Origin of the sequence: Paenibacillus sp. NPDC056579, from assembly GCF_042793215.1 — a bacterium.
Lineage (GTDB): Bacteria > Bacillota > Bacilli > Paenibacillales > NBRC-103111 > Paenibacillus_S.
In genome coordinates, this window is sequence record NZ_JBHTVD010000005.1 from 1 (window position 1) to 57,671 (window position 57,671).

Below are 57,671 nucleotides of genomic sequence, written 5' to 3' on the forward strand. Positions count from 1 at the left end.
CACGCGTACCCATACCGAACACGACCGTTAAGCCTTCCAGCGTCGATGGTACTTGGACCGAAGGGTCCTGGGAGAGTAGAACGTCGCCAAGCAAAAAGCAGTTGATCTTACTTAGAGATCAGCTGCTTTTTTTATTTCCAAATAAAATAAATAAGCTCGGACCTCGCCACAAGGCAGCTGTTTGACTTCGAAGTCAAAACGAAAACGCTGCTTTGTGGTTTTTTTTATGCCGATCTATGGTAATAAATGCCTTGGTAAAATATAATAAACATAGAAACTAGTATGTCTGGTATGAATCAGTAATACAGATTATAGTGTGGGGGCGGTCGCGATGAATACCAATTCACTTCGTTACTTACAAGTCAAGGAGCAGCTGATACAGCATATTTCATCCTTAAGGCCGCATGAACGGCTGCCGTCCAGAACGGACTTGTCCAAGGTGTATCAGGCTGCACGGACAACGATCGAGAGGGCTATATCCGAATTGATCGGGGAAGGAATCCTGTACGCGAAGGACGGAAGCGGAACCTATGTTTCGGAAGCGATACGCGGACGTGCGGTCCGTCGCAAAACCGAACTAACGACATGGGGACTTCTTATCCCCGATATCCTGCATTACATTTACCCGGGTATCGTCAGGGGCATAAGCGACGTAGCAAACGATCATGATGTCAATGTGCTGATCTGTAATACAGATAATAGTTATGAGAAGCAAACGAAGCACATAAACAAGTTAATAGACAGCGGAGTACAAGGAATGATCATGGTTCCGGCCATCAGCGGGACGATCGATTTAGAACCTTTTTATAAGCTGACGGAGGCGGGAATCCCGTTTGTATTTTGCCATCGTATGGTGGAAGGCATCCAGGCTCCCAGGGTAATCTCAAACAACTTTTACGCGGGCTATATGGCAACTAAGCATTTGATCGCAGCTGGATGTACGAGGATTGCCTTCATTTCAAGGCCGGTCTATTCGACGTCTTCGGAAAGATACCAAGGTTATGCAAGCGCCCTCGCAGAAGCCAGCATGCCGCTGCGGCAGGATCAAGTTGTATTTGAAGCTACCTTTGATACGGACGGGGAGGGATATGCCAGCGCACAGCAGCTGCTCAGGCAGGAAGAACGGCCGGACGGAATTTTTTGCTTTAACGACGGGATTGCCAAAGGGGCTTACGATGCATTAACCGAGCTAGGGCTGAAAGTGGGGCAAGATATTAAAATCGTAGCCTGCGACAATACGAACATATGCGAGACCCTGCCGACGAAGTTGAGCTCGGTGAAATTACCGACCTATGAGATGGGGGTTCAAGCTGCTCAGATGCTTGTCGACCATGACGCCTCTCTGCGTAACCCGACCTTATTATTGCAGCCGGAATTGATTATTAGAGAAAGCTCAGGGCCTGTTGTATAAAAAAGTATCCAAGGAACAAGGAGGTAAGAAAAACATGTTCCGGTGGTTTGCTGTATTGAATAAGTTGAAGAGGCGCAGCTTCTTCATCAAGCTGATCATGACTACCGTACTGATTGCCACAATTCCTAATCTGCTGTCCGATCTGGTGGCGTACCGCAAAGTGACCCGAACCTTCGAGCAGGAGACGGGGAAAAACAAGCTGCAATATTTGAACCAAACGATCAACGTGATGGAAATTGTATTGAACCGGATTAAGGAAAATTCCAACCTGCTGGTGCTGAATCAGTCTTTTCAGGACTTCGAGCGGTACCCGAACGGCAGCTACTATGAAGCGATACAGGGAGAAATATTGAAAGAGGATTTGCCCGCCCTGTACGGATACTTGGAGGCCAAGAAGAATGCGATTCTGACGATCAATGCGTTCAAGACGTCCAACGAATATGTCGATTCTGTCTATTTTTACGATAAGAACAAAAACCTCATCATGACCTCGGAAAGCGACGGAGCCAATAGGCAGTTCCCTCCGGAAGCTTTTTATGATAGTAACTGGTACAGTGCGCTAGCCGACTCCCATTATCTTGTTACCAAGGAAACCCGAATGGCCAAACAGTATCATTCCTCTGAAAAGCATGTTTTATCCATCATCTACAAATCAACCAAAGGACAGAACGCCCTCATTATCAATCTCGATGCCGCTTTGATATACACCGAAATCATGAACAAGCTGAACCGTCAGGATGACATGTACGTGGTATCTCCCGAAGGAACGGTTTTGTTCCACAGCGATCCACACCGAATGTTCAAGCCACTGGACACCATACTGCCGGATAACAGTCGCATCTTTGGCGGCACAGGCTCTTTCGTAACGGAGCTGAATCAAAAACAAATGCTGGTCAGCCACGCCACATCCAAACTGTTAAATTGGACGTTTATAAGCATCTCGGATATGCAAGCGCTTTCGAAAGGAACGGCTTCCATTAAGCAAACCATAGCGTTGTCGGCTTTACTGCTGTTATTGCTCTCTGTTGCGCTGGCATACTTTTTCTCCAAAAGCTTGTATAAGCCCATTTCTTTACTTAGTGCACTTACGATCGGCAAATGGGAGCGAAAGGCGGAGCATGCCGATGAAATTCATAGTATAGGCAGCTTCGTGCAATCTACGATTCACGAAAGGGATTTTTATAAAGAGAAGCTGGAGGAAAGCTTGCCGTTTTACCGCGAAAAGTTCAAGTATACGCTGCTGCACCGGCATTCTCTGACCATGGAGGAAATGGAAGAGAAGAAGCACTACTTGGGTCTCACTATCGCATCGCATGATTTGGCGGTATTGCTGCTCTCTTTGGAGGACGGGCGCGGCCGTATAACGGGGAGCGATATGATCGCAAGCGATCTTTACAAAATGCGGGTCATCGAGGCGATTGATCGGTGTTCCGTGATGCGGGACGGCTATTTTGCGGTGGATTCGGAGAAAGATAAAATTGCGATTGTGGTCCATTGTCCGGGAAGCGACCGGCAGCAGGTGTTCCAGCTTGCGCAAAAGCTGCTGGATGAAGTGAACCTCGAGCTGCAGAGCGAGCTGACGCTGGGAATCGGAAGACTCTGCCCGACGATTCTGGACTTACCCCAAGGATATGAGGAAGCGTTGGAAGCCCTCAAATACCGTATTTTGTATGGGCAAGGGGATGTCATCTCCATCGACGATAGAATGATCGACAGCGAAAGCGAATTTACGTATCCGAAGTTGAAGGAGGAGCTGCTGCTCAGCCATATTAAGACGGCCAGAGAAGCGGAAGCGATTCAGGTGCTCAACGAGATCGTCATGGAGATCCAAGCCTGTAAAAACACGCTGCACTATAACCATATCCAACCGATCTTCATGCAGCTGCTGACCGGAATTATGAATACATATCACCAATTGGGGGCTGACGTACGCGCTGTGCTAGGCAATGAAGCGGATCCGTACCGTGAGCTGCTGGATCAGGATTCGCTGGATAGCATCGGGCGGTGGTTTCACAGGCTTATCGGCCTTACGGTTGCTTATATTGAGCGGGAAACGAGTGCCAGAGGGAACCAGCACATTGCCAAGGTGATCGATATTCTTGAGCGCGATTACAGCCAGGACATCTCCCTAAACTCGGTGGCGGAGCAATTGAACTTGAACCCTGCCTATATAAGCCGGTTGTTTAAGCAGAGCACCGGTCATCCGTTCGTCGATTATTTGAAGCGTGTCCGCATTGAGAGGAGTAAGGTGCTGCTGGCGGAGAGCGATATGAAAATCAATGAAATCGGTAAGCGGGTCGGTTACGGTAACTCGTATTATTTTATTAAGGTGTTTAAAGAGATGATGGGCTTGACGCCGGGCGAATATAAAAAAATAGTCGGTTCTTGAGCTGGCCCCTGTCACTGCCTGATGCAGCGGTGGCGGGGGTTTATTGTTGGCAAATGCATAATAACATTTTGATATGTAAAAATCGTAGTACGGATGTACGATATTTATTATTTAAAAACGCTTACATTGCATGCTACCGTTAGCTCAGAGTCAAGGTCCTGCATGTCGGGATCTGAAGCCAAAAGGGAGGAAAAGGGATGGTAAGCAAAAAAACGATCAGTCTATCCGTCATTGTTGCTTTATCTGCATCTGCATTAGCGGCATGCTCCGGCTCCGGTACGGGCGGTGTGGCAAATCAAGGGAAAGAGGCGTCCAACGGGAACGGTGAAGCGAAGGCGTTGCCCAAAATTTATATTTATCAGAACACGGGCGCATTGAACCAAAAGCCGGAGGGAAGCGTGCCGGAGAAGCTCGAAGAGATGAAGAAAATGTACGTGGATAAGCTGGGCATTGAACCGATAGCGATTGTGCCGCCAAAAGGATCCGAAGGGGAGAAGCTGAACCTTCTGCTCGGCTCCAAGGATGAAATCGACACGTTCCAAGGCAATTGGGACGAATACGCGTCCAAGGGAGCTATCATTCCTTTGAATGATTTGCTCGATAAGTACGGGCAGGACATTAAGAAAGCATGGCCACAGGAAGCATGGGAGTACATGAAGGATAAGGACGGGAAAATATGGGGAATACCCCGTGGGGTACCATCGGTTCATTACCCGACTTGGGTTCGCTCAGACTGGGTTAAGAAGCTGAATTTGAAAACTCCGCAAACGATTGATGAGCTGGAGGCGGTGCTCAAAGCTTTTAAAGAGCAGGACCCCGACGGCAACGGAAAAGCCGATACGATTCCAATGATGACCGATCTGAATGGCATTAAGAATGCTCTGATGGGAGGCTTTGTAGAGCACGGGAACAGCAACTGGGTGGACCCTGCAGATAAGAAGCTGAAGCCGGTGGAGCTTGCTCCCGGATTCAAGGATTTTGTCGCCAAAATGGCCGACTGGTACCAGAAAGGCTACATCTATAAAGAAGCGTTCGCCAAGTTCGATCCGCTGGAGCTTCTGAAAACGAACCGGGTGGGCACTTCGACCATGTGGTATTCGAGAATCACGCTGCTATTCCCGCAAATCAAGCCGAGCCTTCCGCCGGAAGCGAATTATGAGATCGTGCGGGATATTCAAGGTCCAAAAGGAAAGCTAATCACAGCAACCGCAGCGAACACCAGCTCAATGGTCATTACGAAGAAAGCGAAGCATCCGGATGCGGTAATGAAGTTCATCAATTATCAATATCAGGATATGCCGACGAACACGCTGAACGCCGCCTTCGGAACGAACTGGAAATATACAGGGAACAACAAGTTCGATATTGAGCTGTTAAACAAGGATTTGTCGTATGCTGGCGAGTACATGGTGTCGCTCGGCATTGCTACGGAAAATAAATACGGCTTCAACGATCCGGTCAAAAAAATGCATGCGGATTATTTGAACAAGGAAGCACTGAATGTGAGCGTGGCGAAAATGCCGGTAGACGCAACCATCATGTACGATAAAAAAATGCTTCAGGAGAAAATCCCTACATTAGGCGATTTGGACCGTCTGCGCAGTGAGGAGCTGGTGAAATTCGTTACGGGCGCAAGACCATTGAGCGATTTTGACAAATACATCGATCAGTTATACAAAGCCGGTTTGGACAAATGGATTGAAGAGTACACGAGACAATATAACGAAAAGAAGAAGTGAGGATTTGATCGAATGGAAGCTGCGTAGGGCGGGAGTACGCTTATATCTTGCAATGAGCGACGAGCTCGTTCGGGAATAAGGACGGACGGGACCGTTCGCTGCAGGATCCTGCCCCTAGCGGCTTGCCGTACCGTGAACGCATCATTTTTGTTGAAAGGAGGAAGCAGGTGTGAATACAAATACAAACGCAGAGCTGCCGCTTAGCCAAGCCTCCGCTTCCGCCAGGCAGTCCGTTTCCAGGAAAAAGCTATGGTCCGCGATCAAAATACACCGGTTTTACTACTATTTAATCATCCCGGGCATGCTGTATTTCCTGATTTTCGACTACATTCCGATGTTCGGCGTCATCATCGCTTTTAAAGACATTTCGCCCTTTGAAGGCGTCGAGGCGATTTTGACCGGACAATGGGTCGGGTTCAAGCATTTTATCCGCTTCTGGAATTCGTATTATTTTTGGAACGTGATGAGAAATACGCTGTTAATCAGCAGCTACAAGCTGTTTTTCGGCTTTCCCGCCTCCATTATTTTGGCCCTAATGCTCAACGAGCTGAGGCATGCTGTGTTCAAACGAGTCGTTCAGACGATTTCGTATTTGCCGCATTTCATCTCTACGGTTGTGGCAGCGGGGCTTGTCATGATGATTCTTTCCACCGATAAAGGACTGGTCAACGCGATTGTCGTTGCTTTCGGAGGGGAGCCGGTCCATTTTCTCGGAGATCCCGATTATTTCCGGACGATTCTGGTAGCATCTCATGTATGGCAGACGATCGGTTGGGGGAGCATTTTGTATTTGGCGGCTATGTCCGGGATCGATCCGGGCTTGTACGAGGCGGCCAGAATGGACGGAGCTAGCCGGTTTCGGCAAATGTGGCATATTACGCTGCCGGGAATTACGCATGTTATCGTGATCATGCTGATCTTCTCCATCGGCGGTCTGTTGAATGCAGGCTTCGAGAAGGTATTGCTGCTGTATTCTCCGGCCGTGTACGAGGTCGCCGATATTATCGATACGTACGTGTACCGGGAAGGGTTAATTTCACTCGATTATTCGTTTGCTACGGCGGTCGGCTTGTTCAAGAACCTATTGGCCATGATTCTCATTCTTGGAGCCAATTATATAGCCAAAAAAATGAACCAGACGGGTATCTGGTAATGAAAGGAGGAAGTCTGGATGAGTTCCTTAAAGCCGACGGCAGGCGAGAGGTTGTTTGACGGTGTTAATATGGCGGTGCTGGTTATGCTGTCACTGATGTTCTTGATTCCGTTCGTAGCGGTACTGTCCACCTCGTTCATCAGTGCGGAGGAGTCGATGCGCAGAGGGGCGTTCGTCCTCATTCCGGAAAAGCTCGATTTTACCGCCTATGACCTGCTCTTAAATCGTGGACCGCTCATTTTTAATGCGTATAAAGTGACGATTTTCAAGGTGGTGGTCGGGACCTTCCTCAATCTGCTGTTTACGGCGACGCTGGCATATGGCTTATCGCGCAAGCAGCTCCCGGGTAGAAACGGGCTGGTGCTGATCATTTTTCTTACGATGATATTTCATGGCGGGCTGATTCCGACATACATGCTCATCGACAACTTGAGCATTAAGGATACGCTGTGGGCGCTTATTATTCCCGGTTTGGTGAGTGCGTGGAATTTGTTCATTTTGCGTAATTTTTTCATGAGCCTGCCGGAGGAGCTGGAGGAGTCGGCCATTATTGACGGGGCGTCGCCGGCGGTCATTTTGTGGAAAATCGTCGTTCCGCTGTCGATGCCGGCCATCGCTACGATCGGGCTGTTCTATGCGGTCCATCATTGGAATGACTGGTTCGGCGCCTCCATTTACATTAACGAACAGAGCAAGCTTCCGATTCAGGTTGTGATGAGAAATATTTTGTTAAGCGGTGTAACGCAAAACGAGACGCAGCTGGAGTTCGTTCACGATCCGCCTCCGGCGGCGACACTGAAATCGGCGATCATTATCGTGAGTACGCTTCCGATCTTGTTCGTGTATCCGTTCATTCAAAGATATTTCGTGAAGGGCGTCATGGTCGGCTCGATCAAAGGATGAAAGCTGAAGGCTGGAACACCACTGGAGTAAAAGAGGAGGATTTATAAAGATGCTGCAGCAGGACGTATTGTTTGTGTCAGGACAGGACGGCTATCATACGTATCGGATCCCGTCCCTGCTTGTTACTTTGGAGGGCACGGTGCTTGCATTTTGCGAAGCGAGGAAAAACGGGGCGGGTGACGCGGGCGATATTGACGTCGTCGTTCGGCGCAGCCGGGATCACGGCAAAACGTGGGAGCCGTATCGGATTATCGCCGATGACGGCACGAACACGATCGGCAATCCTTGTCCGGTTCAGGACCGGGATACAGGGACGATCTGGCTGCTGCTCTGCCGCAATGCGGAGGACGGTCATGAGAAAGATATTCTCGCCGGGAGGGCGGCGAGAGAGGTGCTCGTCATGAAAAGTGACGATGACGGAGTCAATTGGAGCGAACCGCGAAACATCACGCGGGATGTGAAGCGTCCGGAGTGGACCTGGTATGCAACCGGGCCGTGCCATGCGGTTCAGCTAAAGAGCGGCAGGCTGCTCGTCCCCTGCAACCATGCCGTGCTTCAGCCCGAAGCAGGGCGGTCGGGCCCATACACTGCGCATGTGATCTACAGCGACGATCACGGGGAAAGCTGGCAGCTCGGCGGCATCGTAGGCGAGAACACGAACGAATGCGCCGTCGCCGAGCTGCAGGATGGCACAGTGTACATCAATATGCGGAGCTACCATGGCCGCAATCGGCGCGCTTCCGCGTGGAGCCGGGATGAAGGGCGCACCTGGTCGGATATCGCGCTGGACGAGGCATTGACGGAGCCGGTATGCCAAGGCTCCGTGCTGGAGGACGGGCGGGGCGGCATCTTGTTCTCGAATCCGGCCAGCACAGCGAGAGAGAAGCTGACGGTGCGAAGCAGCCGGGACGGAGGCAGGACATGGGCTGTGCAGCGGGTGCTGCATGAAGGGCCGGCCGCCTATTCCGATTTGGCCGTAACGAAGGACGGCCAGGTGCTGTGCTTGTACGAATGCGGCGACGATAGATGCTATGAGCGCATTACTTTGGCGCGTTATCCGCTCGAATAGACGTTCGGGCGAAGGTGCGCGTCGTCCGCAGAGGAAACGGAAGAAGGAGGCAGGAACAATGAGGAGACAGCGACTCTTGCTTATCATCGCTTTCTTATTGGCGTTAGGTCAGGCGATTCCCTTGTTTGCCGCCGGTGTTCAGGCGGCTGAAAGAGAGGAGGCGGATACGGAGCCTTATTATCGCAATATGGATCTATATGCAGCAGGGACGGAAGGATATCATACGTTTCGCATACCTTCGGATTTGACGACCTCGTCAGGAACGCTGCTGGCTTTTGCCGAAGGGCGGAAAAACAGCGCATCCGATACGGGAGACATCGATCTGGTGCTGAAGCGAAGCTTCGATGAAGGGCGCACGTGGCAGCCGCTGCAGATCGTCTGCAACGACGGGGTCAACACTTGCGGGAATCCGACTCCGGTACAGGATGAGAGCACGGGCCGCATATGGCTGTTCATGACCCATAATTACGGCGAGGACACGATAGAGGAAATCAACAACGGCACGAGCAGAGGAGTCCGCACGATCTGGAGCTCATACAGTGACGACGAAGGTGCGACCTGGTCGGCGCCGGTCAACCGGTTCAACGAGGTGCAGCAGCCGAATACCCGGTGGGATGCGACAGGTCCCGGCATCGGCATCCAGCTTCGGCATGGTCCGCACAAGGGGCGGCTCGTCATTCCGGCTATCGGCCGCAACCTGCAAAGCGACGACCACGGCCTGACGTGGCAGGAGAGCGGCAGAATGCCTGCCGGAACGAACGAAGCTACGGTCGTCGAGCTGACGGACGGCACGCTGATGCACAACGACCGGCTCTCCACGCATCAGGAAGTGAGGAGGCGGGCGATCTCGACAAGCAGCGACCAAGGGGCTTCCTGGTCGCCGATCCGTTATGCCGCAGAGCTGATCGATCCGATCTGCGAAGCGAGCATCATCCGGTATATGCCGGCCGACAACGGGCAAGGCAACCGGATGCTGCTGTTCGCGAACCCGGCGGACGAGAACCGCCGGGAGAAGATGACGCTGCGCCTGAGCGAGGACGACGGCGCAACGTGGACGATGGCGAAGACCGTATTCAAAGGGCCTTCCGCCTATTCGTCCCTGACGGTGCTGCCTAACGGGCACGTCGGCTTGCTGTTCGAAGGCGGAGAGAACAACGCCTACGAGAAGATCATGTTCGCGACGGTGAATCTTGCCTGGCTGTCTGTCGTCGAGCCCGATCTGGACAACGTAGTCATACCCGAAGGAGCATTAAGCCCCGTGTTCCGCGGGGATATCGAGGAATATCGGCTTCAGGTGTTCCCCGACATGGAGCAGGTGACGGTAACACCCGTCTCCTCGAACGGAAACATTACGATCACGATCAGCGGCGTGCAGGCGGTGGCTGGAGCTCCTAATGCCGTCCGTATTGCCGGGCTGGATACGATAACTATCCAAGCGAAGCTCGGGCAGCGAGTGAGGGATTATACGATACGGATCGATCGAACGAGGCAGAGGCCGGAGCTCATGCTGCACTGGAATTTCGATCAGACGAACTCTGGCGCCACCGTTACCGACCTGACCGGCAAGGGACACGCCGGGCTGCTGAAAAACGGGGCTGTCCTGCGGCAGGGAGCGGGAGCGTTAAGCGGATCGCTCTACTTAAACGGGAGCGGCGCTCATACGGAGATAACGAACGTTGAAGATTTGCATACCGGTACGGGTGACTTTACGTACTCCGTATGGGTGAAGCCCGAAGCGCTCGTGCAGCAGCGGCACATCATCTATTGGTACGGGCAAGCCGGCAAAGGTCTGCCGCAATGGTGGCTAGCCGTGGAAAAAAACGGCGCGGTCCGGATGAATATGACCGGATTGCCCTTGAAAGCCGAAGTGAGTGCCGTGACCCCTTCCGGATTAATCAAAGCCGGACAATGGGCGCATATCGCCGGAGTGAGGGACGGCTCCGTGCTGAAGGTATACGTGAACGGCGAATTGGCGAGCGCCGCCGTGACGTTCGACAGCGCCGGAATGGACATTACGAACCGCAGCGTACCTCCGCTCGTCGGCTTGGATAAAGGGACGGTGAACAACCGTCATTGGCTGGGCGAGCTTGACGAGCTGCGCATCTATAAGCATGCGATGAATGCGCATGAGATCAAGGGCTTGTACTGGAACGGCGATCAAGCCAAGCCGGTAACGGAGGCATCGGTGGAGCCTCAGCAGCCTAACGGGAAGAACGGCTGGTATACTTCCGACGTTACGGTGACGTTATCCGTCTACGACGACTTATCCGGAGCCGCCGGCACCGAATACCGGCTCAACGGAGGCGGTTGGAAGCCGTATACCGCTCCTGTCGCAGTAGATACGGAAGGCGTCAACCGGCTGGAATACCGGAGTACGGACCGGGCGGGACACGTAGAAGATCCCAAGGCGCTGACGCTGCCCGTGGATAAGACGGCGCCGATGCTCAGCGTCACACCGGATAAGCTCAGCCTGTGGCCGCCGAACCACAAATGGATTCCTATCCAGGTGACCATTGATGCGAAGGATCGGTCATCCGGCAACGTATCCGTCGTGCTCGACTCCATAACAAGCAGCGAGCGCTCCGGCGGCGCGGCGAACGATTTCGTGCAGGAAGCGCAGTTCGGAACCGACGACCGGAGCTTCCTTCTGAAAGCCGAGCGAAACGACGGCGGAGCGGGCCGGGTATATACCATCGTCTATACGGCAGAGGACGAAGCGGGAAATCGGGCGAGTGGAACGGCAGCTGTGACGGTTCCGCACGACCAATCGAAGTAAGCGGCTTGAGAACGAAAACAGCTTTTTACAGAGGAGAGAGACCATGACCATGGATACTGCAAAATTCAAGGGTATATTTACGGCGCTGTTGACGCCTATGCAGGAAGACGGCAGCTTGGATTTGGAATCGCTGAATCGGTTGGTGGAGCACCAAATAGAACAGGGTATCAAAGGCTTCTATGTGGGGGGCAGCACCGGAGAAGGCTTTATTTTGACAAGCGAAGAACGGATGACCGTACTGGAGACCGTCGTGCGTGCCGCCAGAGGCCGAGTCACCGTAATCGCCCATGTCGGCTGCATAAGCACGATGGAGAGCATCCGGCTGGCAAGGCATGCCGAGGAGCTCGGCGTCGACGCGATATCGGCGGTCGTCCCGTTTTATTACAAGGTCGGACCGCGAGAAATTCGCGCACACTACGAATCCATCATGGAGGCTTCGCAGCTTCCGATGATCGTGTATCATTTTCCGGGGGCGACAGGCGTTCAGCTGTCTCTCGACTTTTACGAGCAGATGGCCCGCCATCCCCGCTGTCTCGGCGTGAAATTCACTTCGCTTAATTTGTTCGAAATGCAGCAAATCCGCAGCCGCTGCGGAAGCGGCTTCCTGATCTGGAACGGCCACGATGAGGTGTACGCCGGAGGAAGCTTGATGGGAGCGGATGGGGCTATCGGCAGCACCTTTAATATGATGCCCGGGCTATTCGTGGAGCTGTTCTCGCAAGCGTCGAGCAGCCGGTGGGAGGCTGTGCAAAGCCTGCAGGCGAATGCCAACGAAATCATCGCTCATATGCTGAATTATGACGTGATCCCTTACGAGAAATATATGTTGTTCCTGCAAGGAATCATTCGCACCCCAGCCGTCCGCCAGCCTTTAAGACAGTTTACGGAGGAGGAGAAAGCGGGCATGGAAGCCTTCTTCTCGAACTCCCCGATTCTGCAAGGGAAAGGCAAGTAAGTCTGTACAGGCAGGGTCCTCCATTAGCAGTCCCTTTACGGTGGTTCGCCGTAGGGGGGCTTTTTTGCATGCAAACGCTGCCGTAATAAAAAATTTATAGGAAATAAAATTTCAAAAATGTATTTACAACGAGAAATTTTATTTTATAATGAAATTGTAAAGAACAGTTACCGGTAGTTTATAAAAACCAGTTCAAAGGAGTCTATCGATGTTAAACGGCGGTCTGATCGGAATCAAGGAAGCGATGGAATCATTAAAGCCCATGGAGCAAAAAGTCGCACAATACATTCTGGAGCACCCTGAGACGGTAGTTAACGCATCGGTGCAAAAGGTCGCGGAGCTCGCCGGCGTGAGCGAGGCGACGATTATCAGGCTGGCGCGATCGCTTCATTTGAAAGGGTTTCAGGAATTGAAGCTGCGGATTGCCGCGGATTTGGCGAAGGCGTCTATCCCTGCGGATAGGACGTCGTATCAGGAAATCCAAATCGACGGTACAGTGCAAGACCTGATCCAATCCATCTCCCATAACAATATGCTGTCGATTCAGGATACGCTGACCGTTTTGTCACCCAAGGACGTAGAGAGGGCTATCGATTGCTTGAGTGAAGCGCGGCGGGTCTATTTCTTCGGTGTCGGCGCTTCAGCCGTCATAGCGCAGGATTTCAAGCAGAAGCTGTCGCGGATTAACCGGTGGTGCGAGGCTGCTACGGACTTTGATTCGCAGGCGACGCTTGCAGCCAATATGACGGAGGAGGACGTAGCGTTCGGCATTTCGTACTCCGGGCAGACGGAGAATATTATTCAAAGTCTGGAAATAGCGAAGGCGACTGGAGCCACTGTCATCTCGCTCACCAAGTTCGGCAACAATCCCGTAGCGGAGACGGCAGACATCCGATTGTTCACGAGCTCTCTGGAGCAGAGCATCCGAAGCGGGGCGATGGCGTCGCGAATAGCGCAGCTGAACGTTATCGATATTTTGTACGTCGGCATAGCGAGCCGAACATACGAAGAGAGCATTCAGGCGCTGGAGAAAACGAGAAAAGCCGTCAGCGGGTCGAAGCGCAATGGATAGCGTCGTCCGGCTCGTCGATCGTTGGGTCGAGGAACGTTCCATTCCCGGCGCCGTGTTGCATATTTCGCTCGGAAGCCGTTATCGGTGGCAGCAAGCGTTCGGGGAGGCGGACGTATCCTCTGAAAAGAAACCGTTTACAATCGATACGCGGTTTGACGCCGCCTCCTTGACGAAGGTTAGTGCGACGCTGCCCGCCATCTTAACGCTTGAGGCTCGCGGTTTCCTTGCGCTGAACGACCCGGTGCAACGATTTATACCGGAATTTCGCCATCGCAACGTAACGATAGCCCATTTGCTGCAGCATGCTTCCGGTCTTCCGGCGGATTTGCCGGGCATGGAGCGCAGCGTGTACAGAGATGTCATGGAGGAAGCGTTCCGGCAGGAGCTGCTGTTTGAACCGGGTCGTCAAGTGCTGTACAGCGACTTGGGCTTTATTTTGCTCGGGGCTGTAGTGGAGCGAATTACGGGTGAGAAGCTTGCTGAGTTCGTCCGCCGGGAAATCCATCAGCCGCTCGGGATGGCGGATACCGGATTTGTACCCGCGGAGTCGGAGCGGTACCGGATTGCGCCGACGGAGTTATACCGTGGCTCATATATTACCGGAGAAGTCCACGACGAGAAAAGCTATCATCTAGGCGGCGTATCGGGAAGCGCCGGGCTGTTCACGACCGCTGCGGATTTGGCGCGGTACGGGGAGAGCTGGCTGCAGCCGGACGGCCCGGTTGTCCGGCGGGAATGGCGCGAGATATGCTGCGCGCAGCCCTTCATGGGACGCGGGCTCGGCTGGGAAGTATGGCACGGACAGGAGCCGGCGCCCAGCTGCAGCCACGTTTGGCCGCAAGGCAGCTTCGGCCATACCGGCTTTACCGGAACGAGTGTGTGGATCGAGCCGCAGAGCAAGCTGGTCGTCGTCTTCCTGACGAATGCGGTTCATTTCGGCAGAGCGAATCCGATCCGGCGTCTGCGCCCTCTTTTGCATGATGTTATTTATTCCTCGATTTCAGGGGTTAAATAAAAACACAAAGAACAATCCAAGGAGGAATAACAAGAATGAAACAGGTTTCTCTGATTGTTGCAGCCGCAGTAGCGGTATCATTGGCAGGGTGCAGCTCGTCGACGACGCCCCCGGCCCAGCAACCGGCCAAAGAAGGTAATGGGGGACAGGTTCAAACGCCGCCTGCGCAAAAGGTGAAGCTGACCATGGGCAGCTGGCGGACGGAAGATAAAGAAGCGTACGAGAAAATTATCAAGGAATATCAAAAGAAAAACCCGAACGTCGAAATCGAGTTCAAGCCTACGAAAAATACCGAATATAATACGGTATTGAACACGTCGCTGCAAACGGGCAGCGGTCCGGACATCATCCAGCTGCGGCCTTATGCGGCGGGCATCGCTTTGGCGGATGCGGGATATCTCGAGCCGCTCGATGCGGTTAAAGGCTTGAGCGTCATGTCGAAGGAGACATTGGCGGCGGCGACGGGCAAGGACGGCAAAGTATACGGCGTTCCTACCGTGTTCAGCTCTACGCAAATCTTTTATAACAAGAAGCTGTTCAAAAAGTTCAATATCGAGGAGCCGAAAACGTGGGACGATCTTATTAAGGCGGCCGAGACGCTGAAGCAGAACAAGGTGGCTCCGTTCGCATTCGGTTCGAAGGAAGGCTGGATCTTATCGCTGACGCACGGGGCGCTCGGACCGGTATTTTACGGCGGAACCGACTTCGTGAACAAAGTCACCTCCGGCCAAACGAACTTCAAGGATAAAGCGTTCCTCGATTCGATACAAACGATGCAGGGGCTGACCAAATATTTCCCGGATAATTACGTCGGGCTGTCGATGGACGATATGCGCAATATGTTCGTTACGGAGCAAGCCGGGATGATGGTGATGGGCGATTGGGAATTTGCCGTGATGAAGAAGATGAACCCGGCGCTGGAGATGGATGTCTTCCCGGTTCCTGCTCCTGCTGGCGGCAAAGCGTCGGTAACGACATGGGTGGACGGCTCGTTCTCGGTGAACAAGGCGTCGAAAAATAAAGCGGAAGCATTGAAATTCATCGAGTTCATGACGACCAAGGAATTCGGTGCTCTTGTGGCAAACGAGCTGATGAAGCCGAGCACGATCCCGGGCGTGGAAGCGACGGACCCTACAGTAACGAAAATATCCAAGTTCGCCAACAGCATTTCTACTCCTTATTTATTCGTCGTCCATTTCAACTCGGGTAATCCGACATCGAAATCCGCATTTGAAGGTCTGCTGCAGGGGATGTACTTGAACAAACAGACGCCGCAGCAGGTGACGGAAGAGCTGCAAAAAAGCGTAGACTCCTGGTTTAAACCGGCCGGGAAATAATTTATTGGAAAAGGCGGCGAGGCGCATATGAAGGGGACGAACGTCCAATTGCAAACAGCCAGCTCAAAGCACAAACCATTCAACTGGAGAAAAGGGCTTGTCCATCTGTTCCCCCTCCCGGCCCTCGTCGTCTATACCTTGTTCATCGTTTATCCGATTGTGGCCGCTTTCAGCTACAGCTTGTTCGAATGGCAGGGGCTGCAAAAGGGCGGTTTCATCGGGCTGGGGAACTTCGTTACTCTGTTCACGGTTGAACCATTCAACGAGCGGTTCTGGAATGCGTTCGGGCATAACGCCTATTATTTTCTTCTTGAAATGGTCGTACAGAACGGAATCGCTTTCGTATTAGCGTACATCATCTTTTCCAAAGTAAAGGGTGCCGAGCTGTTCAAGATGGCGTACTTTTTGCCGAGGCTGCTGTCGGTTATCGTAGTAGGCTTCTTGTGGAAGCTGCTGCTGAATCCGAACTTTGGCGCGGTGAATGTCGTGTTGAAGCAGATCGGGCTGGAGGCTTGGGCCAAGCCATGGCTGGGAGATCCGGCTACAGCGCTGACAGCGATCATTTTGGCTAACTGCTGGTTCGGTATCGGATTTTCGGTGCTGATCTTTTTGGCGGGGCTGCAGTCGATCTCGCAGGAGGTGCTGGAAGCGGCGAAGCTGGACGGCGCCAGAGGGCTTCGTCTTATCCGCTCGGTGACTCTGCCGATGATGATGCAATCCATTATCATTATTACGGTGTTCACGTTCGTTCACGCGTTTGAGGCGTTCGAGCTGATCTACGCGATGCAGGGCTCGCAAGGGGAGCCTTACTTTTCGACGGATACGCTTGCGGTCTTCTTTTACCGTACGGCCTTCGGCGGTTCGAGCGGGGACGGTGTGGCTATCGGGCTGGGATCTGCGCTTGCGGTTACCTTGTTCTTCATTATTGCGGTGCTGTCGGCGGGATTCATGGCCTGGATGAAAAAAAGGGATCTGGAGTAGGAGGCGAATAAGGTGAAACAACAAAAAGGAATCCGCATTGTCCAGTACGTTATTGCATGGTTGTTCGCGCTTGTAAGCCTCTACCCGATCGGCTTGATGCTGTTGTCCTCGTTCAAAACGAACATCGAGATTTTCAAAAATCCGATGGCTTTGCCGCAAGCCTGGAGCTTGGCTGCTTACCGCAAGCTGCTCGAACAGCTGCCGTATCTCGGCTATTTCTGGAACAGCGTTATCGTCAGCGTCGTGTCGGTTGCCTTGATTATCGCTTTCGGCGCCCTGGCTTCCTTTTATATCGCGCGTTTTCCTTTCAAGTGGAACCCGGCGCTGTTCTTCTTCTTTTTGCTGGGGATGATGATTCCGATCAAGCTGGGGATCGTCCCACTGTTCATGCTGATGAAAAGCATGCAGCTGCTGAATACGCAGATGTCGCTGGTGCTGGTGTATACGGCGATTGGGCTTCCGCTGTCGGTGCTTATATTGACCGGGTTTTTCAAGACGCTGCCGAAGGAGCTGGAAGAGGCGGGGAAAATTGACGGCTGCTCGAACCTGGGCATTTTGCTTCGCATCATCGCTCCTCTTATGAGACCGGCTCTCGGTACGGTGATGATCATGAATTTTATTACGGTATGGAACGATTTTTTCTTTCCGCTCATCTTCGTCCAGGAGGAGGCACGAAAGACGATTCCGGTAGGGATGCTGACGCTGTTCAGCGAATATTCGACCGATTGGAGCGTGCTGTTCGCAGGCTTGACGTTATCGTCGCTGCCGATGATCGTGTTGTTCGCCGCAGCTTCCAAGCAATTTATGGACGGCATGACGGCCGGAGCGGTCAAATAGAGCAAGATGCTGGTAGGGAGGAGGAGCGGCATAGTGGAAAAGGACTCGTATCGGATGGATGATAACGGAGGGGAGTATGGGACGAGGCGTAATATGGCTTCTGGGAGCGAGCCTGAAAGTCTAGGTCCCAGTCCAGGAGCTGGAGGGCGCAGGTTCATCGGCATTGACGGCGGGGGAACGAAAACCGCCTGCATGATCGGAGATGAGTGCGGTACAATAGGCGCCGTTTGCTACGGACCGTCCAGCAGCATTACATCGCGTCCGTGGGACGAGGTCAAGCGCGTGCTGTCCGATCTTATTGCCCAGTCGCTGGAGCAGTCGCGAAGCGAGCTGTTCCAGCTGGAGGGGATTTTCCTCGGGATGGCGGGAGCGGATCGTTCGGAAGCCAAGGAGCGGTTGTACGCCTATATGCGCGAGCTGCTGCCGGAGGGTGTGACGGTAACGATCCATAACGATGCGGTTACTGTACTGACTGCAGGTACATGGGGAGAGAAGGGCATCGTGCTCATCTCCGGAACGGGATCGATTGCATGCGGCTATATTCCGGAATCCGACATTTATGTAAGAGTCGGGGGCTGGGGGTATTTGCTCGGGGATGAGGGCAGCGGCTACGATATCGGGCGGCAGACGCTGAATGCGGTTATGAAGCAGCATGACGGGCGCGGCAAGAGAACCGTGCTGACGGAGCGGGTGCTGGAGCATTGGTCGCTGCCTGATCCGAACCGGATTATAACGCATGTGTACGGCCAGCCGAATGTACGGACGGCGATTGCCGAGGTGTCCAAGCTGACGGTGCTGGCGGCGCAGGAAGGCGATGAGGTTGCCGATGCGATTGTCACTTCAGCTGTAGAGGAGCTTGCTGTCTTGGCGGCATCGGCAGCGGCCGGATTGGCGGAAAGGCAGCCTGGATTGCAGGCGGCGGAAATGCCGCTCGTCCTGAGCGGAGGGTTGTTCCAGGACAATTGGTTCATGAACCGGTTGGCCGGTCATGAGCTGATCCGGTCCAACGGATTTCATGTGAACCGATTGACGGTTCCGCCCGTGACCGGCTGTTATTTGTTGGCGTTAAAGCAAGCGGGTGTTCGAATCGATGAGGACATCCGGCAGCGAGTGGAAGAGTGGAGACAGGGAGGGAAGCATATTGAATAAACACTACACTAGTCAACCTGTAACCGAGCAAAGAAACGCCAAATCGGAGCAATTGGACCGAGCCGGCGTCCTTGACATTATAAAAATAATGAATGAAGAGGATCAAACCGTCGCTTTGGCTGTGGAACGGGCTTTGCCTCGTATCGCCGAAGCGATTGAAGCGATTGTGCAGGTTATGCAGCACGGAGGCCGGCTCTTCTACGTCGGAGCCGGGACGAGCGGGAGGCTCGGCGTACTCGACGCTTCCGAGTGTCCGCCGACGTTCGGCGTGGACCGTACGCTTGTGACGGGCCTCATCGCAGGAGGTGAAGCGGCGATCACAACGGCGATTGAAAACGCCGAAGACGACGAGGAAGCAGGAGCGAGGGAGATCACCGCACACATTACGGCGGGCGATGCAGTAGTAGGGATCGCCGCAAGCGGCAGCACGCCGTATGTGATCGGCGCCATTCGCCGGGCGAGGGAGCTTGGCGCCTTGACGGCGAGTATTTCCTGCAACGACTCTGCAGTGCTAAGCGAGGCGGCGGAATACGGGATCGAGGTGCCGGTAGGTCCCGAAGTCGTGACGGGCTCGACCCGATTGAAGGCGGGGACGGCAACGAAAATGGTGCTGAACATGATCACGACGACCGCGATGATCAAGCTCGGCAAAGTGTACGGCAACCTGATGGTTAACGTACAGGCGACGAACGAAAAGCTGCGCGATCGCGTCGTACGCATCGTTAGCGAGGCGACCGGAGCAGCGCAGGTAACCGCTGCGCACTATGTGCAGCAGGCGGACGGAGACGCCCGTGTCGCGATATTGATGCTTCGCTTCGGCGTGACGAAGGAGCAGGCGATGGAGGCGCTGCAGGCGTGCCGATATCATTTCGGCGACGCGGTGGCACGATTGGAGCAGAAGCAGGAGAGCGTGTAGTAACGCGTGATCCGCTTGTGTGCTGTATGTTATGTGGCGCGTTGAGTGTGGTGTTTGCAGCAATGGGGGATTCGCGAGCGAGCTGCTAGGCGGATGGATCATGCCGGAAGGCGGGAGAGACATGGCGTGGTGCTATACGATGGAACGTACCGGAAGGGCGGAAGAGTCGAGGCGTGGTGCCAAGCGATGGATCGTGTGGAAGAGGCGAGGTGCGCGGCCTGGCGGCAATGGATCATGCCGGAAGGCGGGAGAGACATAGCGAGCTGCTACACGATGGAACGTACCGGAAGGGCGGAAGAGTCGAAGAGTGGTGCCAAGCGGATGGATCGTGTCGGAAGGCGGGAGAGACGAGGCGTGGTGACAAGCGATGGATCGTGCCGGAAGTGAGGAAGAGGCGATGCAACCTAGCAATGGATCATGCCGGACGGCGGGAGAGACATGGCGAGCTGCTATACGATGGAACGTACCGGAAGTGTGGAAGAGTCGAGGCGTGGTGACAAGCGATGGATCGTGCCGGACGGCGGGAGAGACATGGCAAGCTGCTATGCGATGGAACGTACCGGAAGGGCGGAAGTGTCGGGGCGCTGTGTCAAGCGATGGATCGTGTGGAAGTGAGGAAGAGTCGAGGTGCAGCCTGGCAATGGATCATGCCGGAAGGCGGGAGAGACATGGCGAGCTGCCAAGCGGATGGGTCGTGCCGGAAGTGAGCAAGGGTTGAAGCGTGATGCATAGCGCACACTAGTATGGATGATTAGAATTAGAAATGGGGGTATGGTGTAAGGTGTTGATTATCGGGGAGGGGAGAGGATGTGAGGTTGAGTGCGGCTGGAGTTCGGAGGTAATTTTCACTCACGGTCTGCACAGGGAGTACAGCGATACGGAGTGGGCTTGAGGGAAATAGTGAAACAGGCTTATGCCATGCTGGAGGTAGCAGTTGATTCCAACGCGCTCAAATCCCAAGCGAGTTTCGGAGCCACATGGCGGTAGGTCAAACCCCACATTGGCTGAGAGGGTATACGAGGGTGAGTGCAGCCGTGGTTCAGGAGCAAACTGGCTGCGATCTACAGGGTGAACGGGTTGGTGTGGTACGCAGTGGACTGGAGGAAGAGGGTAACACTGGTGTCTGCACAGGTATGAAGGGAGCGGCACCGGGAAGCTTCATTAAAGAAAAAATAGGTATGCATGGTTGGAGATGCAGTCTGGCGTTGCGATCTGAGTAGCCTAATACGTGTTCATGGCTGTTGGGAGATTGGTTGCTGGTATAGAGTAACTTAAGGTCCTGTCCATCCCCAAAAGAAACCGTCCCGATCCCATGCCGCTTTTCCGTGATGCAGTTTTTTAAATATCTTTTTGACCTCTTTGGCGATCGACTGATTCCCGTTTTCATTCACATAGATAAACTCTTCGCCAAAGTTAGCCAAAATATAATTAACCGCGTCCTGCTGATACAGGATCCCTGCAAACCTGACTTCCTTCAGCATCCATTCAGCAACATCGTTTGCTGTAATATCCATAATTTTCACTCCTAACAATTAATGATGTGATTCCTGATTGTAACATAAGGCTGGGTGAGTTGCACGTGATGTTGCATTAGGGAAAACCGAGTGAGGAGAGAGTAAATCGGCTGAAGTTGCTGGAAGACGTCTTTTGTAGCGCGGAAAAACCGACTTACAGCAGCCGATGAAGGGATTTAGGGAGCTGTAACGCGGAAAAACCGCGTTAGAGAAGGGTGAATCGGCTGTGAAGGCAGAAGAGCGGAACTGTAACGCGGAAAAACCGTCTTACAGCAGCGGATGAAGGGATTGAGGGAGCTGTAACGCGGAAAAACCGTGTTAGAGAAGGGTGAATCGGCTGTGAAGGCAGAAGAGCGGATCTGTAGCGCGGAAAAACCGACTTACAGCAGCGGATGAAGGGATTGAGAGAGCTGTAACGCGGAAAAACCGCGTTAGAGAAGGGTGAATCGGCTGTGAAGGCAGAAGAGCGGATCTGTAGCGCGGAAAAACCGACTTACAGCAGCCGATGAAGGGATTTAGGGAGCTGTAACGCGGAAAAACCGCGTTAGGGAAGGGTGAATCGGCTGTGAAGGCAGGGAAGCGGATCTGTAGCGAAGAAAAACCGTCTTACAGCAGCGGATGAAGGGATTGAGGGAGCTGTAACGCGGAAAAACCGCGTTACAGAAGGGTGAATCGGCTGTGAAGGCAGAAGAGCGGATCTGTAGCGCGGAAAAACCGACTTACAGCAGCGGATGAAGGGATTGAGGGAGCTATAACGCGGAAAAACCGCGTTAGAGAAGGGTGAATCGGCTGTGAAGGCAGAAGAGCGGATCTGTAACGCGGAAAAACCGTCTTACAGCAGAGGATGAAGGGATTGAGGGAGCTGTAACGCGGAAAAACCGCGTTAGGGAAGCGTAAACCGGCTGAGCTAGCGTAAAGCGGTTCTGCTGTGATGGTAGAAATGCGGGGATGAAACCCGCATTACAAATACAACCGCGGCCGTGGCGGCGAAAGCACCGGGAAAGCTCCAGCAGCATTCCCGGCTTGAGGCCTACGCCACGTTCCCGCCTCGCTCGCGGAGCTTGCGCCGCCCGCGAGCCAAACCCAAATACCCCGGCCGGCTCCACATATGGGAGCTGGCCGGGGTATTCGTGCACCCGCTCTTCGCGCAAGCGAAGAGCGCGACGCTGCCTTGCCGCACCTAGAGCGGCAAGCCCTACAACAGTACGCGTCCTTGCGCCCAGACGCGTTCGAGCTCCAGCTGCTGATTGAGCAGCAGCACGTCGGCTTGCTTGCCCGGCGCGAGGGAGCCGGTCAGCCGGTCAATGCCGAGCCTGCGGGCCGGTGTGCCGCTGGCCATCCGGCTGGCGTGCTCGACGCTGATACCGACTTCGCGTACCGCATAGCGGAACGCTTCGATCATCGTGAGCGTGCTGCCCGCGAGGCTGTCGCCTTCCTTGAGGCGCGCGACGCCGCCGTTGACGACAACGTCAAGCCCGCCAAGCTTGTATTCGCCGTTGCCGAGTCCGGCGGCGGACATGGCGTCGGTGATGAGCAGAAGGTTGTCGGGGCCCTTCGTCTGCGCGAGCAGGCGAATGCATGCGGGATGCACGTGATGGCCGTCTGCGATCACTTCCGCCATGATGCCGGGATTGGTCAGCACGGCGCCGACCGTGCCCGGATCGCGATGATGCAGGCGCGTCATCGCGTTGAACGTATGCACCGCGTGGCTTAAGCCATGCTCCACCGCGAGCTGTACTTGATCGTACGTAGCGTCGGTGTGACCGAGCGCCGCAATGATCCCTCTGCCGGTCAAAGCTTCGATGTAGGCAAGAGCGCCTTCGGTTTCCGGCGCGAGCGTCTGCATGCTGATGAGACCCGGGAAGCGCTGCGTCCAATCCTCCAGCCAGGCAGGCTGAGGCGCTACGATGTGCTGCGGGTTTTGTGCTCCCGGCCATTTGGCGCTTATGTACGGCCCTTCCAGGTGGACGCCGTGCAGCTGCGCGTAAGGCATTCCGGCCTCCCGATACGCATGTACGCGCTCGAGCACCTGATCCAAGTCCGCTTTCGGAGCCGTTACTGTCGTTGCCAGCATCACGGTCGTACCGTTTTGTCCGTGAAAACGGGTAATCTCGTCAAGGCCCTTTGCATCCGCATCCATAAAATCATGGCCGTAGCCGCCGTGGACATGGACATCGATGAAGCCCGGCAGCACGTATCCGCCTTGGCCGTCAATCACTTCACAATGCTGTGCGAGCGTGCGCGCATGCTCTACGCTTCCGGTTTCTTTGCCTATAGCGGAAATTCGCCCGTCGGTAAGGAGAATCCATCCGTTTTTCACAGTTGTATCGGGTGTGACAATGGTTGCGTTATAGATATATGTTGTTTTTACTTCATTCATTTGAACAGCCTCCCTGCTTCGGAATCCAGTAGTACGACCAAGTGCGGATGCGTCTGCAGCAGCGATGCCGGGCAGTCCGTCGTGATCGGCCCGGTCAGGGCGCGGTGAACGATTTCGGCTTTATCGGCTCCCTTAACGACGAGCAGAATCATTTTCGCCTTCAAAATCGTCCCTACCCCCATAGTCAATGCATGCGTAGGCACCTGATCCATCGAATCGAAAAAGCGGGCGTTCGCTTTGCGGGTTTGCTCCCGCAGCTCTACGACATGCGTGCCGCTGATCAGGGCGTGATCCGGCTCGTTAAAGCCGATATGCCCGTTGTGGCCGAGGCCGAGCAGCTGCAGGTCGATTTGCTTGGCTTGCTCCAGCAGCTTGTCATAACGCTTGCACTCCGCTGCCGGATCGGCTGCGTTGCCGTCGGGAATGTGCGCTTGGCTGCGGGGCAGATCGATATGATTGAACAGATGCATGTTCATATAATTGCGGTAGCTCTCCGCGTGGTCCTCGGGAAGCCCGACATATTCGTCGAGATTGAACGACGTGACGTCACGGAAGGAAACGATGCCGCGCTGGTAGCTTTTGACGATTTCCTCGTAAATGCCTACCGGCGTTCCGCCGGTGGCCAGTCCGAGCACCGAGCGGGGATTCGTTTGGACGAGGCCGGTAATAATGCTGGCCCCGGATTCATGCAGCTTGTCATGAGAATCGAAAGTAAGTAAATTCACGGGTATCTGCTCCTTGTGACTAACGGTATTTTTTAACCATTTGAAATGAATTTTCGAGACGGGGCACCAGATCGTCGAACTGCTCGCTGATCAAGCCCACGAACAAAATATCGATGACATGCAGCTGAGCGATCCGCGAAGCCATATCTCCGCGCCGCATCCCTTCCTCCAGCGTAGAGGTGAACAATGAGATCGAGGCGAGGGAGGTCAGCGTGTTCGCGCCGAATTTCGTTAAGGAAATCGTCGTTGCTCCGTTCTCGGCCGCACATTTTAACGCCGCTATCGTCTCCGCCGTTTCCCCGGAATAAGAGATGCCGATCGCCACATCCTGCTCTGTCAGGCTGGAGGCCGAAGTGACCTGCATGTGCGGGTCCGAAAACGTCACGGCCCGCTTGCCGATCCGGATCAGCTTCTGGTAAAAATCCTGCGCGACGAGACCGGACGTCGCCACTCCGTACAGATCGATCTGCCGTGCCGACTTGAGCGCATCGATCGCCTTCTGCAGCTGCTTCATGTCAAGCAGCCGTGTCGTATCGGTAATCGAATTGACGTGATTCGCCTCCATGGCGGCAACGATGCTCGTAAGCGGGTTGCCTGCGACGATATCCTGATAGGACTGCACGCCGGATGGCGGCTGCTGCGCAAGCTCGGCGGCCAGCTTGACCTTGAACTCCATATATCCTGCAAAATGAAAATGCTTGCAGAAGCGGGAGATGGTCGCCGTGCTGCTCCCGGACTGCTGCGACAGGTCGGTAATGCCCATCTGGACCACGTCGTGGGAGTGGGCGAGGACGTAGGCTGCGATTTCTTTTTCCTTCGGATTCATCGTGTCCATTTGTTCTTGAATCGCGCTTAAAATTCCGGGCATAGGCTTCCTCATTGTAAGAAAATATTTTTCATAAATCATTAATATTGAAGAAAATGTTTTACATTTTAACTATACCGAATTTCAGGGCCAATAGCAATACGCTGCCGTACCCTTGTACATAATAGGGCGGTTCAACAGACACACTAGAGCGTGATAGACCGTCTATTGACGCAGGAGGTGAATATTATGGTCGAGAACAAGGAGCTTCGGGATCTGAAGACGCACCAGATGGGTGCGGTGGGGATGCATGAAACGCGTACGACGGACAAGCCCGTGCAAATAAATCCCCCGGTTTCGCCGAATCCGGGACCGGTCGATATGCGTGACGGGGACGAAGACGTTCAAGAATAAAACGAAGGGAAGGTTCGGCCTGGCGCCGGATCTTTTCTTTTTGTCTATGCCCTCCATTCTCGTTTCGGACGTGCTGCCGGACAGTAATGGGACGATAAGATAGCGGTTCCAAAATTGAGAAGACGATTCCATAATTTATAAGACGACCCGTACCCGCGGGTGTAGAATGAAGCTTGCAATGAACTTGTAAAACCGAGGTGAAGGAAGAATGAGCGGGAATAGGGTATCCATTTTATTGGTCGGCATTGGCGGCTATGGAGCCAACTATGTTAACGAAATGCTGAACGGAAACTATGAAAATGAAGCTTTTATCGCAGGGGTAGTCGATGTAAAGCCGGAAACGAGCAAGTTTTACGAGGCGCTGAAGGAACGGAACGTGCCGTTTTATCCGACGATGGAAAGCTTTTATGCTCAAAGCACGGCGGATCTTGCCGTAATATCCACACCGATACAATTTCACTGCGAGCAGACCTGCCTGGCGCTGTCGAAGGGGAGCAACGTGCTGTGCGAGAAGCCGATTTCTCCTACGGTACAAGACGTTCACAAGATGATGGAAGCACGGGACCGTGCAGGAAAGTTCGTGGCCATCGGCTTCGACTGGTCGTTTACGCCGCAAATTCAGCAGCTGAAGCAGGATATTTCCGGCGGCTTGTTCGGGAAGCCGAAGCGGCTTAAGTCCATCGTGCTGTGGAGACGGACGGACAGCTATTTCATGAGCGGGTGGAAAGGCCGGAAAAAAGGCGATAACGGCGAGTGGATTTTGGACAGCGTAGCTCATAACGCTACGTCTCATTATTTGCACAATATGTTTTACGTCCTCGGGGGTCAGACGGATCGCAGTCTGCCGCTGCAAACCGTAGAGGCGGAGCTGTACAGGGCGAACAAGATTGAAAATTTCGATACGTGTGCGCTCAGGGCTTATGGCGATAACGGCGTGGAGGTTTTGTTTTACGCTACCCATGCAGTTAGCGACAACTACGGTCCTGCGCTTCATTTTGAATTTGAAAACGCTGTTATTACCTATTCGTCAGGAACAAACGAGAACCGTATCGAGGCGGTATTTAATGACGGTACGGTCAAGCACTATGCGCAGCAAAAATACAGCAAGCTCGGCACCTGCATCAAAGCTGTCTCTAACGGCGGATCAACCATTCCGTGCGGACTGGAAGCGGCGTATGCGGAAGTGCTGTGCATGAACGGGATGCTGGAATCGATGCCGGCTATCCGCACGTTCCCTGAGGAGCTGATCCAAAGAGACGAGGAAGTGAAGTTCAATTGGGTGCAAGGCTTGCGCGAAGCATTGCTGGACAGCTTCCATCGCGGGTCGCTGCCTTCGGAGCTCGGATATGAATGGGCGGCCAAAGGGCGCAGCACCGAATTGACGGAATATCGCGTCTATACAGGATAAAATGAATGGGAACCGGAAAACCGCTGATTCAAGCTGAGGCTTGAACCGGCGGTTTTATTTTTGTTTAGGAAATTATGCGGAGCAATTTCCTATGGATAATGGGGGCTCCCCCAAAAGCAACAGGATTAAGCTTCCAAGCATGATCTTCACTTTTGGGGGATTTGTTTTTAAGCCGGCGTGGTCCGGTGCGGAGTTTTTCAATATCCAATCCCATGCGTTACAATAGAAGAAATCCGTCATGGGCTGGAGGGATGGCGTTGTATCGCAGAGACTATCTTTTACGAATGATTGAGCAGTTCACGGTTACAATGGCGCAGGTGCTGCTGCAGCGGCAAAACCGCAGGCTCGCGGAAGCGATGGAGCTTATCGCCCAGGCGATGAAGCAGCTGCTTGGACTCAATTCCAAGCTGGTCCGGGCGCTGTCCGTCAAGGATATCATTGGCTTGCTTTCGGCTAACGGCCATTTTGATGCGGGAAAAGGATTGCTGCTGAGCGACATGCTGAAGGCGGAAGGGGAGCTGCTTGGCGATGCCGGTGAGCCGTTGGAAGCGGAGAGCTGTTTCTTGAAGTCGCTGGAGCTGCTTCTGGAAATACGGCAAATGGAAGATGCGGAAGAGCTGCATCGTGACGCGGAGGAACGGGTGAGCGCCCTACTGCCTCAAGTGAAGCAGACCAGAATGAATTTGCGGCTGATGGAGCTGTTGCTCGGCCACTACGATGCGACGGGCCAGCTGGCGAAGGCGGAGGACATGCTGTTTTTCATGCTCGACGACGATCCGGGCAATCCTAAGCTGGTGGAGCGCGGCATCGACATGTACGAGCGTTGGTCTGAGCTTGAGCCGGAGCAGTGGGCGGAGGGCAATTTGAGCGGGGAGGAAATTCAGGAAAGCCGTGAATTGTTGATTAAAATGAAACAAAATGGGAGTTAACTCCACTTTTTGACCGGTTATGCTATTTGAAATGCGAACTTTATAGGATTCTGATTCACATAATGTTCGTCTTTTTTTGTTGACACATGCCTTCCATCACTGGTAAACTAAAAGTGTAATCGTAACGTGGATTTTTAGCTGAAAATGTCAAATTTTCTCGTATAATGTCGGGGATATGGCCCGGAAGTATCTACCCAAAAACCATAAATTTTTGGACTACGAGTATGCGTGTTCGAAGGTCGGCACACCGGTGCTCGGCCTTAGCTTGCGCTGTGCAATACTCGTCGTCCTGCCGATAGACCATTACGGTGCCTATCTGCCGGGCGTTTTGTGTTTAATCAGGAAAATAGACGACGGAGGTTATTATGTCTGCTCTTGTTGGAGTGATCATGGGAAGCAAGTCCGATTGGGAAACCATGAAGCATGCTTGCGACATGCTGGAGGAACTCGGGGTGCCTTACGAGAAGCAAGTCGTATCGGCTCACCGTACGCCGGATTTAATGTTCGAGTATGCGGCGTCCGCGGCCGAACGCGGATTGAAGGTTATTATCGCGGGAGCGGGCGGAGCCGCTCATCTGCCCGGCATGGTCGCCGCAAAAACGGAGCTGCCGGTTATTGGCGTGCCTGTCAAAACGTCCACGCTGAACGGAATGGACTCGCTGCTGTCGATCGTGCAAATGCCGGGCGGCATTCCTGTAGCGACGGTAGCCATCGGTCATGCCGGCGCAACGAACGCCGGACTGCTGGCAGCACAAATCCTGGGCGCGTTCGATGCCGAGCTGCAGCAAAAGGTGCGTGACCGCCGCGAGCGGATTCGCCAATCGGTCATAGAAAGCAGCGTGCTCGAATGAGCCAAGCACAGAACAACAACGAGACAGGCAAGGTAATTCGTCCCGGAGGCACGATCGGCGTACTTGGCGGCGGCCAGCTGGGCCGCATGCTCGCATTGGCCGGAAGGGCCATGGGCTACCGCTTCGTGACGCTGGATCCGACCCCGGATGCGCCTTGCGGACAAGTGGCCGACCGGCAGATCGTCGCTTCCTATGATGATGTGGAAGCCGCAAGAGCTTTGGCGGAGCAATCGGACGTCATCACGTATGAGTTCGAAAATGTCGACGCCGACGTAACCGGCCTGCTGATGGCCGAATCGTACGTCCCGCAGGGAAGCCAGCTGCTGTATACAACGCAGCATCGTCTGCGCGAGAAGCGGGCGATTGAAGCGGCGGGCGTGAAGGTGGCGCCTTATGCGGAAATTGCCAGCGCCGAACAGCTTCGCGAAGCGGTACAACGCTTCGGTACGCCGTGCGTGCTGAAGACGGCGACCGGCGGCTACGACGGCAAAGGCCAATGGGTCATCCGGTCGCTGGATGAAGTCGAGGAAGCTTTCGCCACGCTGAGTAAAGCGAAGACGGAGCTGGTGCTCGAACAGTTTATCCACTTCGAGAAGGAACTATCCGTCATAGCGGCAAGAAGCCCAAGAGGCGAAGTGAAAGCATTCCCTGCGGCGGAGAACATTCATATCAACAATATATTGCATCTATCCATTGTTCCTGCGAGAACGAGCGAGAGCATTCAGCAGGAGGCGGAGCGGCTCGCGATGAGAATCGCCGAATCGCTGAACGTGATCGGGCTGATCGCCGTGGAGATGTTCCTTACCCGCGACGGACAGCTGTTCGTCAATGAGCTGGCTCCAAGGCCGCACAATTCGGGGCATTACACGATGGAGGCTTGCGCCACGTCGCAGTTTGAGCAGCATGTGCGCGCCATCTGCAATTTGCCTCTCGGATCAACGGAGCTTTTGACCCCGGTGGTGATGGTCAACGTGCTCGGACAGCATGTCGAGCCGCTGCTGGATTGGATCGTGAAGCCGGAATCGGAGCAGGTTGCTCCGGGCGTTACGGCTAAGGTTCATCTGTACGGCAAGAGCGAGAGCAAGCATAACCGGAAGATGGGGCACGTCAACGTGCTGGCCGGATCGACGGATGCGGCTATGCAGTGGATAGAGGCTTCGGACATATGGAAATCTAATAATTAGAACGAAAAGCATAGAATCGGAGGAAATACAATGATCGATCGTTACACAAGACCGGAAATGGCACGCATTTGGACTGAAGAGAACAGATTCAACGCATGGCTTGAAGTAGAGCTGCTTTCCTGCGAAGCATGGGCTGAGCTCGGCGTTATTCCGAAAGAAGACGTCAAGGAGCTGCGTAAGAACGCCGCATTCGATATCGACCGCATTTATGAAATCGAGCTGGAAACACGCCACGACGTAATCGCGTTTACCCGCGCCGTTTCCGAGAAGGTCGGACCGGAGCGCAAATGGGTGCATTACGGCTTGACTTCCACCGACGTGGTGGATACTGCTCTTGGCTACTTGCTGAAGCAAGCCAACGAGATTTTAGAGAAGGACATTATCAATTTCATCGAAATTTTGAAAAACAAAGCAATCGAGCACAAAGATACGGCAATGATGGGCCGTACGCATGGAGTACATGCCGAGCCGACAACGTTCGGATTGAAAATGGCTCTCTGGTACGAAGAGATGAAACGGAATCTCGAGCGCTTCCGCTTTGCGGCTGACGGCGTACAGTACGGGAAAATTTCCGGCGCGGTAGGCACGTACGCGAACATCGATCCTTTCGTGGAAAAGTACGTCTGCGACAAGCTCGGAACGAACCCGGCTCCGATCTCGACCCAAACGCTGCAGCGTGACCGTCACGCTGAATATATGGCTACGCTGGCGCTGGTTGCCACTTCGCTCGACAAGTTTGCTACCGAAATTCGCGCGCTGCAAAAGAGCGAATTCCGCGAAGTCGAGGAGCCGTTCGCCAAAGGGCAAAAGGGCTCGTCCGCGATGCCGCACAAGCGCAACCCGATCGGCTGCGAAAGCATCTCCGGCTTGTCCCGCGTGATCCGCGGCCACATGATTTCCGCTTACGAGAATGTAACGCTGTGGCATGAGCGCGACATTTCGCACTCGTCCGTAGAGCGCATTATTTTGCCGGATGCGACGACGCTTTTGAACTACATGCTGAACCGTCTCGGCAATATCATCAAGAACTTGACCGTGTTCCCAGAGAATATGAAGCGCAATATGCAAAGCACGTACGGCGTTCCGTTCTCCGGCCGCGTGATGACGAAGCTGATCGACAAAGGCTTCAGCCGCGAGCAAGCGTACGATACCGTACAGCCTAGAGCAATGCAGGCTTGGGAGCAGCAGCGTTCGTTCCGCGAGATCATCGAGAGCACGCCGGAAATCCGCGAGCAGCTGAGCCTGGAGGAAATCGAGGATTGCTTCAATCCTAGCTGGCATTTGAAGCATGTGGATACGATCTTCGAGCGTTTGGGCTTAATTTAATCTATAAATAAAACGTGTTTGAAGCATGATCAGGGCGGACAAGTAATGGTATAGGATCTCAGCTCTCATGCTTCAGGCACCTTTGGGGAGGACCAACTCAATCATGGCCGTAACGAAGGCGATTTCTAGCGCTGAACCTTTTGTCAAAGCACCACTGCTGTATAAAGGCAAAGTCCGCGAGCTGTACGATCTGGGAGAGTATTATCTTATCGCGGTAACCGACCGCATCTCGGCGTTTGACTGGGTGCTCTCGCCAGCCGTACCCGATAAAGGGAACGTGCTGAACAGCTTGAGCAAGTTCTGGTTTGAGCAAACGAAACACATGATGCCTAACCATGTGGTACATGGCGATGTAGAGCAGCTCGGCGATATCGTCACCGACCGCGACATCATGAAGGACCGCTTCATGGTGACCAAGAAAGCGGAGCGGATCGACATTGAATGCGTCGTGCGCGGCTACATAACCGGCGGCGGCTGGCGTCAGTATGAGAAGACAGGCGAGATCAACGGGCACAAGCTGCCTGAAGGAATGCGCAAAAACGAGCGTTTCCCGAAGCCGATCTTCACTCCTGCCGCGAAAAACGACGTAGGCCACGACGAAGACATTTCGATCGAGCGTATGAAGGAGCTTGTCGGCGCCGAGCTGACGGAGCAGCTGGAAGCGAAGAGTATCATGTTGTATGAATTTGCCCGCCAGTTTTGCGAGGAGCGGGGCATCATTTTGGCGGATACGAAATTCGAGTTCGGCCTGATCGACGGAGAAATTATTTTAATAGATGAAATTTTCACTCCGGACTCCTCCCGTTTTTGGGCGAAGGAAAACTACGCATTCGACATCGAGATCGACAGCATGGATAAAGAACCGGTCCGGACCTACTTGTCGGGAACCGATTGGGACAAAAACAGCGAGCCGGACCCGCTGCCGGATGACGTCGTTGAGGAAACATCCCGCCGCTACAGAGCGATTTACGACCGTTTGGTGAAATGATTCGACGACCGAATTATTAGCGCCGTTCACGATATACGAGATCCATCATTTATAGTGTGAAAGAAACCACTTACTCCCAAGGAGGATTCACCCCATGTTAAAAGCAACCGTTTATGTAACGATCAAGCAAAGCGTACTCGATCCGCAAGGCGTAGCCGTGCAAGGCGCTCTTCATTCCATGGGCTTTGACGAAGTGGGCAAAGTGCGCGTAGGCAAATACTTGGAGCTGGAGCTCGGCACGACAGACCGCGCTGTAGCGGAAGAACGCGTAAAGGCGATGTGCGAGAAGCTGTTGGCTAACACCGTTATCGAAGATTACCGCTACGAGCTCGTTTAATCCAGACTACCATCCGGACACGACGGATTTATAAATCGACAGAGAATAGATCGACCCTTAAAGGAGGAGCACGTGATGAATTTCGCTGTACTGGTGTTTCCCGGCTCTAATTGTGACATCGACTGTTATAAAGCGGTAGAGGACACGATCGGCCAGCCTGTTAGCTACGTTTGGCATACCGAAACGGATTTATCTTCTTATGACTGTATCATCGTTCCAGGAGGCTTCTCTTACGGAGACTACCTGCGCTGCGGCGCTATCGCCCGCTTTGCACCGGTAATGAACGCGCTCGTTCAAGCTGCGGAGCAGGGCAAATATATTATCGGGATTTGCAACGGATTTCAAATTTTGCTTGAATCGGGCTTGCTTCCTGGAGCTATGCTTCGCAACGAATCGCTCAAATTCCGCTGTCACGCAGCGATGCTGCAGGTGGAAAATACGGCGACTCCGTTTACATCCGAGTACAAGCTGGGCGAGCTGATCAACATTCCGATCGCTCACGGCGAAGGCAACTACTACTGTGACGATGCAACATTGGCGGAGCTGAAAGCCAACAATCAGATCGTGTTCCGTTACGAAGCGGGCAGCAATCCTAACGGTTCCGTGGACGACATCGCGGGAATCTGCAGCAAAAACGGCAACGTGCTTGGCATGATGCCGCATCCGGAGCGCGCAGTGCACGAGCTGCTCGGTTCGGCGGACGGCAAACGGATGTTCACATCGATCTTGAGCACTTGGAGGGAAAAACATGGCGCAGCAACTATCGGCTAAGGAGCCAACTGCAGAACAAATCGCAGAACAACAAATTTACAAGCAGATGGGCGTAACCGATGCCGAATACGATAAAATTTGCGGCTTCCTCGGTCGTCAACCGAACTATGTGGAAATCGGCGTATTCAGCGTTATGTGGTCCGAGCACTGTTCTTATAAAAATTCCAAGCCTGTACTTCGCAAGTTCCCGGTAACGGGTCCTCGCGTATTGATGGGACCGGGCGAAGGCGCGGGAATCGTCGATATCGGCGACAACCAGGCGGTCGTATTTAAAATCGAAAGCCATAACCATCCGTCCGCGATCGAGCCTTATCAAGGCGCAGCGACAGGGGTCGGCGGCATTATCCGCGACATTTTCTCGATGGGTGCGCGTCCGGTAGCATTGCTGAACAGCTTGCGCTTCGGCCGTCTCGAGAATGAGCGCGTCAAATATTTGTTCGAGCATGTAGTATCCGGGATTGCAGGCTACGGTAACTGTATCGGCATTCCGACCGTCGGCGGCGAAGTGATGTTCGATGAGAGCTACGAAGGCAATCCGCTCGTTAACGCAATGTGCGTAGGGATCATCGATCACGACAAAATTCAAAAAGGCGTAGCCAAAGGGGTAGGCAACCCTGTGTTCTACGTAGGTCCGGCAACGGGCCGCGACGGCATCCACGGTGCGACGTTCGCATCCGAGGAACTGACCGCCGAATCCGAAGCGAAGCGTCCGGCTGTGCAAGTCGGCGATCCGTTCATGGAGAAGCTCGTATTGGAAGCTTGTCTTGATCTGATCAACTCCGGCATCGTGCTCGGTATTCAAGATATGGGTGCCGCAGGCTTGACTTGCTCCAGTGCGGAAATGGCAAGCAAAGCGGGCAACGGTATGGAGCTGTACCTCGACGAGGTTCCTCAGCGCGAGGAAGGCATGACGCCTTACGAAATGATGCTGTCCGAATCGCAGGAGCGCATGCTGTTCGTTGTCGAGCCTAAGCATGAAGCTCAAGCCAAAGCAATCTTCGAGCGTTGGGGCCTTCACTGCGCGAAGGTCGGCAAAGTTACCGACGACGGCCGTCTGAAGCTCTTTCACAAAGGCGGGCTGGTAGGCGACATGCCTGTAACCGCGCTTGTAGACGAGTGCCCGGTATACAACAAGCCTTCCCAGGTTCCTGCTTATTATGTTGACAATGCTTCCGTCGATACGACTCGTTATCCGGAAGTGACCGATTTGAACGGCGCTTTGGAAAAAGTGCTCGCATCCCCTACGGTTGCAAGCAAAGAGTGGGTTTACAACCAATACGATTACATGGTTCGCACCAGCACGGCGGTACGCCCCGGCTCCGATGCGGCTGTAGTAACGATTAACGGCTCGCGCAAAGCGTTGTCGATGTCCACGGACTGCAACGGCCGCTATGTGTACCTCGATCCGGAAGTAGGCGGTATGATTGCGGTTGCCGAAGGCGCACGCAACAACGTATGCTCCGGTGCGGAGCCATTGGCGATTACGGATAACTTGAACTTCGGAAGCCCGGAGAAGCCGGATATTTTCTGGCAGCTGGAAAAAGCGGCGGACGGTATGGCGGAAGCTTGCCGCAAGCTGGAGACTCCGGTTATCGGCGGTAACGTCAGCTTGTACAACGAAAACGCAAAAGGCGCGATTTACCCGACGCCGGTTGTCGGCATGGTAGGTCTCGTACACGATACGGATCACATTACAACACAAGGCTTCAAAAAAGAAGGCGACATCATCATCCTGCTCGGCGAGACGAAAGCGGAGCTGGGCGGAAGCGAGTTCCAATACGTGCTTCACGGCGTAACGGAAGGACGTCCTCCGCAAATCGATCTGGATGTAGAGAAAAAGCTTTTGAATACCGTTCTTGGCGCGATCCAAAAAGGGTACGTTGCTTCTGCGCATGACTTGTCCGACGGCGGCTTGGCCGTTGCTTTGGCCGAAAGCTGCATCAGCGGCCGTCTGGGAGCCAGCGTGAACTTCACCTCCGAGCTGCGCAACGATATCGCGCTGTTCAGCGAGAGCCAATCCCGTATCCTGCTAAGCGCATCGCCTGAACAAGCCGGAGCATTGAAGCAGTGGATCGCCGAGCAAGGCGTACCGTATCAAGAGCTAGGCCAGGTTCAAGGCAACGAATTACAAATCCAAGTGAACGCTAAACCAGTCATCCAAGCACCTGTTGCACAACTAGAAAAGGTTTGGAAGGATGCGATTCCATGTCTGATGAAGTAATGCAGCCGCAACCGCAGCTTTGGACAGGACGTTTCTATAATGATGGAATCAACAGCCATGACGGTCTGTTTGACAAGCTTCGCGAGGAATGCGGCGTATTCGGAGTGTACGGTCACTCCGAAGCCGCAAACCTTTCGTACTACGGGCTTCATGCTTTGCAGCACCGCGGTCAGGAAAGCGCAGGCATTTGCGTAGCCAACGGAACCGACTTTCATTATCACCGCGGCATGGGTCTGGTCAAGGAAGTATTCAACAACGACAATCTCAGTACGATGACGGGATCCAATGCGATCGGCCATGTCCGATATTCCACGGCTGGCGAGAGCAAGCTGGCGAACGCTCAGCCGCTGGTGTTCAAATACCGCGGAGGCGATCTTGCCATCGCTACGAACGGGAATCTGCACAACGCGGGCGAGATCAAGAAAGAGCTGGAGGCTCAAGGATCGATTTTTCAAACGACGAGCGATACCGAGGTTATAGCTCACTTGATCGCCCGTTCCAAGCAGGACGATATCGTAGCGGCTATTAAGGAAGCGCTGCTCCGGGTAGACGGAGCGTATGCCTTCTTGTTCCAGACCAAGGATAAAGTGATCGCTGCTCGCGATCCGCACGGCCTGCGCCCGTTCGTTATGGGGCGTCTCGGCACCGCGTACTTGTTCGCGTCCGAGACCTGTGCGTTTGACGCGGTCGGCGGCACGTATTACCGCGACGTCGAGCCGGGCGAGCTGCTTGTACTCGACCCGAAGCACGGCTTGAAGGAAGACCGTTTCTCGCCGATCAAGCAGCGCGCTATCTGCGCAATGGAGTACATTTACTTCGCGCGTCCGGACAGCGATATCGACGCGATCAACATCCATTCCGCGCGCAAGCGGATGGGCCGTCAGCTCGCGCTTGAGTCGTTCGTGGACGCCGATGTCGTTACCGGCGTGCCGGATTCCAGCATCTCGGCTGCCATCGGCTATGCGGAGCAGACCGGTATCCCTTATGAGCTCGGGCTCATCAAGAACCGGTATACCGGCCGCACGTTCATTCAGCCGAGCCAGGAGCTGCGCGAGCAGGGCGTGAAGATGAAGCTGAGCGCCGTGCGCAGCATCGTAGCGGGCAAACGCGTCGTCATGATTGACGACTCCATCGTCCGCGGCACGACTTCGCTGCGCATCGTCAATCTGCTTCGCGAAGCGGGGGCTACCGAAGTGCACGTGCGCATCAGCTCGCCGCCGTTCAAGAACCCTTGCTTCTACGGCATCGATACGCCGGACCGCAAGGAATTGATCGCCGCTCAGAAGTCGATCGAGGAAATTCGCAAAGCGATCAACGCCGATTCGCTGCATTTCTTGAGCAAGGACGGCCTGCTCGCATCGATCGGCCGTCCGAACGTCGAATTCAACCGCGGCCACTGCACGGCCTGTTTCGACAACAGCTACCCTACTCGCGTCACCGAGGAGTCTTCTATCGGCTGCGGCTGTGACTAAGGTATTGTCGGTGTTGGTTGTAAGCAGACTGAGGCTTATCAAGAAGACTCAGCGGAGTAGGGTGGCGAGCAGCGCCTGCAAAGGGCGCTTCTGCAATGCCACCAGCAATCTTTTTAAAAATCAAGGCGGAGGAGGATAACGACTCCGCCATTCTATACTAAACGCAGCCGAGTTTGAGGCGCGTTGGAAGCGGTCTGGCTAAGCCGCCAAGGCGAAGGCCGATGTGTTGTACTCCGGTGAAATGCAGCGGAGAGGCGGAATCGTTCTGCAGAAGCGTTAGCGGTCGCCTAAACGCTTTCTGAAAGAAAGCGACTTCGGAAGCATATACTGTCCACGGAATTCATCCGCTAAAGCGGAAGTAATTCTAAGAATTCCGTGGACAAGGGCGATCGGAAGAACGATCCGCACTCAAGCGATCCAGATTTCACCGAATATCTTCACATAGCCCGAAGCCAAGGCACCATGAGCCATACACCTTTTCCAAGCGCCACAGATCTCGGCCCTAACTGAGGAGTGAAACCCTGTGTCGGATGCATATAAAAAAGCCGGCGTCGATATCGCGGCGGGCAACGAAGCGGTAGAACGAATGAAGAAGCACGTGAAAACGACGTTCCGTCCCGAGGTATTGACCGATTTGGGCGGATTCGGCGCGCTTTTCGGCTTGAACAAAGACAAATACGAGGAGCCGGTGCTCGTTTCCGGCACGGACGGCGTAGGCACGAAGCTGAAAATTGCTTTTGCCATGGATAAGCATGACACCATCGGTATCGACGCGGTTGCCATGTGCGTCAACGATATCGTGGTACAAGGCGCGGAGCCGCTGTTTTTTCTGGATTACCTCGCCTGCGACAAAGTGATCCCTGAGAAAATCGAAGCGATCATCAAAGGGATCAGCGACGGCTGCGTGCAATCCGGCTGTGCCTTGATCGGCGGCGAAACGGCGGAAATGCCGGGAATGTATTCCGAAGGCGAGTACGATATCGCCGGCTTCACCGTAGGGATCGTGGACAAAAAGAAAATCATCGACGGCTCGACCATTCGTCCGGGCGATGTCGTGCTTGGCCTTGCATCCAGCGGCGTACACAGCAACGGGTTCTCGCTCGTCCGCAAGCTGCTGCTTGAAGAAAAAGGCTACAGCCTGCATGACCACATCGATGCGCTGGGCGGCAAGCTGGGCGACGTCGTTTTGGAGCCGACCAAAATTTACGTGAAATCCGTATTGGCAGCATTGGAGTCCGTTCAGCTTAAAGGCTTGGCGCACATTACAGGCGGCGGTTTTATCGAGAACATTCCTCGTATGCTTCCGGCTGACGTCAATGTAGAGATCGATTACGGCTCCTGGCCGATCTTGCCGATCTTCCAGCTGATGCAGCAAGAGGGCGCGATAAGCAACAACGACATGTTCCGTACGTTTAACATGGGCATCGGCATGGTGATCGTCGTTTCCGAACAGCAAGCAGCGGAAGCAGCGCGCATTTTCGAACAGCACGGAGAGAAAGTATATACGTTAGGCCGAGTGACAGCAGGTGAACGCATCGTAACGTTTAACGGGGCGGTAGTATGAATAAGCCCCTTCGCATAGCCGTATTCGCGTCCGGAAGCGGGTCGAATTTCCAGGCCATTGCGGATGCGGTACAAGGTGGCAAGCTCGATGCGAGCATCGAGCTTTTGGTTTGCGACCGGCCTCAAGCGCCGGTCGTTCAGCGCGCGCAGGAAGCGGGGGTAGCGGTACATACGTTCCGGCCGAAGGAATATCCGTCGCGCGAAGCGTACGAGCAGGAAATATTGGAGCTGCTGCGCGGCAAGCAGGTTGATCTAGTGGTGCTTGCCGGCTACATGCGGATTTTGACCGATGTGCTGGTCGGCGCTTATTGGGGACGGATGATCAACATTCACCCGTCGCTTTTGCCGTCTTTTCCGGGATTGCATGCGGTGCGTCAGGCGCTGGAGCATGGCGTCAAGGTGACCGGCATTACGGTCCATGTGGTCGACGGCGGGCTCGACAGCGGGCCGATTTTGGCACAGCGCGCACTCGATATTGTTCCCGGTGATACCGAGCAATCGCTCAGCGAGCGCATTCATCCGATGGAGCACGAGCTGCTGCCGCAGGTCATAAGCCAGATCGCTTCAGGACAAATTGATCTAGAACCTTATATAAATCTCAAACCGAAGGATGGGATCCACTCATGAGCCAGACTACGAACGGGACGAACGTGCTGGAATTGCGTTACGGCATGAACCCGCATCAAAAACAAGCGAAGCTCTACACCGAAGGTGAACTGCCGATCAAAGTTCTGAACGGAGACCCGGGTTTCATTAACCTGCTGGACGCGCTTAACGGGTTCCAATTGGCACGCGAGCTTCGCCTTGCGACCGGCCTGCCGGCAGCAGCATCGTTCAAGCATGTCAGCCCTGCAGGCGCTGCAGTAGCGGCACCGCTCACAGACGATCTGAAAAAAGCTTACTTCGTCGAAGGCTTGGAGCTGTCTCCGCTCGCGACGGCATATGCACGCGCGCGCGGAGCGGACCGGATGTCCTCCTTCGGTGACGCAGCCGCGCTGAGCGACGTAGTGGATGCTTCCACGGCATTGCTGCTGAAGCGCGAAGTGTCCGACTTGGTCGTTGCACCTGGTTATACGGATGAAGCGCTGGAAATTTTGAAAGCGAAGAAGAACGGCGGCTACCTCATCCTGCAAATCGATCCGGACTATGTGCCGAATCCGGTAGAAACGCGCACGCTGTTCGGCTTGACGATGCAGCAGGAGCGCAATAACGGCGTTATCGACGCGTCCGCTTTGGACAAAATCGTAACGGAGAACAAAGACCTTCCCGACAATGCGAAGCGTGACCTTCTGATCGCGCTCGTGACGTTGAAATATACCCAATCCAACTCGATCTGCTACACGCTCGACGGACAGACGATCGGTATCGGAGCGGGGCAGCAGTCCCGGATTCACTGTACCCGACTTGCCGGCGACAAAGCGGACCGTTGGTTCCTTCGCCAGCATCCGCAGGCGCTCAGCATGAAATTCCGCCAAGGGCTTTCCCGCGCGGAGCAAAACAACGCCATCGACCTGTGGCTCGAAGAAGAGCTGACTCCGGTAGAGCAGGCGGCTTGGGAAGCATGCTTCGAGGAAGTGCCAGCACGATTGACCCGCGACGAGAAGCGCGCATGGCTCAGCAAGCTGACGGGCGTATCCTACGGCTCCGATGCTTTCCTGCCGTTCCGCGACAATCTCGACCGTGCGAGCCGCAGCGGCGTGAAATACGTCGTTCAAGCGGGCAGCTCCATGCGTGACGAAGAAGTGGTCAAAGCCGCTAACGACTACGGTATGGTCATGTGCTATTCCGGCGTTCGTCTGTTCCATCACTAATCCACGCATAAGCCAAGGGAGGATATAAACCGTGACAACGACAAGAGCCGCTCAAGCGGATCAATATTTGAACAGCTTGCAAAACAATGTGTATCCGGGCCGCGGTATCGTGATCGGCGCAACGCCGGACGGTACCCGACTCGTACAGGTGTACTGGATCATGGGACGCAGCGAAAACAGCCGCAACCGGGTGTTTATCCAGGAAAACAACGGCTTTGTACGCACGGAAGCCAAAGATCCCGCGAAATTGACGGATCCTTCGCTTATTATTTACTATCCGGCAAGACATGTGGACGGAGCTCATATCATTACGAACGGGGACCAAACCGATACGATCTATGAAGCTCTGCAATCCGGCGGCACGTTCGAATCGGCGCTTGCAACCCGTACTTATGAGCCGGACGCACCGAACTTCACGCCGCGCATCAGCGGACTGGTCGATCGGAAGGACGGCCAATTTGCTTATAAGCTGTCGATTTTGAAATCGAACGGCAATGTGGAAGACCAGACGCTTCGTCATACGTATACTTACGAAAAAGCGATTCCAGGCTACGGCCATTGCATTCATACGTACCAAGGAGACGGCAACCCTCTGCCGTCGTTCCGGGGCGAGCCGGCGCTGGTTCCTCTGTCCGACGACATTCGTGAAATCGCCGACGTGTACTGGAAGGCGCTGAACGAAGAGAACAAAATCTCTTTGCTTGTCAAAACGATTCAAATCGGAAGCGGCGAAACCGAGCTGCTTGTTGTGAACAAACAGTAAAGGGGAGCTTAATACCGTGCGGATATTAGTAGTTGGCGGCGGAGGCCGCGAGCATGCGATTTGCTGGGCGCTGAAGAAAAGCCCGAAGGTGCGCGAGCTGTACTGCGCTCCGGGTAACGGCGGCATTGCCGAGGTTGCGGAATGCATCCCGCTGCAGGTCAATCAGTTCGATGAGATCGGCGAATTCGCCATCGACAATGCGATCGATCTGGTCGTTATCGGACCGGACGATCCGTTGTCCGAAGGGATCGTGGATCATCTGGAAGCAAAGAACATCCCGGTCTTCGGACCGCGTCAAAATGCCGCGATTCTAGAATCGAGCAAGGTATTCTCGAAGCAATTGTTCAAGAAATACAACATTCCTACCGCTGCCTACGAGTCGTTCGACGATTATGAAGCCGCGCTTGCCTATTTGCGCAAGCAATCGATTCCTACGGTTATTAAGGCGGACGGCCTTGCGGCCGGCAAAGGCGTCGTCGTAGCGCAATCGATGGAAGAAGCGGAAAAGGCGCTTCACGATATTATGGTGAGCAAAATTTTCGGCGATTCCGGCAATCAGGTCGTGATCGAGGAGTTCCTCACCGGTCAGGAAATGTCGATTCTGTCGTTCGTCGACGGCAGCGTCGTCCGTCCGATGGTACCGGCTCAGGACCATAAAGCCGTATTTGACGGCGACAAGGGACCGAATACCGGCGGTATGGGCACTTATACGCCGCTGCCGCATATTCCGCAAGCCGTGATCGACGAGGCGATCGAAACGATCATCAAGCCGACGGCGGCTGCGATGGTCAGCGAAGGCCGCCCGTTCCGCGGCGTGCTGTTCGCGGGACTTATGATCACGCCGCAAGGGCCTAAGACGATCGAGTTCAACGCACGCTTCGGCGACCCGGAAACCCAAGTCGTGCTGCCGCGGCTGAAAACCGATCTGGTCGATATTTTCCTTGCTGCCGTGAACGGCCATCTGGAACATATGGATATTCAATGGTCCGATGAAGCCGCCGTATGCGTCATTCTCGCTTCGGAAGGCTATCCTGGCTCGTACCCGAAAGGCTTGCCTATCGAAGGCTTGAACGAGGTTGAAGGCTCCGTCGTGTTCCACGCAGGCACTGCCCTGAAGGACGGTCAGATCGTGACGAACGGAGGCCGTGTGCTCGGCATTACCGCGCTTGGCAAGGATATTGCCGATGCCCGCGCCAAAGCGTACGCAGACGCGGACCGCATTCGTTTCCAAGGCAAGCATTACCGTACCGATATCGCCAAAAAAGCGCTTGTATAAAGCACTGCGGCAAGCCTGAAAGAATTCGTTCTTTCAGGCTGTTTTTCTTTTTTCGGGCGGGGCCGTAATCTGGGCTGATAGAACGTGTAGGAGTGTCTGCTCACTTTCGGCCGCTGCCCTTAATAATAATCCGGTCCCAATTTTTATAGACAAGAATGGCTGCCCCAATAAGTCCTATAATGAGTACGGCCGAAAGCCAGTAGTGATGAAAATAATAGGAAAAACCGTTCATGGGTTATCCCTCCCGGCTGCATTTTTCCTTATCGTTTCCTGCCGCTCCCCAGTTCATTCCGGACCGTGAAAAAGTTCACCGGTCCTTCATCATCTTTTACCCCAAAAGCTGTTATACTAAAAGGATATGCAGTGGAATTTGAAAAACCGGGAGTGATAAAGCCGATGATGGTTATTAAAACAAAAAGCGAAATTGAGCTTATGCATGAAGCCGGAAAGCTGCTTGCCGCCTGTCATAGAGAAATTGCCAAGCTAATCAAGCCGGGCGTTACCGGGTTGGATATCGACCGATTCGTCGATAAGTTTTTGTCGGAGCATGGCGCAACACCGGAGCAAAAAGGATATAATGGGTATCCGTTCGCAACTTGCTCCTCGGTGAACGATGTTATATGCCACGGGTTCCCTACCGATAAGCCGTACGAGGACGGCGATATCGTCACGATCGATATGGTAGTGAATCTGAACGGCTGGCTTGCAGACTCCGCCTGGTCGTATAGGGTCGGTAGCGTGTCGCCGGAAGCTGACAAACTGCTGCGGATTACGGAAGAAGCGTTGTACAAAGGAATCGAGCAAGCAGTAGAAGGAAATCGGATTGGGGACATCTCCCATGCGATTCAGGTGTATGCCGAGGCGGAGGGGCTGTCCGTAGTGCGGGATTTCGTAGGTCACGGGATCGGCAGCAAAATGCACGAGGAGCCGCAGGTGCCGCATTACGGCCCGGCGGGCAAAGGCCCGAGATTGAAGGAGGGCATGGTCATTACGATTGAACCGATGCTCAATATCGGCGGCTTTAAGGCAAAAGTCGATGCCGACGGATGGACGGCGCGAACCGTGGACGGAAGCTTGTCGGCGCAGTATGAGCATACTATCGCCATTACGGCGGAAGGTCCTCTGATTCTTACGAAGCAATAAGGGAAAAAGCTCCGAAACCGTTGGATACGGGTTCGGAGCTTTTTTGCTGAGAAACCAAAGGAAATCGAATTTTGATTGTATACTCCGATGGCGGGGTACGCCCCTTCAGACAGGCTGCGAAGGATCGGACAGGAGATCCGTTATTTCGTGAAATCATGATGTTTTTGGGGAGCGATCGGACCGAGAGGCCGTTATTTGCTATTTTTACCTCGAAAACAAGTGAATTTCCGCGAAATAAAGGTTCTGTAGTCCGATCATCCTGCAAATTGAGCCATTTTTGGTAAAATAGCGGATTCAGGGTCCATAGAGCTTGCCGAGAAACCTTACTGGCTGCTATTTTCTGAAAACAAAGGCGAGCGCTTGCGCTCCTTCAACAGATACCCCGCCTACCCCTAAGGCATTATCGGGTAAAATACTCGACAATCTGAACGGACTTACGGTCCGCAACTCAAGTACGTTCACAAACGGATGGGTACACTAACGGGTTGGGAGTCAACAGCCTGGCTCCGAGTCGTTCAATACGGTTCGGAGCTTTTCTGTAATAATAGTCGCGCCTCACACTTAATAGCGTCTTCGAGAGCGGCTACTTGGATACAGGAACCGCGTTATAATATTCCTCCATCGTGATGCCTTTGCTTGCAATCTCTTTGGCGATGGACTCTCCTACATAACGGAGATGCCAAGGCTCATATTGATAGCCGGTGATAGACTCCTTGCCTTTCGGATAGCGGATGATGAAGCCGTACTCTTGAGCGTGCTTCGCAAGCCATTCGGCTTCCTTCGTTCCTCCGAAGCAGTCCTGCGCGGCGCATTTGCCGTCGCTGCCGGATACGTCGATGGCGAGTCCGGTTTCGTGCTCGCTTGTTCCGGGAACCGCACTGTACATCTTCGCTTTTTCTTCCCCGTCTTTTTTGACGTAGTTGTTGAACAATGTTGTTTGCGTTGCATGGGAACGGTAGGCGGATACGCCGGCCAGCGAAATGCCGCTCTTTTTGGCGCCGGCAAACATTTTCTCCAGCGCCCCTGCAGCTTCCTTACGCATTTGGCGTTTCTCTATTTTCTCTTTAAAGGTAAAAGGAACGTCAGGGTATACGAGATCCGCAGGCGCGTATTTATCCGGAAGGGAGAACTGCTTGTTCACCAGCACGGTAATGCTTTCCGGCTTGGCCACGACCTGGATGGATCCTTTGCCGGCATCCGAGGTTTTCCCTTTATCGCTATTTCCCGCTGACCCCCCAGGAGCAGGAGTTGAGGAAGGGGTGGGTGTCGGTGTAGAGCTCGAACCGGGCTTTGGCGTCGTCGTCCCTCCCGCCTGATTGGCAGGCGGTGTAGCGGCCGTATTGTTGTTTTGCGCAGCCGGCGGAGGCGTCTCGGATGGATTGGCGGCCGAGTCCGTCTTGGAGCTTTCGCAGCCCGCAAATAAAGCAAGAGATGAAGCAAGCAGCAAAGCGGTTAAAGATGTTTTTTTCATAATTCCTCCGTTGTCCTTGATGAATCTATCGTTTTCATTTGAATTGCGAAGCGGAGCATGGTTCCGCAAGTCGCATTTTCTTATCATACTATAGACTGTGGTTTGCCTTCAAAAGTTACACGTATGCTATGAAAATCCCGAAACGGTTGACTTGCCCATCGTTTTCGTAAACGATAGATACAGAGACTGGCAACGGAGCCGGAACATCGGGAGGAGAAACAAATGAGCATTGCTTACGGAGTGCTAAAGTGCAAAGCGATCGGCCGGAAGGCGGGAACGGGAGCCCATCCCCATTTCCAGATCCATGGCATAGCCGGAGGAGTACAATATCGGATAGCCGTAAACGTAAAATCACAGCTTCATCCATCGGAATTGCTGTATTACACCGACGAATGGTTCGAGCATGAAGTGACGGCGGGCCTGCCTGAGCTGCCGTTCGGCTTTACACGTCTGCCGAACCGGCCCGGAGGCATGGCGCTGGATTATATTCGCGGTAACTTGTTCGACCGGCGGAACCTGGTTCCGCTTGCGTTTGATGTCCCGGGACGGGATAACGATTTAAACGAGAAGCTGGAAATGTACATCAAACGCGCTATGGATTGCGAAGATGCCGTGCTGTATGCGTATGGCGATCCATGGGGGCCGGAGCCGAAGCTGCCGGACACCGTGTTCGGCTTCGTTCCCGGCAGCGGAGTTCATGATATTCACATGAATCAAGGCAATTCCGGCTCCTACGCTAAGGATAACGGCGTATATCGGGACGGGGGCCTGCTGATCCATTTCCCGGCGGATCGCCGCTGGATCGCGATCTTTCTCGCGTTTCAATCGCAATCGTGGCATACGGACGACCGGACGGGCAGTCCGCTCGATTGGGACGGGCAGACAGAGCATGGCCCGTCTCCAAATGCCATAACGGCACCGGAGGAAGCCGTTACCATTGTCGGCGCTGTCGTCCTGCCCGCGAGACGGGCAGGCTTCGCGACGGTCACGCTGCTGAACGCTTCGGAACAAACCGTCCTGCTGGACGGATGGTCTCTCGCGAACAAGCTGAAGCAAAAATACCGGCTGTCAGGCGGCATCGCTCCCGGCCAATTCAGGACGCTGGAGCTGGAGGGACAGCCGGATTTCCTCAAGCAGCGGGGAGACATTATTACGCTGCTCGATCCGCGCGGACTGAAGGTCCACGGCGTCTCCTACACCCGCCGTCAAGTCCGCCCCGGCTGGACGATCCGCTTCTAGTAGCTGCAGCATCCGATAACCCCATCACCCCGATGGGGGTCTTTGTGTTGTTCGGATGACAAATGTCATATGAAATCGATGACGTTCATGAATACCTTAACCGGCGCTGCGCCTTTACACTAAGTACATGAAATAAACGACGAGGTGAACGAAATGAATCCGGCTATCCAACTGGAGCATGTGAGCAAGCATTATAAAGGAAAGATTGCCGTAGACGATCTGTCCTTGACGATAGAAGAAGGCAGCGTCGTCGCGCTGCTCGGGCCCAACGGTGCAGGCAAAACGACGACGGTGTCGATGACGCTCGGGCTGCAGCAGCCGACGTCGGGCACGATCCGGCTGCTGGACGGGAGCCCACAGGACCGGCATGTCAAAAACCGGCTGGGCGCGATGCTGCAGGATGTGAACGTCATTGACGGGCTCAAGGTAGGAGAGACCATCGAGCTGTTCCGCCACTATTACACGAATCCGCTGTCCATGAAGCAGCTGCTGAAGCTGTCCGATCTGGAGGCGGAGAAGGGCAAGATGGCGACTTCGCTGTCCGGAGGCCAGAAGCGCCGGCTGAATTTCGCCTTGGCTCTGGCGGGCGATCCGTCGATTATGTTCCTGGACGAACCGACGGTCGGAATGGATGTGACGTCGCGGCGCACGTTCTGGGAGGCGATAAGAGAGATGGCCGGGAGCGGACGCACCATCATATTGACGACGCACTATTTGGAGGAAGCGGATGCCATTGCGGACCGCATCGTGGTCGTAAATAACGGGCGCCTGATCGCAGACGGCACGCCTGCATCCATCAAAGTGTCCGTTAGCGGACGGACGCTGTCGTTTACAGCGGGAGCGGGCGTAACGGACGAAACCGTCCGGCGTCTGCCTGGAGTCCGCCGGACCGATTGGCACGGGCGCAGAGTGAGCATTGTGAGCGATGATACGGATCTTCTCGTCCAGGCTATTGTGCTGCATGAGCTCGAAGCCAAAGATATCGAGATCCGAAGCGGCGGTCTGGAAGAGGCGTTCCAGCAGCTGGTGCATCATGAAGCCAAAGAGCAAGAATTTGAAAGGAGATGAACCTGATGACGGGCATGATAGCTCAATGCAAGGCGGAAATATTGCGTACGTTAAGAAACCGGAAATTCGTTGTGACGGCTTTGCTGATGCCGGCCATCTTCTACTTTATATTTACAAGCACGATGGATGCGAATATGAATATCGGCGGAATTCAATGGAAAGCGTATTACTTGATGTCCATGACTGTATTCGGAGTCATCGGGGGGAGTATGAACACGATCAGCATCCGGTTCGCGCAAGAGCGCAAGCAGGGCTGGGTACAGCTGCTGCGTATCACGCCGCTTCCGTCCGGAGCGTATGTATTTTCAAAAATCGCCGCTCAGTCGGTCATAAATCTCGGCACGATTGTGTTCATGTTTCTTATCGGCGGTCTGTTCAAAGGAGTGGAGCTAACGTTCGTACAGTGGCTTTCCTGCGGGTTGTGGATTTGGATCGGCATTCTCCCCTTTCTTGCTCTTGGAACGCTCATAGGGACTATCCGCAGCGTTGAGGTGGTACAAGTGATATCACAGGTGATCTTTATTGTCATGTCGGCGCTGGGCGGTCTTTGGATGCCCATTCAGTCCATGCCATCGCTAATGCAGCACATTGCGGAATGGCTTCCTTCGTACCGGTACGGACAAGGAGCGTGGAATATGGTGGCGGGAGCTTCTCCGGATTGGATAGGCATTGTTCTGCTTGCTGCTTACGCCGCCGTCTTTATGGTATTATCTTCCTATAGAATCAAGAGACAGGAAGCGATATAAGCGATGTTCAAGAAAGCGTCCGAGCCTTTCGGCAGCGGAATCAGTATTTTCCAAATGATTTGGCTGGTGTATATGGCTGCTCCCATCTACAGCATGCTGCAAAAGCCGGTTCCCGAAATGTGGATCGGTTTTCCTTTATTGATATTATTTGTGGCCTTAAATATCGCCTCGTATAGGGATGTGCCGCGCCGGCTCCTGTATGTGCTTCTGATGTACGGCATCGTGGTCTATTTATGCTTCCGCTACGATATCACCTTTTGGTTCATGGGCTTCTATGCGGCTCCGATCATCGGGCTGCTTCCCTCCAGGAAGCAATTTTACTCGGGCATGGCTGTTATGCTGCTCTTGTTTGTATTTGTATTCGGCTCACATACGCATCATTTCACCGGGAGCGATCTGGTGCTTATGATCCCTTCCTCGGCGCTGATGATCGGATTGCCGTTCATTCTCCGTGCCGGTGTGAGGTCAAGGGAGCTTAAGGCCAAGCTGCATTCGGCCAACGAGGAAATAGCAAGGCTTGTGCAAATAGAGGAAAGGCAGCGCATATCCCGGGATTTGCACGATACGCTGGGACATACGTTATCTTTGATCACGTTAAAAAGCGAGCTCGCGGAAAAGCTGGTGTTGAAGCAGCCGGAGCGTGCCGTACAGGAAGTCAGGGATATTCAGATGACGGCTCGCGCTGCGCTGAAGCAGGTGCGTGAGCTTGTATCGGGAATGAATGCGGTGACGCTGGCGGAGGAAATTCAGCATGCAGAACGGATATTAGCTGCAGCCAATATGGAGCTTACCGTGGAAGGAGATGCTTCGCAGATCAAAGCGTCGCCTGTCATCCAAAACATCCTCGGCATGTGTCTGCGCGAGGCGGTTACGAATGTCGTCAAGCACAGCAAAGCGACAGGCTGTGGGATTGTTGTGCAGGAAGACCGAAGCGAAATTACCGTCACAGTCCGTGACAACGGCGTCGGACTGCAGGTGGCGGCTGTCGCAGCATCGCCATCCGGCCATGGACTGGTAGGGATGAAGGAACGTCTCGACTTGATCGACGGCAGGCTGGAGCTGCAATCGGAACCGGGAAAAGGGACGCAGGTCACACTATCCGTACCCAATATCGTGAAGAATCAACAGGCAGGTGACAATAAACGATGAAAGTGATTATTGCAGAGGACCAACGAATGCTGCGGGGCGCCCTGAGCGCTCTTCTCGATTTGGAGGACGATATCGAAATCATCGGGCAGGCGGAGCAAGGGGAGGAAGCGCTGCGCATGATTGTGGAGCTGAATCCCGATTTGTGCCTGCTCGATATTGAAATGCCGCGGATGACCGGCCTCGACATCGCAGAGCGGCTGCAGGAGCTTGGGCATCCGTGCCGTGTCGTCATTTTGACGACGTTTTCCCGTGCCGGCTACTTTCAACGGGCGATGAAGGCGGGAGTGCAAGGGTACTTGCTTAAGGATTCCCCTATCGACGAGCTTAGCAGCGCGCTGCGCAAAGTTCACGCCGGGGGCAAAGCGATCAGTCCCGAGCTGGCCTTCTCGTTCTGGGAGGCGGCAGAAAATCCGCTCACGGATCGGGAACAGGAGGTGCTGATGCTGGTGGCCCAGGGCATGTCGGCGAATGAAATCGCCCGGGAGCTGTTCTTGTCGGGCGGCACGGTACGTAATTACGTATCGGAAATTATGCAAAAGCTGGAGGCAAAAAATCGGATCGAAGCCATCCAGATCGCCGAGAAAAAGGGTTGGCTGAAATAAAAGGGACAGTGAAGGGGCAACAAAGCATGCGACGGCTCGGACAAGGGGGCACGATTTACGAAAAATGCAGAATGAGTGAGCAGGAGGCAGTATTCTAGAGACCGATCTTTAAGTAAGCGTTACCATGATTTGAATTCGTTTTATATCATCGCACAAGTCCCTCGGGTGTTCTTTACAGAAAGGAGCAACAGGCGTAATATACAATTCATGATTTGTTAATGTAGTTTCGATTCTTGATCGCTCAATTTCCGTAACTGGAAAGCGGGGGAACCAACGAAGCGGTGCGCGTTCGGTGTGAGAGCCGTTCGGGTATTGCTAGGGGTGAATCCCAAGGCATTCGCAGCAATGCTTTGGGTAGGGCGACTCTCACCGCCCGAATCCGACAGCTAACCTCGTCAGCGTGGATAGACATGGCTTGTTTATAAGCAAAGCGGACATGTCAATGAGAGAGGATGATGGAGCTTGTGATCGTTTATTGCGGCCACAGGGCTTATGCCTCTGTGGTCTTTTTTGTGTTCAAACATAGCAAAATGAATCGCTGAGTCCTTGGGCTATAGGTCTTAAGGATCGGGGGAACCGACGAGCCAAACGGCTCATGGGGTGAATCTTGCAGCAGGAGCGGTTAATCCAGGGTGCAAGTAGGGCGACTCTCACGCCCGAATCCGACAGCTAACCTCGTAAGCGTATCGGGAGAGGCAACTAATATCGTGTGCAGGCACAGCGGAATGCTGTGCTCTTAAAGAAGCCGCGAGAAGAGTTCTCTTCTCGCAGGCTTCTTTTTTGCTGCCCTCGGAAACGGACGATACTAATTTTCGTTGCCGTCAGGGATGAGGCCAAAATTTGCGGGTATAAAAAAATGGCAGATTTGTGCGTCTCCCTGGGATAACGGTTGCCTCCTCAAGGGAGAATAGGAGGAAGAGAACAATGAACGCCACGCAAGAGTACATTCTTGTATCGGCACCAAACAAAACCGGAGAAAGCTTCATCCGGATGCTCATGTCCAAAGAAATTCCCTTCGCCGTCATAACAAACAGCAAGGGAGAGCAGGGCCGGCTCGCCCGGATTGGCGTAAAGCATATTATTTTCATTGATACGAACGAATATGAATCATGGGTGTTACCCGAGCTTCCCATCGGCAAAGTATTTTTATTCGAAAGCTCCTTAAATTTATGCTGCCGGTTTATTCAAATATGCAGAACGTGGACGTCCCAAGATATATGCGTTATCACGCACAATAGCAATCCGAGGCTCGTATATAAAGGCCTTGGAGCGGATGAAGTGATTCATACGCCTAGCCACGAAGTGTCCTTTTTGGTAGAGGGCAGGGTGTAATAGCTTGCCGGCAGAACGGTGTCATTTATCAATCCGGGAGGATGCCATGGAAACCTTTAGAGGGAAAACGCCGGAGGAAATACTGTTATCCATCTCCAGGCTCCATCGCGGAAGACTGAAGGTGTACATCGGCGCGGTCAGCGGCTCTGGCAAAACCTACCACATGCTCCGCGAAGGGCAGGCGCTCAAGCAGCAGGGGATCGATGTGGTTATCTGCGCGGTCTCGACGATGCAACGGCCGGAGACGGTAGAGCAAATAGGCGACCTGGAGCGGGTGCCGAGCATCCATTGGCACGGCAAGGAAGGCACGGAGAAGAAGGATTTGAATCTGGAAGCGCTGCTTAAGCGTAATCCCGAGGTTGTTCTGGTCGACGGCTTGGCCCACCGGAACCGCAAGGACGCCGGTTTCCCTACCCGCTTGGATGATATCAAGCAGCTGCTCAGCCATGGCATAAGCGTTATCACAACGATCAACGTGTATGAGCTGGAAGGAGCGACGGAGCTGGCCAAACGGTGGACCGGCATCGAAGTGCGCGAAACCGTACCTGCCGACACGCTGGAGCTGGCGGATGAGGTCGTGCTCATCGACGTGACGCCGGAAACGCTGTTGACCCGTGCTGCTGAAGGGCAAATGCGGCTTAGCTGCGAAGCGGATATTTACAAGCGGGGGAACCTGGCCGTGCTGCGGGAGCTGGCGCTTCGTCTTGTTGCCGAAGGCGTGAACGACACGCTGGAGAAGCACCGCGAGGAGATGGGGCTCCTGGGGCCTTCAGGTGCCGCGGAGCGCATTCTCGTGTCCGCGCAATACCATTGGAACGGATCGATCCACGTGCGCCGCGGACAGCAGATCGCCAAGCGGCTGAACGGCGAGCTGGTCGTCGTAACCTTCAAGGGGAAGCGGGAGATGACCAAGGAGGAGACCGCCTTCAAACGGTCGATCGTGAAGCTGACCGAGAAGGTAGGCGGAAGCTTCGAGGAGCTTCCTTTGGGCTCGCGCCGGGCACTCCCGAAGCGTCTGGTTGACTATGCGATCGAGCACAATGTAACGAGAATCGTCATGGGCCATTCCAAGCAAACGCGCTGGCAGGAGCTGTGGCAAGGCTCGATCGTTCACGACATGCTGAAGCGGACGAAGAATATCGACATCTTCATCGTTGCGGACCGGGCGGAGCATGAGGGAGAACGGATTCTTCCGGCCCGGATGACAAGGCAGGCGGACGATCCTTACCGCCGGCTCAGCATGAAGGAAGTGGAGAAGCGGATCCAGCAGATCAAACGGGGACGGCTTAAGGTATATATCGGTGCCGCGCCCGGAGTAGGCAAAACCTATACGATGCTGCGAGAAGGCAACGATCTGCTGCGCAAAGGCGTATCGGTGAAGATCGGCTTGCTGGAAACGCACGGCCGTAAGGAGACCAAGGATCAGATCGGCGCATTGGACACGATTCCCCGCAAGGTCATTGATTACCGGGGAACCCGCCTCGAAGAAATGGATACGGACGAGATTATCCGTCTCGCTCCGGAAATTGTTCTCGTAGATGAGCTGGCGCATACGAATGTGCCGGGCAGCAAATACAAGAAGCGCTATGAGGACGTATTGGAAATATTGGATGCCGGCATTTCCGTCATTTCCACGGTCAACGTGCAGCATCTCGAAAGCTTGAACGATGCGGTGGAACAAATGACCGGTGTCCGTGTCCGGGAAACCGTACCGGACCGTATATTGCGGCTTGCGGATGAAGTACAGCTGATCGATGTCGCTCCAGCGTCGTTGCAGCAGCGGATGAAGGAAGGCAAAATCTACGCGATGGACAAAGTGAACCAGGCGCTGGGCAACTTCTTCAAGACGGGCAATCTTATCGCCCTCAGGGAGCTGGCGCTTCGGGAAATCGCCGATGATGTAGACGAACGCCTGGAATCGCTGGAGCGCAAAGGCTCTCTACGGGGTCCGTGGCGTCGCCGTGAGGTCATCTACGTCGGTGTCAGCAGCACGCCTAAGGCGGAGCGGCTCGTAAGAAGAGGCTTCCGGATCGCGCATCGGCTAAAGGCGGCTTGGTATGTCACTTATGTGCAGACCAAGCATAGGAAGCAGCCGGATGATCTGGAAGAGAGACTGGAGCAAATCCGAAAGCTGACCGAGCGTCTCGGGGGAACGTTCGAGATGCAGGCCGCGGATCACCGCAGCCAAATTGCCGACGTGCTCGTAGCCAAAGCCAAGGAGTACAAGGCTACGCAATTAATCATCGGCCAATCGGGGCAGACCGTGTGGCAGGAGTGGTGGCACGGCTCGCTGGTCAAAAAGCTGCTGCGCTTGTCACGGCATGCCGATGTGCTGGTCGTTGCCGATTATGACCCGAATCTTCAGCTTCAGCCAAGCCAAGAGTAACAAAGGAACGAATCAACTTAGGAACGAATCAACTTAGGGAGAGATGTACTTACAATGGGGATATTTGTGTTTGTGTTCGTCTGTCTGTTTGCAGCAGGATACTTAATCATTAACATGTTCGACAACCGGCGCACATCGAACAAGGAGGGTGTCCGCAAACGGATTATCATTTCGATTAGTCAGGCGGCCATCATCTCCAGCATCATTCAGCTGATTATACATGAATAGCAAAACAGCGACGGGAAGGTCTTCTTGGCGGTGCTGCGCGAGATGACCTTTCCGTTTGGGTTTTAAGCCGCGAGGGCTAGGTGTTCTTGCGAGGAAGGGACTGTGGCAGAAGCTTCTTATTGATTGATGAAGGTTTTCAACGGACCTATCATCAGATTCATTCCGTCAACCATGCCTTGCAAATAGATCACCTTTTCTTTATCCTGCGGTACCTGCTCCGATACATCCGTCAGCTTTCTGCGAAACTTGTACTGGGTTTGCTCAAGATTTTCAACCAGTCCTGCGAAATCCTTGACGGCTTTCTGGCAATCGGTAAAGTCATGCTCGGTGAACAGATCGTTATTTTTCTCAATGAGCTCTTTAATAAAATGCTCGGTTGAATTCATGGCAGCTTCACCTCCCACCCGTAGAATCGGTTAGGTAAGCCTTTTTTATACATGGGGAAAGGGCCCTTGACAATTATAACTGTAATCAATATAATAACAGATAAGAAGCAGATGAGATTCCAAGCAGAAGTCGGGAGGTTGCATTATTTTGAATAGCGAGTTTACCATTGCGGTTCATAGCCTAGTATTGCTCGCTTACCGGCCTGATCATATGGCAACCAGCGATATGATCGCCCACAATGTATGCACACATCCCGCCCGGGTGCGAAAGGTCATGGCTCTGCTTCGCAAGCACGGGTACGTTGCAGCCAAGGAAGGAACGGGAGGCGGTTTTTTGCTTCACTGTGAACCGGCGGAAGTAACGCTGGCCGATATGTACCGTCTGACCTCTCTGGGTTCCGTTAAGCCCGGCTGGTGCTCAGGCGACGTGGAGCAGGATTGCATGATTGCGTGCAATATGGCCACGGTAATGGATCATATTTTTTCCGGGGCGGAGAAGCAGTTGATCGATTATTTCGGTCATTGGACGATTCACGATGTACTCGAGCGGCTGCGTAAGGAGCAGGACAAGAAATAGCCCTTGTTTTGTTTTCGAGAAACTGTAATCGGGTAACTATCAGTTAGAGGGAGATTTCATTTCTGCACCTGCATCGTTAGGTGGAAGCCGAAGCATTGCAATCTTTTATTTGAACTGTTACTTAAATTGTTTCAGTTAATTCAATGTCAGGTACAGATGGAAGGAGAGTGGCAGGTATGGCGGTGGCAAAACAAGAGTGGATTCGGGTAGGAGATTGGGTTAGCGGCACTTCAACGGAGGATGAGAAGTTCATCGGCTATGTGGAGTCGGTTGACGTATTCGGCGGCGCAAGAGTTCGCGTTACGCAATGCGACCATGAAGCGGCGATCGGTGAATTGGTGGATAGCACGCTCAGCAAAATCGAGAAGCTTGCCGACTATGTGCCGGCGGAAGAAGCCGACCTGCGCAGCTTGATGGATCTGGCTCTGATGACACGGGATCAAGCGTGGTTTGATGACTTGTACGCATCATTGAGAATGATTCAATTCGACAGCAAAAACGGCAGCAAGCCAACGAAAGGTTATGGATCAGGTCCGTTCACCAGCCGCGTCAAGATCGATTGATAGGATGCTGGACGCTGGATTGATATAAATATTAATTAAGGAGTGGATTCCTATGGCATTGATTAAAGTGGAAGACAACAATTTCAAAGAAACGATAGCACAAGACGGTTTGGTGCTTGTAGATTTCTGGGCCCCTTGGTGCGGTCCTTGCAAAATGATTGCTCCGGTTCTTGAGGAAATGAACGCTCAATTGGGGGACAAATTGACCATCGCCAAAATGAACGTCGACGACAATCCTGAAACTCCAGGGGCGTACGGGATCATGAGCATTCCTACAATGAAGCTGTTCAAAAACGGGGTGGAGGTTTCCACAACGGTAGGCTTCAGACCGCTGCAGGATATGCTGTCTTGGGTAGAGCCTCATTTGGCATAATAGTTTATTGCGTTAAATAATTTCAGCCGAGATTCAAGGCAGGACGAATAACCCTATCGGGATTGCTTATGCAGCCGTTAGGGTTCTTTGTCGTTATGAAGTTAGAAGTCTTTTCGGCGGAACATGAGTAAGCCAAGTCCAAGCGCAGCGAGTGTATAACAAGCTGAATACAGCAGAAAAGCGTTGGACGGGATTTGTCCGATACCGAACGGTCCGAGGTCCATATCGAACGGCACCAGTTCCCGCATCTCGGACAACGAGAACAACTCCGACAGCATGCGATGCTGCAGCGACTCCGTTGGCATGAGGAGAGACATGATGCCGGCAATGGTCATCAGAGGCTTCACGGCTTCGTCCTCCAGCCGGGCGAAGCTGCCCACCTTCTCGATCATACCCCCGAGCCAGCCGGCGCCGTATAGCATCGTCATGAACACGCCGTTGCCAAGGGCGGAGAACAGGCAGGAGCCGAGCATTGAGATCGAGACAAGGATGGGTACGATCCATGCAAACAGCAAAAACGATTTGATTAAAGATACCGGTTCCGCGGGAATGCTGGAATTAGCGTTCGTAATGAGCAGGATCGAAAGGAACAGCAGAGCGGCGTAGCCTATACCCAGGCTTACATATCCGATCCATCGGCCCATGTACCAGTGCCAGCGGGGCAGCGGCCGCGGAAGCAGCGCCTGCAGCACTCCCTGCTCGGCTTCGCCGGATATGACGGAGAACGAACTGAATATCGATAAGAAAGCGATGACGAAAGCGCCGAAGAAAAAGCCCAGCGTCAAGGTGATGCTGCCGAGCTGGAAGCTTTCGATCAGGTAAGCGGTGCTTGTTTTGTCTTGCAGGTAAGGGGAGTCGAGACGTTCTCCCAAAGTTTTGGCGACAAACCAGAACGCCAGCAAGAACACGGCAGTCATAAGCAGCGTTAGTATCATGACCCGTTTGCGGAGCAGCTCCTTCCAGGTCATTCCAATGATCGTTATCATGCGCGTTCCCCCCTATGGCTTAATCCGGAAACCGCGCTCATGAACCATTCGTCCAGTCTGGTTTTCGATTTTTTGACCTCATATAGCGTCATTCCTTGCTCGATGACGAGACTGTTCAGCCAGCCGATCTGCTCGTCGTCCTCCAGGACGGCTTCGAGCCAGAGCGAATCGCTGCCGGCCGGTACCGGCAGCGGTACCGTACTCACCGGCATCCCGATCATGTCGCTCAGCCAGGCCGCCGCAAACGGCGTGAACCCGCCGACACGCAGGTGCCAGCGGGTTTTCTCCTGCAACACGTCGGCGACAGCGCCGGTGTGCAGGATTTGTCCATTATTTAATAGTGCGACGCGATCGCACAGCATTTCGACATCCTCAAGCAAATGGGAGTTGAGGAAGATCGTCTTGCCTTGCTTGCGCAGCTCGCGAAGCAGCTCGCGGACCTCCATCCGGCCGATCGGGTCGAGGGCGGAAGCGGGCTCGTCCAGAAAGACGAGCTTCGGGTCGTTGACAAGGGCGCAGGCCAGACCAAGCCGCTGCTGCATGCCCTTGGAATAATGCTTCACCCGATCGCGTCCGCGAAGGCCGATGCCGACCCGATCGAGCAGCTCGGGAATGCGCTTCTTCGCCAGGGCGGGTTCGATGCCGCACAGCTTCGAATGCAGGCTTACGACTTCCTCGCCGCTAAGCCATTCCTGATAGCGGTACAGCTCCGGCAAGTAGCCGATATGGCGTCTTGCCTCGATGGTTCCGATAGGCTCGCCCATGATCGTCGCCGAGCCTCCGGTAGGACGGATGAGTCCGACGAGCATTTTGACGAAGGTGCTCTTGCCGGCTCCATTCGGCCCGAGGAAGCCGAAGGCTTCCCCTTTGCCGACTTGAAGCGTAATGTTGCGGCAGCCGCGTCCGTTGCCGTAATCTTTGCTTAAACCGCGAGCTTCAATCATTGGATGAATCAAGACTTGATCAACTCCGATACTTTGTT

Annotated in this window: 54 protein-coding genes, 1 rRNA gene, 1 pseudogene and 3 riboswitches (1 of these 59 running past the window's edge); of the genes and pseudogenes, 46 read left to right on the forward strand and 10 right to left on the reverse strand. The window is 54.0% G+C overall.

Annotated elements, in window-relative coordinates:
• From rrf to ACFQ88_RS19800, 18 genes are all read left to right on the forward strand, one after another.
• Window positions 1-92, forward strand: a 5S ribosomal RNA gene (rrf, locus tag ACFQ88_RS19715); the annotation flags it as partial.
• 239 nt (window positions 93-331) lie between these two features.
• Entirely contained in the window at window positions 332-1,411 is a 1,080-nt protein-coding gene (locus ACFQ88_RS19720) for a GntR family transcriptional regulator (protein ID WP_379455888.1), read from the forward strand.
• Between the two features lie 34 nt (window positions 1,412-1,445).
• Entirely contained in the window at window positions 1,446-3,800 is a 2,355-nt protein-coding gene (locus ACFQ88_RS19725; protein ID WP_379455890.1) for a helix-turn-helix domain-containing protein, read from the forward strand.
• A 197-nt stretch (window positions 3,801-3,997) separates the two neighbouring features.
• Window positions 3,998-5,539, forward strand: coding sequence for an extracellular solute-binding protein (locus ACFQ88_RS19730; protein ID WP_379455892.1), 1,542 nt, complete (start codon window positions 3,998-4,000; stop codon window positions 5,537-5,539).
• A gap of 193 nt (window positions 5,540-5,732) precedes the next feature.
• On the forward strand, window positions 5,733-6,692 hold the full coding sequence (locus tag ACFQ88_RS19735; protein WP_379456819.1) for an ABC transporter permease: 960 nt from the start codon (window positions 5,733-5,735) through the stop codon (window positions 6,690-6,692).
• An 18-nt stretch (window positions 6,693-6,710) separates the two neighbouring features.
• The gene (locus tag ACFQ88_RS19740) at window positions 6,711-7,595 is read left to right on the forward strand and encodes a carbohydrate ABC transporter permease (RefSeq protein WP_379455894.1); all 885 of its coding nucleotides are present in this window, start codon (window positions 6,711-6,713) and stop codon (window positions 7,593-7,595) included.
• 49 nt (window positions 7,596-7,644) lie between these two features.
• Entirely contained in the window at window positions 7,645-8,664 is a 1,020-nt protein-coding gene (locus ACFQ88_RS19745) for a sialidase family protein (RefSeq protein ID WP_379455896.1), read from the forward strand.
• A gap of 58 nt (window positions 8,665-8,722) precedes the next feature.
• Window positions 8,723-11,440, forward strand: a complete 2,718-nt coding sequence (locus tag ACFQ88_RS19750) for an exo-alpha-sialidase (protein ID WP_379455898.1) — start codon at window positions 8,723-8,725, stop codon at window positions 11,438-11,440.
• Window positions 11,441-11,489: 49 nt separating this feature from the next.
• Window positions 11,490-12,395 (forward strand): N-acetylneuraminate lyase, encoded by a 906-nt coding sequence (locus ACFQ88_RS19755; protein WP_379455900.1) that lies wholly within the window; start codon window positions 11,490-11,492, stop codon window positions 12,393-12,395.
• A gap of 208 nt (window positions 12,396-12,603) precedes the next feature.
• The gene (locus ACFQ88_RS19760; RefSeq protein WP_239631281.1) at window positions 12,604-13,467 is read left to right on the forward strand and encodes a MurR/RpiR family transcriptional regulator; all 864 of its coding nucleotides are present in this window, start codon (window positions 12,604-12,606) and stop codon (window positions 13,465-13,467) included.
• Window positions 13,460-14,482 carry a serine hydrolase domain-containing protein gene (locus tag ACFQ88_RS19765; protein ID WP_379455903.1) on the forward strand — a complete coding sequence of 341 codons (1,023 nt, stop codon included), beginning with the start codon at window positions 13,460-13,462 and terminating at the stop codon, window positions 14,480-14,482. Before ACFQ88_RS19760 ends, ACFQ88_RS19765 begins: the two co-directional genes overlap by 8 nt.
• 35 nt (window positions 14,483-14,517) lie before the next feature.
• Window positions 14,518-15,819, forward strand: coding sequence for an ABC transporter substrate-binding protein (locus tag ACFQ88_RS19770; RefSeq protein WP_379455905.1), 1,302 nt, complete (start codon window positions 14,518-14,520; stop codon window positions 15,817-15,819).
• Between the two features lie 27 nt (window positions 15,820-15,846).
• Window positions 15,847-16,800: a carbohydrate ABC transporter permease gene (locus tag ACFQ88_RS19775; RefSeq protein ID WP_239631287.1), complete on the forward strand. Its 954-nt coding sequence runs from the start codon at window positions 15,847-15,849 to the stop codon at window positions 16,798-16,800.
• 12 nt (window positions 16,801-16,812) lie between these two features.
• Window positions 16,813-17,637 carry a carbohydrate ABC transporter permease gene (locus ACFQ88_RS19780; protein WP_379455908.1) on the forward strand — a complete coding sequence of 275 codons (825 nt, stop codon included), beginning with the start codon at window positions 16,813-16,815 and terminating at the stop codon, window positions 17,635-17,637.
• A gap of 33 nt (window positions 17,638-17,670) precedes the next feature.
• Window positions 17,671-18,786 (forward strand): N-acetylglucosamine kinase, encoded by a 1,116-nt coding sequence (locus ACFQ88_RS19785; protein WP_379455910.1) that lies wholly within the window; start codon window positions 17,671-17,673, stop codon window positions 18,784-18,786.
• On the forward strand, window positions 18,779-19,702 hold the full coding sequence (gene murQ / locus ACFQ88_RS19790; protein WP_379455912.1) for an N-acetylmuramic acid 6-phosphate etherase: 924 nt from the start codon (window positions 18,779-18,781) through the stop codon (window positions 19,700-19,702). The genes ACFQ88_RS19785 and murQ overlap by 8 nt, the downstream gene beginning before the upstream one ends.
• A 126-nt stretch (window positions 19,703-19,828) precedes the next feature.
• Window positions 19,829-20,089, forward strand: coding sequence for a hypothetical protein (locus ACFQ88_RS19795; RefSeq protein ID WP_379455914.1), 261 nt, complete (start codon window positions 19,829-19,831; stop codon window positions 20,087-20,089).
• 51 nt (window positions 20,090-20,140) lie between these two features.
• The gene (locus tag ACFQ88_RS19800; protein ID WP_379455916.1) at window positions 20,141-20,317 is read left to right on the forward strand and encodes a hypothetical protein; all 177 of its coding nucleotides are present in this window, start codon (window positions 20,141-20,143) and stop codon (window positions 20,315-20,317) included.
• A 656-nt stretch (window positions 20,318-20,973) separates the two neighbouring features.
• On the opposite strand, the gene ACFQ88_RS19805 is transcribed toward ACFQ88_RS19800, so the two are convergent.
• From ACFQ88_RS19805 to ACFQ88_RS19820, 4 genes are all read right to left on the reverse strand, one after another.
• Window positions 20,974-21,216 carry a DUF6953 family protein gene (locus tag ACFQ88_RS19805; protein WP_239631302.1) on the reverse strand — a complete coding sequence of 81 codons (243 nt, stop codon included), beginning with the start codon at window positions 21,214-21,216 and terminating at the stop codon, window positions 20,974-20,976.
• A 1,195-nt stretch (window positions 21,217-22,411) separates the two neighbouring features.
• Complete coding sequence (nagA, locus tag ACFQ88_RS19810; RefSeq protein ID WP_379455918.1) at window positions 22,412-23,596, reverse strand: N-acetylglucosamine-6-phosphate deacetylase; 1,185 nt, start codon at window positions 23,594-23,596, stop codon at window positions 22,412-22,414.
• Complete coding sequence (nagB, locus tag ACFQ88_RS19815) at window positions 23,593-24,321, reverse strand: glucosamine-6-phosphate deaminase (RefSeq protein WP_239631306.1); 729 nt, start codon at window positions 24,319-24,321, stop codon at window positions 23,593-23,595. The genes nagA and nagB overlap by 4 nt, the downstream gene beginning before the upstream one ends.
• Before the next feature lie 19 nt (window positions 24,322-24,340).
• Entirely contained in the window at window positions 24,341-25,189 is an 849-nt protein-coding gene (locus tag ACFQ88_RS19820) for a MurR/RpiR family transcriptional regulator (RefSeq protein ID WP_239631309.1), read from the reverse strand.
• Window positions 25,190-25,375: 186 nt separating this feature from the next.
• Between ACFQ88_RS19820 and ACFQ88_RS19825 the strand changes: the two genes are divergently transcribed.
• The 16 genes from ACFQ88_RS19825 to purD all read left to right on the forward strand — a co-directional run bounded on the left by ACFQ88_RS19825 (window position 25,376) and on the right by purD (window position 42,440).
• On the forward strand, window positions 25,376-25,540 hold the full coding sequence (locus ACFQ88_RS19825; protein WP_239631312.1) for a hypothetical protein: 165 nt from the start codon (window positions 25,376-25,378) through the stop codon (window positions 25,538-25,540).
• A 208-nt stretch (window positions 25,541-25,748) separates the two neighbouring features.
• On the forward strand, window positions 25,749-26,948 hold the full coding sequence (locus ACFQ88_RS19830; RefSeq protein ID WP_379455921.1) for a Gfo/Idh/MocA family protein: 1,200 nt from the start codon (window positions 25,749-25,751) through the stop codon (window positions 26,946-26,948).
• 257 nt (window positions 26,949-27,205) lie between these two features.
• Entirely contained in the window at window positions 27,206-27,877 is a 672-nt protein-coding gene (locus ACFQ88_RS19835) for a DUF6483 family protein (RefSeq protein WP_379455923.1), read from the forward strand.
• A gap of 137 nt (window positions 27,878-28,014) precedes the next feature.
• Window positions 28,015-28,116: riboswitch (purine riboswitch) on the forward strand.
• Window positions 28,117-28,242: 126 nt separating this feature from the next.
• Window positions 28,243-28,728 carry a 5-(carboxyamino)imidazole ribonucleotide mutase gene (gene purE / locus ACFQ88_RS19840; protein WP_239631319.1) on the forward strand — a complete coding sequence of 162 codons (486 nt, stop codon included), beginning with the start codon at window positions 28,243-28,245 and terminating at the stop codon, window positions 28,726-28,728.
• Window positions 28,725-29,912 (forward strand): 5-(carboxyamino)imidazole ribonucleotide synthase, encoded by a 1,188-nt coding sequence (gene purK, locus ACFQ88_RS19845; protein WP_379455925.1) that lies wholly within the window; start codon window positions 28,725-28,727, stop codon window positions 29,910-29,912. Before purE ends, purK begins: the two co-directional genes overlap by 4 nt.
• A gap of 30 nt (window positions 29,913-29,942) precedes the next feature.
• Window positions 29,943-31,238 carry an adenylosuccinate lyase gene (gene purB, locus ACFQ88_RS19850; protein ID WP_239631324.1) on the forward strand — a complete coding sequence of 432 codons (1,296 nt, stop codon included), beginning with the start codon at window positions 29,943-29,945 and terminating at the stop codon, window positions 31,236-31,238.
• Between the two features lie 103 nt (window positions 31,239-31,341).
• On the forward strand, window positions 31,342-32,226 hold the full coding sequence (locus tag ACFQ88_RS19855) for a phosphoribosylaminoimidazolesuccinocarboxamide synthase (RefSeq protein WP_379455928.1): 885 nt from the start codon (window positions 31,342-31,344) through the stop codon (window positions 32,224-32,226).
• Window positions 32,227-32,320: 94 nt separating this feature from the next.
• Entirely contained in the window at window positions 32,321-32,563 is a 243-nt protein-coding gene (gene purS / locus ACFQ88_RS19860; RefSeq protein ID WP_239631330.1) for a phosphoribosylformylglycinamidine synthase subunit PurS, read from the forward strand.
• Between the two features lie 75 nt (window positions 32,564-32,638).
• Window positions 32,639-33,334: a phosphoribosylformylglycinamidine synthase subunit PurQ gene (gene purQ, locus ACFQ88_RS19865; protein ID WP_379455930.1), complete on the forward strand. Its 696-nt coding sequence runs from the start codon at window positions 32,639-32,641 to the stop codon at window positions 33,332-33,334.
• Window positions 33,312-35,555: a phosphoribosylformylglycinamidine synthase subunit PurL gene (gene purL / locus ACFQ88_RS19870; protein WP_239631335.1), complete on the forward strand. Its 2,244-nt coding sequence runs from the start codon at window positions 33,312-33,314 to the stop codon at window positions 35,553-35,555. Before purQ ends, purL begins: the two co-directional genes overlap by 23 nt.
• Window positions 35,540-37,027, forward strand: a complete 1,488-nt coding sequence (purF, locus tag ACFQ88_RS19875; protein ID WP_379455933.1) for an amidophosphoribosyltransferase — start codon at window positions 35,540-35,542, stop codon at window positions 37,025-37,027. The genes purL and purF overlap by 16 nt, the downstream gene beginning before the upstream one ends.
• 523 nt (window positions 37,028-37,550) lie before the next feature.
• Entirely contained in the window at window positions 37,551-38,591 is a 1,041-nt protein-coding gene (gene purM / locus ACFQ88_RS19880; RefSeq protein WP_379455935.1) for a phosphoribosylformylglycinamidine cyclo-ligase, read from the forward strand.
• Window positions 38,588-39,217: a phosphoribosylglycinamide formyltransferase gene (gene purN / locus ACFQ88_RS19885; protein WP_379455937.1), complete on the forward strand. Its 630-nt coding sequence runs from the start codon at window positions 38,588-38,590 to the stop codon at window positions 39,215-39,217. Before purM ends, purN begins: the two co-directional genes overlap by 4 nt.
• Window positions 39,214-40,401 (forward strand): phosphoribosylaminoimidazolecarboxamide formyltransferase, encoded by a 1,188-nt coding sequence (locus ACFQ88_RS19890; RefSeq protein ID WP_379455939.1) that lies wholly within the window; start codon window positions 39,214-39,216, stop codon window positions 40,399-40,401. Before purN ends, ACFQ88_RS19890 begins: the two co-directional genes overlap by 4 nt.
• 31 nt (window positions 40,402-40,432) lie before the next feature.
• Window positions 40,433-41,164 carry an IMP cyclohydrolase gene (locus tag ACFQ88_RS19895; RefSeq protein ID WP_379455941.1) on the forward strand — a complete coding sequence of 244 codons (732 nt, stop codon included), beginning with the start codon at window positions 40,433-40,435 and terminating at the stop codon, window positions 41,162-41,164.
• A gap of 16 nt (window positions 41,165-41,180) precedes the next feature.
• Window positions 41,181-42,440: a phosphoribosylamine--glycine ligase gene (purD, locus tag ACFQ88_RS19900; RefSeq protein ID WP_379455964.1), complete on the forward strand. Its 1,260-nt coding sequence runs from the start codon at window positions 41,181-41,183 to the stop codon at window positions 42,438-42,440.
• A gap of 100 nt (window positions 42,441-42,540) precedes the next feature.
• On the opposite strand, the gene ACFQ88_RS19905 is transcribed toward purD, so the two are convergent.
• Entirely contained in the window at window positions 42,541-42,672 is a 132-nt protein-coding gene (locus ACFQ88_RS19905) for a hypothetical protein (RefSeq protein WP_379455966.1), read from the reverse strand.
• A 164-nt stretch (window positions 42,673-42,836) separates the two neighbouring features.
• Here ACFQ88_RS19905 and map point away from each other — a divergent pair, with 164 nt between their 5' ends.
• Window positions 42,837-43,583 carry a type I methionyl aminopeptidase gene (gene map / locus ACFQ88_RS19910; RefSeq protein WP_379455968.1) on the forward strand — a complete coding sequence of 249 codons (747 nt, stop codon included), beginning with the start codon at window positions 42,837-42,839 and terminating at the stop codon, window positions 43,581-43,583.
• A 583-nt stretch (window positions 43,584-44,166) separates the two neighbouring features.
• Here map and ACFQ88_RS19915 read toward each other — a convergent pair.
• Window positions 44,167-45,057 carry a M15 family metallopeptidase gene (locus ACFQ88_RS19915; RefSeq protein ID WP_379456821.1) on the reverse strand — a complete coding sequence of 297 codons (891 nt, stop codon included), beginning with the start codon at window positions 45,055-45,057 and terminating at the stop codon, window positions 44,167-44,169.
• A gap of 219 nt (window positions 45,058-45,276) precedes the next feature.
• Between ACFQ88_RS19915 and ACFQ88_RS19920 the strand changes: the two are divergent.
• From ACFQ88_RS19920 to ACFQ88_RS19955, 8 genes and pseudogenes are all read left to right on the forward strand, one after another.
• Window positions 45,277-45,903, forward strand: a pseudogene (locus tag ACFQ88_RS19920) (DUF2278 family protein); the annotation flags it as partial.
• Between the two features lie 543 nt (window positions 45,904-46,446).
• The gene (locus tag ACFQ88_RS19925; RefSeq protein ID WP_379455970.1) at window positions 46,447-47,361 is read left to right on the forward strand and encodes an ABC transporter ATP-binding protein; all 915 of its coding nucleotides are present in this window, start codon (window positions 46,447-46,449) and stop codon (window positions 47,359-47,361) included.
• A gap of 5 nt (window positions 47,362-47,366) precedes the next feature.
• Entirely contained in the window at window positions 47,367-48,107 is a 741-nt protein-coding gene (locus ACFQ88_RS19930) for an ABC transporter permease (protein WP_379455972.1), read from the forward strand.
• A gap of 3 nt (window positions 48,108-48,110) precedes the next feature.
• On the forward strand, window positions 48,111-49,256 hold the full coding sequence (locus ACFQ88_RS19935; protein ID WP_379455974.1) for a sensor histidine kinase: 1,146 nt from the start codon (window positions 48,111-48,113) through the stop codon (window positions 49,254-49,256).
• Complete coding sequence (locus ACFQ88_RS19940) at window positions 49,253-49,858, forward strand: response regulator transcription factor (RefSeq protein WP_379455976.1); 606 nt, start codon at window positions 49,253-49,255, stop codon at window positions 49,856-49,858. The genes ACFQ88_RS19935 and ACFQ88_RS19940 overlap by 4 nt, the downstream gene beginning before the upstream one ends.
• 228 nt (window positions 49,859-50,086) lie before the next feature.
• Window positions 50,087-50,275: riboswitch (cyclic di-AMP (ydaO/yuaA leader) on the forward strand.
• Between the two features lie 109 nt (window positions 50,276-50,384).
• A riboswitch (cyclic di-AMP (ydaO/yuaA leader) is annotated at window positions 50,385-50,558 on the forward strand.
• A gap of 224 nt (window positions 50,559-50,782) precedes the next feature.
• Window positions 50,783-51,190: a hypothetical protein gene (locus ACFQ88_RS19945; RefSeq protein WP_379455978.1), complete on the forward strand. Its 408-nt coding sequence runs from the start codon at window positions 50,783-50,785 to the stop codon at window positions 51,188-51,190.
• Window positions 51,191-51,236: 46 nt separating this feature from the next.
• Window positions 51,237-53,576, forward strand: coding sequence for a universal stress protein (locus tag ACFQ88_RS19950; protein ID WP_379455980.1), 2,340 nt, complete (start codon window positions 51,237-51,239; stop codon window positions 53,574-53,576).
• A gap of 54 nt (window positions 53,577-53,630) precedes the next feature.
• The gene (locus tag ACFQ88_RS19955; protein ID WP_239631369.1) at window positions 53,631-53,804 is read left to right on the forward strand and encodes a hypothetical protein; all 174 of its coding nucleotides are present in this window, start codon (window positions 53,631-53,633) and stop codon (window positions 53,802-53,804) included.
• Between the two features lie 116 nt (window positions 53,805-53,920).
• On the opposite strand, the gene ACFQ88_RS19960 is transcribed toward ACFQ88_RS19955, so the two are convergent.
• A complete protein-coding gene (locus tag ACFQ88_RS19960) occupies window positions 53,921-54,190 on the reverse strand; it encodes a hypothetical protein (protein ID WP_239631371.1) in 270 nt (89 codons plus the stop codon).
• 148 nt (window positions 54,191-54,338) lie between these two features.
• Between ACFQ88_RS19960 and ACFQ88_RS19965 the strand changes: the two genes are divergently transcribed.
• From ACFQ88_RS19965 to trxA, 3 genes are all read left to right on the forward strand, one after another.
• The gene (locus ACFQ88_RS19965) at window positions 54,339-54,767 is read left to right on the forward strand and encodes an RrF2 family transcriptional regulator (protein WP_379455983.1); all 429 of its coding nucleotides are present in this window, start codon (window positions 54,339-54,341) and stop codon (window positions 54,765-54,767) included.
• A 176-nt stretch (window positions 54,768-54,943) separates the two neighbouring features.
• Complete coding sequence (locus ACFQ88_RS19970; RefSeq protein ID WP_239631376.1) at window positions 54,944-55,330, forward strand: group-specific protein; 387 nt, start codon at window positions 54,944-54,946, stop codon at window positions 55,328-55,330.
• Between the two features lie 52 nt (window positions 55,331-55,382).
• Window positions 55,383-55,703, forward strand: a complete 321-nt coding sequence (gene trxA, locus ACFQ88_RS19975; protein ID WP_239631378.1) for a thioredoxin — start codon at window positions 55,383-55,385, stop codon at window positions 55,701-55,703.
• 101 nt (window positions 55,704-55,804) lie between these two features.
• Here the strand turns inward: trxA and ACFQ88_RS19980 are convergent, their stop codons facing one another.
• The 3 genes in view from ACFQ88_RS19980 to ACFQ88_RS19990 are tightly spaced (each overlapping or abutting the next) and all read right to left on the reverse strand, a layout consistent with a single transcriptional unit that may run on beyond the window.
• Window positions 55,805-56,689 (reverse strand): ABC transporter permease subunit, encoded by an 885-nt coding sequence (locus tag ACFQ88_RS19980; RefSeq protein ID WP_239631380.1) that lies wholly within the window; start codon window positions 56,687-56,689, stop codon window positions 55,805-55,807.
• Entirely contained in the window at window positions 56,686-57,642 is a 957-nt protein-coding gene (locus ACFQ88_RS19985) for an ABC transporter ATP-binding protein (RefSeq protein WP_379456823.1), read from the reverse strand. Before ACFQ88_RS19985 ends, ACFQ88_RS19980 begins: the two co-directional genes overlap by 4 nt.
• A protein-coding gene (locus tag ACFQ88_RS19990) for a hypothetical protein (RefSeq protein ID WP_379455986.1) crosses the window boundary here: on the reverse strand, window positions 57,642-57,671 show its end. 1,137 nt of this gene lie beyond the right edge of the window; the window shows 30 of its 1,167 coding nt (coding positions 1,138-1,167); its start codon lies off the right edge, out of view; the stop codon is at window positions 57,642-57,644. The genes ACFQ88_RS19985 and ACFQ88_RS19990 overlap by 1 nt, the downstream gene beginning before the upstream one ends.

Excerpts from the sequence above, each read along its gene's own strand:
- ACFQ88_RS19970 (WP_239631376.1), top strand. The coding sequence starts at position 54,944 with ATGGCGGTGGCAAAACAAGAGTGGATTCGGGTAGGAGATTGGGTTAGC.
- ACFQ88_RS19830 (WP_379455921.1), top strand. The coding sequence starts at position 25,749 with ATGAGCGGGAATAGGGTATCCATTTTATTGGTCGGCATTGGCGGCTAT.
- ACFQ88_RS19905 (WP_379455966.1), bottom strand. The coding sequence starts at position 42,672 with ATGAACGGTTTTTCCTATTATTTTCATCACTACTGGCTTTCGGCCGTA.
- trxA (WP_239631378.1), top strand. The coding sequence starts at position 55,383 with ATGGCATTGATTAAAGTGGAAGACAACAATTTCAAAGAAACGATAGCA.
- ACFQ88_RS19755 (WP_379455900.1), top strand. The coding sequence starts at position 11,490 with ATGGATACTGCAAAATTCAAGGGTATATTTACGGCGCTGTTGACGCCT.
- nagA (WP_379455918.1), bottom strand. The coding sequence starts at position 23,596 with ATGAATGAAGTAAAAACAACATATATCTATAACGCAACCATTGTCACA.
- ACFQ88_RS19725 (WP_379455890.1), top strand. The coding sequence starts at position 1,446 with ATGTTCCGGTGGTTTGCTGTATTGAATAAGTTGAAGAGGCGCAGCTTC.
- map (WP_379455968.1), top strand. The coding sequence starts at position 42,837 with ATGATGGTTATTAAAACAAAAAGCGAAATTGAGCTTATGCATGAAGCC.
- purE (WP_239631319.1), top strand. The coding sequence starts at position 28,243 with ATGTCTGCTCTTGTTGGAGTGATCATGGGAAGCAAGTCCGATTGGGAA.
- ACFQ88_RS19825 (WP_239631312.1), top strand. The coding sequence starts at position 25,376 with ATGGTCGAGAACAAGGAGCTTCGGGATCTGAAGACGCACCAGATGGGT.
- ACFQ88_RS19745 (WP_379455896.1), top strand. The coding sequence starts at position 7,645 with ATGCTGCAGCAGGACGTATTGTTTGTGTCAGGACAGGACGGCTATCAT.
- ACFQ88_RS19765 (WP_379455903.1), top strand. The coding sequence starts at position 13,460 with ATGGATAGCGTCGTCCGGCTCGTCGATCGTTGGGTCGAGGAACGTTCC.
- ACFQ88_RS19935 (WP_379455974.1), top strand. The coding sequence starts at position 48,111 with ATGTTCAAGAAAGCGTCCGAGCCTTTCGGCAGCGGAATCAGTATTTTC.
- purF (WP_379455933.1), top strand. The coding sequence starts at position 35,540 with ATGTCTGATGAAGTAATGCAGCCGCAACCGCAGCTTTGGACAGGACGT.
- ACFQ88_RS19890 (WP_379455939.1), top strand. The coding sequence starts at position 39,214 with ATGAGCCAGACTACGAACGGGACGAACGTGCTGGAATTGCGTTACGGC.
- ACFQ88_RS19730 (WP_379455892.1), top strand. The coding sequence starts at position 3,998 with ATGGTAAGCAAAAAAACGATCAGTCTATCCGTCATTGTTGCTTTATCT.
- ACFQ88_RS19950 (WP_379455980.1), top strand. The coding sequence starts at position 51,237 with ATGGAAACCTTTAGAGGGAAAACGCCGGAGGAAATACTGTTATCCATC.
- ACFQ88_RS19960 (WP_239631371.1), bottom strand. The coding sequence starts at position 54,190 with ATGAATTCAACCGAGCATTTTATTAAAGAGCTCATTGAGAAAAATAAC.
- ACFQ88_RS19775 (WP_239631287.1), top strand. The coding sequence starts at position 15,847 with ATGAAGGGGACGAACGTCCAATTGCAAACAGCCAGCTCAAAGCACAAA.
- ACFQ88_RS19945 (WP_379455978.1), top strand. The coding sequence starts at position 50,783 with ATGAACGCCACGCAAGAGTACATTCTTGTATCGGCACCAAACAAAACC.
- ACFQ88_RS19740 (WP_379455894.1), top strand. The coding sequence starts at position 6,711 with ATGAGTTCCTTAAAGCCGACGGCAGGCGAGAGGTTGTTTGACGGTGTT.
- ACFQ88_RS19940 (WP_379455976.1), top strand. The coding sequence starts at position 49,253 with ATGAAAGTGATTATTGCAGAGGACCAACGAATGCTGCGGGGCGCCCTG.
- ACFQ88_RS19820 (WP_239631309.1), bottom strand. The coding sequence starts at position 25,189 with ATGCCCGGAATTTTAAGCGCGATTCAAGAACAAATGGACACGATGAAT.
- purQ (WP_379455930.1), top strand. The coding sequence starts at position 32,639 with ATGAATTTCGCTGTACTGGTGTTTCCCGGCTCTAATTGTGACATCGAC.
- ACFQ88_RS19925 (WP_379455970.1), top strand. The coding sequence starts at position 46,447 with ATGAATCCGGCTATCCAACTGGAGCATGTGAGCAAGCATTATAAAGGA.
- purN (WP_379455937.1), top strand. The coding sequence starts at position 38,588 with ATGAATAAGCCCCTTCGCATAGCCGTATTCGCGTCCGGAAGCGGGTCG.
- purK (WP_379455925.1), top strand. The coding sequence starts at position 28,725 with ATGAGCCAAGCACAGAACAACAACGAGACAGGCAAGGTAATTCGTCCC.
- ACFQ88_RS19955 (WP_239631369.1), top strand. The coding sequence starts at position 53,631 with ATGGGGATATTTGTGTTTGTGTTCGTCTGTCTGTTTGCAGCAGGATAC.
- ACFQ88_RS19750 (WP_379455898.1), top strand. The coding sequence starts at position 8,723 with ATGAGGAGACAGCGACTCTTGCTTATCATCGCTTTCTTATTGGCGTTA.
- purS (WP_239631330.1), top strand. The coding sequence starts at position 32,321 with ATGTTAAAAGCAACCGTTTATGTAACGATCAAGCAAAGCGTACTCGAT.
- purL (WP_239631335.1), top strand. The coding sequence starts at position 33,312 with ATGGCGCAGCAACTATCGGCTAAGGAGCCAACTGCAGAACAAATCGCA.
- ACFQ88_RS19930 (WP_379455972.1), top strand. The coding sequence starts at position 47,367 with ATGACGGGCATGATAGCTCAATGCAAGGCGGAAATATTGCGTACGTTA.
- ACFQ88_RS19770 (WP_379455905.1), top strand. The coding sequence starts at position 14,518 with ATGAAACAGGTTTCTCTGATTGTTGCAGCCGCAGTAGCGGTATCATTG.
- ACFQ88_RS19760 (WP_239631281.1), top strand. The coding sequence starts at position 12,604 with ATGTTAAACGGCGGTCTGATCGGAATCAAGGAAGCGATGGAATCATTA.
- ACFQ88_RS19805 (WP_239631302.1), bottom strand. The coding sequence starts at position 21,216 with ATGGATATTACAGCAAACGATGTTGCTGAATGGATGCTGAAGGAAGTC.
- ACFQ88_RS19980 (WP_239631380.1), bottom strand. The coding sequence starts at position 56,689 with ATGATAACGATCATTGGAATGACCTGGAAGGAGCTGCTCCGCAAACGG.
- ACFQ88_RS19855 (WP_379455928.1), top strand. The coding sequence starts at position 31,342 with ATGGCCGTAACGAAGGCGATTTCTAGCGCTGAACCTTTTGTCAAAGCA.
- ACFQ88_RS19800 (WP_379455916.1), top strand. The coding sequence starts at position 20,141 with ATGGCGAGCTGCTATACGATGGAACGTACCGGAAGTGTGGAAGAGTCG.
- purB (WP_239631324.1), top strand. The coding sequence starts at position 29,943 with ATGATCGATCGTTACACAAGACCGGAAATGGCACGCATTTGGACTGAA.
- ACFQ88_RS19720 (WP_379455888.1), top strand. The coding sequence starts at position 332 with ATGAATACCAATTCACTTCGTTACTTACAAGTCAAGGAGCAGCTGATA.